Below are 57,335 nucleotides of genomic sequence, written 5' to 3' on the forward strand. Positions count from 1 at the left end.
CGAGCAGTGGTTGCCAGAACATTAAACGCCCGCAACACGCCTCTTATAGACACGAATCCATCGCGGCTAGAGCGCGAGGCGCAATCATTCCGCTCGGTAGACCGGCCTGCCGCCAATCCAGGTTTGCAAGACGCGCGTTTTGCGCAGTTCCTCGGGGGTCGCCAGCAGCGGATCGCGATCCACCAGCAAGAAATCCGCGCGTTCGCCGACGACCAGTCGCCCGAAGCGACCGTCGGCAAAGCCGGCGTAGGCCGCGTCTTTAGTATAGGCTGCCAGCGCCTCCTCGCGGTTCACTGTTTCCTCGGGACGCCAGCCGCCGAACGGCTGGCCGGCGGCATCGGTGCGGGTGAATGCGGCAGCCAGACCGGCGAAGGGATCAGGCGATTCGACCGGTGCGTCCGATCCGAAGGCGAGCGGCGCGCCGGTAGCGGCGATGCTGCGCCAGGCATAGGCGCCGTCGAGGCGATCCGGGCCCAGTCGCGCTTCGGCCATGGTGCGATCGCTCGTCTGATGGACCGGCTGCATCGAGGCGATGATGCCATGTTCGCCGAACAGCGGAATGTCCGCCGGATCGACGATCTGCGCGTGCTCGATCCGCCAGCGCCGGTCACCGGGGAAGCTGTCCGCGATCTCGTGGACCGCGCTCAGCGCATCGGCATTGGCGGCGGTGCCGATGGCGTGCACGGCGACCTGGAACTCGCCGTTGGATGCGCGCACGAGTATGTTGCGCAATTGTGCCTGGCTCATCAGCGGCAGGCCGGTGTTGCCCGGATCGTCGGCATAGGGCTGCTTGAGCCAGGCGCCGCGCGAACCCAGCGCCCCGTCGAGATAGAGCTTCACCCCGTTGAGCTTCAATTTGTCGTCGTAGAGCCATGGGGTCGGGCGCGCTCCGGCGATCAGCTCCATCGTGTCCGCGCTGGTCGCATAGGACATGATCCGCAGGGTCAGCCGACCGCTGTCTCCGGCGCGGCGGAAGGTCTGCCAGTCCTCGATCGTGGTGCCCATATCCGCAGCTGCGGTGACGCCCATCGAATGGAGCACTTCCTGCGCGCGCTGGAAAGCGAGGTCGCGCTCCGCCGGGCGCGGGGCGGGAACCACGCGCTGGACGAGCTCTTCAGCCGCATCGACGAACACGCCGGACGGAACGCGCGAGCCGGGCAGCCGCTCGACCCGGCCGCCCGCGGGATCGCGCGTCGCTTCGGTGATCTGCGCCGCTTCGAGCGCGCGGGTGTTACCCCAGGCAGCGTGGCCATCGACCCGCTGCAGCCAGACCGGGCGATCGGAGACTGCGCTGTCGAGCTCGGCGGCGGTGGGGAAGCGGCCCAGGCCCCATTTCTCCTGGTTCCAGCCACGACCCAGGATCCACGGGCGCGCAGGGTTGTCGGCGGCGAATTGGCGGATCTTGGCCAGCGCCTCGTCGAGCGAATTGGTGTCGGACAGATCGAGCGTGAGCTGCGCCAGGCCCAGGCCCATGACATGGAGATGCGCATCGATCATGCCGGGCAGCATCACTTGGCCCTCGCCATCGAGGAGGTAATCGACGTCGCGGGGCCGCTCGTCGTCGCGGTCGTAGACGGCCTGGACCCGACCCCCGTCGTCGATCAGCAGCGCAGTGAAGCGATCGATCCTGCCGTCCTCGTCGATCCGCACGCCATCGACGTTCTCGATCAATTGATCGGCGGCGGCAGGGGTGGCGAGAAGGGCGGCGGCACAGGCGAGTAAGGTTCTGCGGATCATGCGTAGGTACCGAAATCTTGGCTGGGTGGGGAAATGCGTGTCCCCAGGGTTACGGCAAAGCCGAGAAGCCGCAAGACCTTTCCACGATTGCGCGGCGAGGACACCCGCACTAGGGCGGCGGGCATGAGCCGGTCCGACGATAGCCCCGCCACCCAGCAACTGACGCTGGCAGACGTCCGCGCTGCCGCGGCGCGTATCGCCGGTCAGGTGGTCGAAACGCCGATGCTGCATTCGCGCACGCTGTCGCAGATCGCGGGCGCCGACATCTGGCTAAAGTTCGAGAATCTGCAGTTTACTGCCGCCTATAAGGAGCGTGGGGCGCTGAACGCGCTGCTGCTGCTCGACGAGGAGCGGAGGTCGCGCGGGGTGATAGCGGCTTCGGCGGGCAATCACAGCCAGGGCCTGTCCTATCACGGCACGCGGCTCGGCGTGCCCGTCACCATCGTCATGCCCAAGACGACGCCGACGGTAAAGGTGATGCAGACCGAGAGCGTGGGTGGCCAGGTCGAGCTGTTCGGCGAGACTTTCGACGAAGCCTATGCCCATGCACGCGAGCTCGAGCAGGAGCGCGGCCTGACCTTCGTCCATCCCTTCGATCATCCCGATGTCGCGGCGGGGCAGGGCACGGTGGCGCTCGAGATGCTCGAGGCGCAGCCCGATCTCGATTGCCTGGTGGTGCCGATCGGCGGCGGCGGCTTGATGAGCGGGATGGCAACGGTTGCCAAGGCGATCAATCCGGCCATCGAGATGGTCGGCGTGCAGGCGCAGCTCTATCCATCGATGCATGCCAGACTGCGCGGCGAGGAAGCGGTCTGCGGCGGGGACACGCTGGCCGAGGGCATCGCGGTCAAGGCGCCCGGAGAATTCACTGCGCAGATCATCGCGGCGCTGGTCGACGAGATCCTGCTGGTGAGCGAGCCGGCGCTCGAACATGCGGTGGCGCTGCTGCTGCAGATCGAGAAGACGGTGGTGGAGGGTGCGGGCGCCGCGGGTCTCGCCGCCGTACTCGCAAACCCCGAGCGATTCAGGGGCAAGAAGGTCGGGCTGGTGCTGTGCGGCGGGAACATCGACACCAGGCTGCTCGCCAATGTTCTGCTGCGCGATCTGGCGCGGGCCGGACGGATCGCGCGGCTCAAGATCCAGCTGCAGGATCGCCCCGGAGCGCTCTATGCGGTGATGGGCGTGTTCGATGCGCACAATGTCAACATCCTGGAAATTCACCACCAGCGGATATTCACCTCGTTGCCGGCGAAGGGATTGTTCACCGAAATCGAATGCGAGGCGCGCGATGCCGCCCAACTGGACGGGCTGGTCGAGGCGCTGCGGGCCAAGGGCTATTCGGTGGGCGCGGTCGAACTCGACTGACAATCCAACCGTCTGCCGACCATCGGCCCCGGCCTGTCCCAAACTGGACCTGCGGCGGGGATTTGGGACCGGAAATCGCTCTTTCGTGGTTAAGAAGCTTTTAACGGCGCCGCGAACGATGCATAAATCCCCTCAAGCAGGCTAATTCGCCCGATCCCGCAAGAGGGCCGATCTCGCAAGAGGCCCGTCCGGCAAGAGGAAAGAGCAGACAGTGACCGCCCCGATCCGCTTCCCCCGCTTCTTCGTGACTTCCCCTGCGCCTTGCCCCTATCTGCCGGGGCGAAGCGAGCGCAAAGTCTTCACCGAGTTGCGCAGCGAGAACGCGGATGAGCTCAACGAGGCGCTCGGACGGATTGGCTTTCGGCGCAGCCAGACCGTGGCCTATCGACCCAGCTGCCTCGACTGCCAGGCCTGCGTGTCGGTCCGCGTCGTCGCCGAGGAATTCATGCCGTCCAGTTCGCAAAAGCGACTGATGAAACGCAATCGCGATATCGTCACCACCGAATGCCGCCCCTGGGCCACCCCGGAGCAGTACGAACTTCTCCAGAAATACCTCGCGGTTCGCCACCCGGGTGGCGGCATGACGCAGATGGAGGAGAGCGATTTTGCGGATATGGTGGAACACACCCCCGTTTCCAGCTACGTGATCGAGTACAGGGAGCCGGGTGTAGGGTCGCAACCGGGTCGCCTGATCGGCGCATGCCTCACCGACGAGCAGGGTGACGGTCTGTCGATGATCTACAGTTTCTACGACCCGGAGCACGAGGACCGTTCTGGGCTTGGCACGTTTATCATCCTCGACCATATGCGGCGCGCAGCCGCCCGCGGCCTGCCCTATGTCTATCTGGGCTATTGGGTCGAAGGCGCCGAGCGCATGCAGTACAAGGTCCGGTTCCGGCCGCTCGAGCGGCTGACCCGTGCCGGATGGGAGCGTATTTCCGATGAGGAGCACGGACGGCTCATTGCCGCGGCTACCGCGCCCCGGTCGGGTGAATCCGGCGCCGGTTCCGCCCGCCAGCGGAGCGAGGGTCGACCGCAGAAGGATGCGCTCCCTGCCGCTTACGACCTGGTCGGCTGAGGGCTCCTCCTTGGGAGCGCGCTTGCTGGCGGCAGCTTGCGCGATGGCGCTGGCAGCGCCGCTTGCCGCACAGGCGCAGAACGTGCCGCCGACGCTCGAGGAACTCATTCCCGAAAGCGCCGTCGAGAATCCCGATGCCTGGGCCGATCGCGGCGCGGAGAGCGAGGAGTTGATCGACGAGGCGCTGGTCGAACCCGATACGCCTATGGCCGACCCGCCGGGAATGGAGCTCGCCTGGCCCGAGGACATCGAACTGCCTCCGATCGAAGATATGGCCCCGAGCGAGGAGGTCGAGTTCGTCGATCTCGAGATCGCCGGACCGCAGGTCGCCTTCAGCGATGCCGAGGTGATCGAGATTTCCGACGATCTGGTGCTTGGCTTCCCCCAGCGCGAGCCGCCATTCAGCGGTCGTGGCAATTTCATCGACCGGTTCGAGGCGCTCTCTACGATCAGAGATCTCGACACCGACGACGACAATATCGCGCAGCTCTCGGCGCGGGCGCGCGAAGACGAGGAACTGCTCGACAATCTGCTGCGCGTCTATGGCTATTACGACGGGCGCATCATCCGCTCGATCGGTGCGCGCGATGCTGGCGAAGACAATGCGACCGAGCGCCCGATCGTGCGCTTCGATATCGTCCCGGGGGAACGCTATCGCTTCGGCGCGATCGACCTGGGTGCGCTGTCGACGGCGCCCGATGCCGAAGAATTGCGCGCGGCTTTCGATATCCAGAGCGGAGATTTCCTCCAGAGCGACAAGATCGTCGAGGAACAGCTCGATCTCGATATCGCGCTGGGCGAGACCGGCTATCCCTTCGCCGAAATCGATGCGCCTCAATTGCTGATCGATCACGCCCGCGAAGAGGGCGATCTCACGCTGCCGGTCGAACCCAACGGCAAATATGTGTTCGGCAATGTCGTCAGCAGCGATCCTGGTTTTCTTTCCAGCCGCCATCTGGACACTATCGCCCGGTTCGATCCCGGCGATGTCTATCGGCGCAGTCTGGAGATGGACCTGCGTCGTGCGATTACCGCCACCGGGTTGGTTTCCTCGGTGACGATCACGCCTCGCGAAGTCGAGGCGCCCAGCGAAGGCGAGCCGGGCGTGGTTGCGCTCGACGTCGCGATCGAGGAGGCGGAGCTGCGCACCATCGCGGGTGCGATCGGTTACGGCTCGGAAGAAGGTTTCCGCATCCAGGCGAGCTGGGAGCATCGCAATCTCTTCCCGCCCGAGGGCATGCTGCGAATTCGCGGTATCGCGGGCACGCAGGAGCAGCTGGCAGGCGTCACCCTCCGCAAGAACAATTTCGGCGGCCGCGACCGGATTCTCAATATCGATGCCTATGCCAGCACGATCGACAGCCCCGCCTTCGAGGCGCGGACGGCGGCGCTGGTCGCCAGCTACGAGCGGATTTCCACGCTGCTGTTCCAGAAGCCGCTGAGCTGGTCGATCGGTGGCGAGCTGGTCGCGACGCAGGAACGGCCGCCCGCAGTAAGCGGCATCTCGCAGCCGCGCGAAACCTACCTCATCGCCGCCATTCCGGCCTATGCGCAGATCGACACAACCGACGATCTGCTCGATCCGACGCAGGGCTTCCGTCTCTCGGGTCGGCTCTCCCCCGAGGTGTCGCGCAATCAGGGGGTCCAGAGCTTCTACGTGCGCGGTCGCGCCGATGCGAGCTATTACCGCGAAATGCGCGAGGGTCTGGTGATCGCCGGGCGGGTTGCCTACGGATCGATCGTCGGCACGGATCTTTTCAACATCGCACCCTCGCGCCGGCTCTACGCCGGCGGCGGCGGTTCGGTGCGCGGCTACGGCTTCCGCGAGATCGGTCCGCGCGATGATCTCGGCGAACCCAGCGGCGGGCGCAGCGTGGTCGAACTCGGGCTCGAGGCGCGCATTCGCACGGGCTTCATGGATGGCGCGGTTTCGGTGGTACCCTTCATCGATGCCGGTTCCGTGAGCACTTCGGTCACGCCCGATTTCTCCGAGATCAAGATCGGGGCAGGCGTCGGAGTGCGTTACTACACCGGCTTTGGCCCGATCCGCGTCGATGTGGGCGTCCCGCTCAACCCCGAAGAGGGCGATGCGCCGGTCGCGGTCTATGTCTCGCTCGGGCAGGCGTTCTGATGGCCGACGAGACTATCGAAACGGAGGGGCACCCCGAACCGGCAGGCGAGCCGGAGACCCGACGGGAGGCGAGCGGGCGCCGCACGTTGCGAGCGCTGAACCGCGCAAGCAAATGGGTGCTCGGCGTACTGGCCGCACTGGTCCTCCTGATCGCCGCTGCGATCGTCTTGCTCAACACCCCGATCGGCGAGCGCTTTCTGGCCGATCGGATCGCTCAGCAGACGCTGCCCAACGGGCTCAACATCCGGATCGGCCGGATCGAGGGCAATCTTTACGGCGCGGCGGTGCTGCACGATGTGGTGCTGTCCGATCCGCAGGGACCGTTCATGACGATCCCGCGGGCCGAGGTCGATTGGAACCCCCGCGGCTGGCTCGACAACACGCTCGACATCGACAGCTTTGCTGCGCGCCGTGCCACGCTGATGCGCATTCCGGAGTTCCTGCCGAGCGAGGAGGAAGGTCCGATCCTTCCCGGCTTCGACATCGCCATCGACCGGTTCGAGATCGACCGCCTGACGCTGGCGGAGGGGATCGTCGGCGACCGCGCCGAGACGCTCGATCTGCTTGCCGAGGTGCAGGTGCGTGACCGCAGGCTCAAGCTGTCGGCGAAGGGCGCTCTGGGAGCCGACCGTTTCGCCGCTCTCGTCGATGCGGCGCCCGATCGCGATGTGTTCGATCTGGGGCTGGACTATGTCGCGCCAGAGGGCGGGACGGTGGCGCGGCTGCTGGGGACCGAGGCCGGTTACCGCGTCCGGATCGCGGGCGATGGCAGCTGGGATCGCTGGGCCGGCGCGCTGGTGGTGCGCCGCGAAGGGGAGAGCTTCGGTGCCTTCCGGCTGACCAACCGCAGCGGCCGGTTCACGCTGGTCGGCCAGGCGCGGCCCGAGAACCTGCTCGAAGGCCTGCCCGCCCGTCTGGCAGGTGGCATCGTGTCGGTGAAGGCGGTCGCTCGCATCGAAGATCGCCGAATCCAGGGCAGCTACGCCTTGCGAACCGATGCGCTGGCGGGGAGCGCGCGCGGTGTGGTCGATCTGGCCGAGAACCGCGTGTCCGATTTCTCGCTCGATGTGCGGCTGCTCGAGCCGACCCTGTTCGGCGAAAACCTGCGTCTCGACGATACGCGAGTGATCGCGACCGTCGATGGCGAATTCAACGATCTTGCCATCGAACACACTCTTCAGATCGGGAGGCTGGTCTCCGGTGACACCCGCATCGAGGGCCTCACGCAAAGCGGACTGGCGACCTATGACGGGACCCGCTGGACCGTTCCCCTCGATGCCGCGGTAGCGCGGATCGCGATCGGCAATGAATTGCTCGATCCGCGCCTCGTGCGCGGGCGTGCGAACGGAACGCTGGTGCTGCAGGGAGACCGTCTGCTCTCCGACAATCTCGAAATCTCCTTCCCCACCGCGGATGCGCGCTTCGCGCTGCAGGCCGATCTTGGGGCGGGCACTTACAATCTCATGGGCGATATCAGGGCGCGGCAGCTGGCCTTCGACGATATCGGCGGGATCAACGGCGGCGCGCGCTTTACCGCTGCGATCGGGCCGGCGACATGGAGCGTTGCGGCGAATATCGACGCGCGAGTCGCCCCGGTGGCCAATGCCACACTGGCCAATCTCGCTGGCGATCCGATCCGGCTGCGCGGTGGGGTCCGCATCGGCAGCGACGCGCCTCTGGTGTTCCAGGATATGCGGATCGACGCGGCCAAGCTGACTGCCCGCCTCGATGGCCGCGTGACCGAGGACGGCACCACGATCGCGGGCACCGGGCGCCACGTCAATTACGGGCCCTTCACCGTCGAGGCGCAATTGACCGATGCCGGTCCCGAAGCGGTGCTGGTGTTCGCCAACCCGCTTCCCGCCGCTGGTCTGACCGACGTCCGCGTGGCGATCGCGCCGATTGAGGACGGCTTCCGGATCGAGACCGAAGGCGGCTCGACGCTGGGGCCGTTCGAGGGCGTGCTCAACCTGTTTGCGCCTGCCGACGGGCCGACGCGGATCTCCATTGAGCGGTTGACGGTGTCCGATTCGCAGGTGCGCGGCGATCTCGCGCTGCTCGACGGCGGGATCGCCGGCGATCTCGCGCTGAGCGGCGGCGGGCTCGACGGTACGATCGCGCTGGCTCCGCGCGGCGGCGGGCAAGGCTTCGACATCGACATCCGCGCGCGCAACGCCAGCTTCGGCGGCGCCACGCCGATCCGCATCGCGCGCGCCGATATCCAGGCGCAGGGACTGATCGCCGAGGGCAGCTCGACCTTCTCGGCCAGCGCGCGCGGTGCGGGGCTGAGCTATGGCACGTTGTTCCTGGGCCGCTTCGCCGCGCAGGGCGAGGTCACCGATGGCACCGGCCGGATCGACGCCTCGGTCGCCGGGCGGCGCGGCGGCAGCCTGCGGCTCGATCTGCAGGCCCAGATCGCGCCCGAGCGTGTGACGCTGGCGGCGCGTGGCGAATTCGCCGGCAAGACCATCGCCATGCCGGGTCGCGCGGTGCTGACCCGGCTCGAGGGCGGCGGTTGGGAACTTCAGCGCACCCGGCTCGACTATGGCGAGGGGGCGCTGGTCGCCTCGGGCCGCTTCGGCGGCGAGGAACTCAGCTTCGATCTCAGGCTGGCGCGGATGCCGCTGTCGCTGGTCGACATCGTGGCGTCCGATCTGGGTTTGGGCGGGACGATCTCGGGGACGATCGACTATTCGGTGGGTTCGGACGGATTGCCGCGGGCGCGGGCGCGGGTGAAGGTGGACGACCTCACCCGCTCGGGGCTGGTGCTGTCGAGCCGCCCGGTCGACCTCTCGCTCGTTGCGGCGCTGACCGCCGACCAGTTCCAGACCCGCGCCGTCCTGCGCAATGAAGAGATCCGCCGGGGCCGGGTCCAGGCGCTGATCACCGGTATGCCGCAGAGCGGATTGCTGCTCGAACGGATGCGCGCCGGTCAACTCTTCGCGCAATTGCGTTACGAGGGTGCTGCCGAGAGCCTGTGGCGACTTGCCGCAATCGATGCTTTCGATCTGACGGGTCCGGTCGCGATCGCCGCGGATGCGAGAGGGAGCCTGGCCGATCCGCAGGTGCGGGGTTCGGTAAGGAGCGACGATCTGCGGATCCGCAGTTCGCTATCGGGGACCGATCTGCGCGACGTCAGCGTGCGCGGACGCTTCACCGGATCGCGGCTGCGGCTGATCAGCTTTGCCGGACGGACGGGCGACGACGGACGGGTCCAGGGCAGCGGCATCGTCGATCTGGCAGGTCTGGGCGAGCGTGTCGAAGGACGCTTCCTCGAAGTGCGCGGTCCGATGCTGGATCTGCGCGCCTCGGCGCACAATGCGCGGCTGCTCAATGCGAACGGGATCGATGCCACCGTCAGCGGACCGTTGCGGATCGTTTCCGACGGGCTGGGAGGGACCATCGCGGGCCGCGTCCGCATCGACCGGGCGAGCTGGAGCCTGGGCACGGCCTCCGAGGATGTGGCGCTGCCACGGATCAGCACCCGCGAGATTAACCTGCCCTCGGACACCGGACCGCGCGTCGCCGCGGGTCGCCCGTGGCGCTATCTCATCAACGCCCGCGGCCCCAGCCGGATCGATGTCGACGGGATGGGCCTCGACAGCGAATGGGGCGCCGACATCATCCTGCGCGGCACCACCGACGAGCCCCGCATCGGCGGCGAAGCGCGGGTTGTGCGCGGCAGCTACAGCTTTGCGGGCACGCGGTTCGAACTCGAGCGCGGGATCATCGAGTTCGACGTGAACGAACCGATCAATCCGCAGCTCGACATCCTCGCCGAGACTCAGGCCGACGGCCTCGAGGTCGAGGTGCGGGTGACCGGGAACGCGCAGCAGCCCGAGATCGCCTTCTCGTCCAACCCCGCGCTTCCCGAGGAGGAAATCCTCGCACGGCTGCTGTTCGGCGGCTCGATCACCTCGCTCTCGGCGACCGATGCGCTCCAGCTAGGTGCGGCGCTGGCGAGCCTGCGGGGCGGGGGCGGACTGGATCCGATCAACCAATTGCGCAGCGCGATCGGTCTCGACCGGCTACGCATTGTCGGCGCCGATCCGGCGCTCAACCGCGGGACGGCAGTGGCGCTGGGTAAGAACTTCGGGCGAAGGTTCTATGTCGAACTCATCACCGACGGGCAGGGCTATTCGGCGACCGAAGTGGAATTCCGCGTGACCAGCTGGCTCTCGCTGCTGGCGTCGATCTCCACCATCGGGCGCGAAAGCGTCCTGGTCGAGATCAGCCGCGACTACTGATGTCAGGGCCGTTTGGAAGCGGGCGCTAGGGCAAAATCGGGCGCAATCAGCACCGAGTCGATAGGCACCGCCAGGCCATTATCCGATTCGACCGGTTCGCCGGCGATGCGGGCAACCGCGCCATTGCTGTGTTTCGCGACGATGGTGCCGCGATCGAGCTGGAAACTGACCGCACCGCCTCCGACCGTCGTCATCGTGGCGCTGCCGCCGCCAGCCTCGATCGCTGCGACGATGGCCGCAGGAGCGACATGGCCTGGCAGCACGTGTTCGCGTAGCAGGCCGACCAGCACCGGGCGTTCCTCCACCGTCAGCAGCTGTGCCCCGCGGTCACCGAGCGATTCGAAGGCGGTGTCGGTCGGAGCGAGTACGGTGTAACTGCCCGCGCCGTCGAAGACCTCGCTGAGCTGGGCGACCGACAGCGCCTCGGACGTGGTTCGCATATCCGGATGTCGGGCGATCGCCTGGTAGAGCGTCTCGCCCTGGGTGGACGGCGCTGCGCGTTCGGCGTCTTCACCCGAATCGCAGGCAGCGGTCGCGAGCGCCAGCGGCACCAGTGTCGCGCTCAGCCAGCGTCCGACAGTGCGAGTCTGACGCTTCTGCTTCACGTCAAAAGATCGATGGCTGCGGCGACCAGGCGGGTCTCGGGATCGATGCGGTACACATAGCCATCCGCGTAACGGTAGAGGGCCCGGGCCGAATCGGGGTAGCGCTCGCAGAGTGGAGAGGGCACGTTGTAGACATCGTAGCCCGGCGGCATCGGTTCTCCGACCTCGATCTCGTCATCGGTAAGCAGCGCGGCAATGGACTGGATCGTGCCGCTGCGCGGATGGACGCGGTAGAGCGTGTTGTCGGCATAGCGATAGCTGCCCGGTTGGCCGAGATTGAAGAAATCGACGAGGTAGGGCGGCACGGTTTTGCTACCGTAGGAATCGGGCCAGATGTTCCCAGCTGCCAGCGCGCCGCCGAGCAGCGGTATGTAACCCGCGATCGCGTCGCCGGTGGTCGCGTCCCCGGCAAGCCGCACCAAATAGCCGTCGTTGTAGAGATAAGGGCCGGCGGCGAAGCCGCTTAGCCCGAACAGTAGCGGTGAAACTGCGCTGTCGAGCACGCCCTCGCTCCGGCGGGACCGAGCCTTGCCAGAAGGTTCGCAGCCGTCGGTCTTGGCGAGGCCCGGCGGGCAATTCGCAAGCAGCCGCGCACTGCGGTCGAGCGGACCCCAGACACTGGATTCGATAGTACGTGCATCGGCTACGGACGGGGTTTTGCGGCTTGGCAGGTTGCCCGGTTTGGCTTTGCCAAGCGCAGGCGGCTCGGGACGATCGGTGAGGGGCGGTGGGGGATCGCCGGCTTCGCGGCGGTCAGGCTCCGTGAGCAGTTCGCCGACCGCTCGCCGGGCGGTGCGTTCGAGACCGTTGGCAGGACGCAGGTCGATGGCGGGAGGCGGAGAAGCTTTTGAGCCAGCCGTTTCGCCACGCTGGCCTTGTCCGGTTCCGGGATTGCCCGCTCGGAGCGAGGATTCGCCGCGCTGTTCGGCGTTCTTCGTTGGAGCCCGGTCCGTTCCCGGCGGGCCGGTACCCTGGGCAAATGCCCCCGATGCGGCCAGCGCAAGTGCGGCCACCCCAAGACTGAATCTACACATTGGTTAACTCCTGCTCGCAATTCCAACGAGATGCAAGCCGGGGGGTTCCGCGGATATAGCTTGCAAACTCCCGCCAAAACCGCGGTTCAAGGGCTGCGGTAAAGCCGGGCTTCCGCTGCCCGGCGGCGGACCAGCCCCGCCAGCACCCGTCCGCCAGCGTGCTTCCAGCGCGCGAACTCGGCCGCGGCGCCGGCAAAATCGCCCGTGCGATGGCGGCGCAGCAGGGTCGAGCGCGGCAAGGCGCCGGTGTTGTAGTGGAAGCTCGTCAGCGCATCGAATTGCTGCTGGCTGGTCGGAGCAATGCCGATGGCGCGCGCCACTTCGGCGGCATAGCGTTCGAGATCGCGGGCCAGCCGCGCATCGCATTGCTCTTGCGACCAGACCGTGCCGGGGTTGATACCCGGTCCGGTGGCGCCCCAGCCGATGGTCCAGGGTACGCCGCCGCTGCCCGGATCGGGATAGGCTTCGATCATCCCGTCGCCGCGTCGCCTTGCGCAGCCCTCGAAGCGCTTGATCAACGCGATACCCTCGGGGCCGATGGCGCGCGGTCGGATTGGCGCCTCACTCCCCGCATCATCGGTCAGCCCGAGGTCGATAGCGCGGTCGAGCGCCGCGGCCTCGTCCGCCCGGAACCCGCGCCCGAGCATCCGTCGAACCGCATCGAAGACCGTCTTGCGTTGCATACCGCCACCTCTTTCCCAGCCGAATCGAGGCAGGAGAAGTAGGCAGAACCGCAGGCTGTAGGAAAATGATTTGTGCCGGGCGACCGGGTTGGAACGCAAAGAGCTCTGGCGACGTCGGCCCCCCAAAAAACCGAAGGGGCGCCCGGATCGCTCCGGACGCCCCCCTCGGTGATTTCGGGCGCTTATCAGGCGCTGTAGTACATGTCGAACTCTACCGCGCAGGGCGTGGTCTCGAGGCGGATGACCTCTTCCCACTTCAGCTCGGCATAGGCGTCGATCTGGTCCTTGGTGAAGACATCGCCCTTGAGCAGGAATTCGTGGTCCGCCTCGAGCGCCTCGAGCGCTTCGCGCAAGGAGCCGCAAACGGTGGGCACGTCGGCCAGTTCGGCGGGCGGCAGATCGTAGAGGTTCTTGTCCATCGCCTCGCCCGGGTGGAGCTTGTTCTGGATCCCGTCGAGACCCGCCATCAGCAGCGCGGCATAGGCGAGATAGGGGTTCGCCATCGCATCGGGGAAGCGGAACTCGACCCTTTTGGCCTTCTCGCCCGCGCCATAGGGGATGCGGCAGGACGCCGAGCGGTTGCGCGCCGAATAGGCGAGCAGCACCGGCGCCTCGAAGCCCGGGACCAGGCGCTTGTAGCTGTTGGTCGTGGGATTGGTGAAGGCGTTCAGGGCCTTGGCGTGTTTGATGACGCCGCCGATGAAGAACAGGCAGTTCTCCGACAGGCCGGCATAGCCATTGCCCGCGAAGGTCGGCTTGCCCTCGGACCAGATCGACATATGCGTGTGCATGCCCGAGCCGTTATCCGCCTTGATCGGCTTGGGCATGAAGGTCGCGGTCTTGCCGTAGGCATGCGCCACCTGGTGGACGACGTATTTGTAGATCTGCATGTTGTCGGCGGTTTCGACCAGCGTCGAATAGGTCAGCCCGAGCTCGTGCTGCGCGGCGGCGACTTCGTGGTGGTGCTTGTCGCAGGGCAGCCCCATCTCGAGCATGGTGGCGACCATCTCGCCGCGGATGTCGGTGGCGGAATCGACCGGGGCGACGGGGAAATAGCCGCCCTTGGCGCGCGGGCGGTGGCCCATGTTGCCGCTCTCGTATTCCTTGCCCGAATTGGTCGGCAGTTCGATATCGTCGAGCGCGAAGCCCGAACCCGCGTAGCCGTCCTCGAAGCGGACGTCGTCGAACATGAAGAACTCGGCTTCGGGGCCGACATAGATCGTGTCGCCGATGCCCGAATTGCCGAGATAGGCTTCGGCGCGCTTGGCGGTGGTGCGCGGATCGCGCGCATACCAGTCACCGGTCGAGGGCTCGACGATGTCGCAGAATACGATCAGCGTCGGCTCGGCGGTGAAGGGATCGAGATAGACCCGTTCGAGATCGGGCTTGAGGATCATGTCGCTCTCGTTGATCACCTTCCAGCCGGCGATCGAGGAGCCGTCGAACATGAGCCCGTCCTCAAGCATGTCCTCGTCCAATGCGCCCGCGACCATCGTGAGATGGTGCCACTTGCCCTTGGGATCGGTGAAGCGAAGGTCCAGCCAATCGATGTCTTCGTCTGCGATCCGCTTGAGGATCTCGCTTGCACTTGCCATTGTCGTGTCTCCGTCTGGATGAAATTGCGTGAGGGGCGGGGCCCCGATTGTCTGGGTCGGATCGTCGGGATCAGATCGCGTCGTCGTCCCGTTCGCCGGTGCGGATGCGCAGCGCAGATTCCACCGGCGAGACGAAGATCTTGCCGTCGCCGATCCGCCCGGTCTGCGCGGCATTGGCGATCGCTTCCACGGTGCGCTCGGCGATCGCATCGGCGACAACGACCTCAAGCTTCACCTTGGGAAGGAAATCGACCACATATTCGGCGCCGCGATAGAGCTCGGTGTGGCCCTTCTGGCGACCGAAGCCCTTGGCCTCGGTCACGGTGATCCCGGAAACGCCGACTTCGTGCAGCGCCTCCTTCACCTCGTCCAGCTTGAACGGCTTGATGATCGCCTCGATCTTCTTCACGTGATGGTCGTCCCCGTCTGTGGCCTAGCTACGATTGCGGCGCGGCACATGTTCCAAGAACATAGTCGAAGAGACATATTCCAAGAATCGTGCCAGGCGCGCGGGCGAGCGTAGAGCATCGAAGCGGGCGCGCAAGGCCGGTTACGGGCAAGTTTCGAAAAGCATCGAGGTGCAAATTGCAACGGCATTGCCGCTGCCGAGGATGCTGCCCAAACTGCGTGCAGCGGCTGCTTGAATTTTAGGCAGCGGGAAGTCGAAGCCCGGTCGTTTCGGGAAGGCCGCACATCAGGTTGAGCGACTGGATCGCTGCCCCGCTGGCGCCCTTGCCGAGATTGTCCAGCCGGGCGACCAGTCGCGCGTGCCAACCACCGGCATTGCCGAAGACGAACAGCTCCATGGCGTCGGATGGCGGTGCGTTCGCTTCCAGCAGCAACTCGCTCGCTAGGTCGCCGTCGCGGACCGATATGATCGGCGAATCCGCGTAGAACTCGCTCAGCGCGCTGCGCAGCGCATCAGCGGTGGGATCGCCCGCCATCGCCCCGAGATGAAGCGGAACCTCGACGATCATACCGCGATAGGCGGAGACGACCGAGGGGGCGAAGATCACCCCATGCTCCAGTCCGGCATGGGCCTTCATTTCGTCCCTGTGCTTGTGCGCCATGTCGTAGCCATAGGCGCGGAAGGCGGGTGCCCCATCGGTTTGGAAACGCTCGATCAGGCTCTTGCCGCCACCCGAATACCCGCTGACGGCGTTGATGGTGTAGGGCCAGTCGGCAGGCAACAGTCCTTCACGCACCAGCGGCGCGACCAAGGCGAGAAAGCCGGTCGGATAGCAACCCGGGTTGCTGACCCGGCGCGCCTCGGCGACGCGGTCGCTTCCAACCAGTTCGGGGAAACCATAGCACCAGCCCTCCGCAGTCCGGTGGGCGGACGAAGCGTCGATGACACGCGTGCCCATCGCCAGGTCGAGGAGGCCCATTGCCTGACGCGCGGCCTCGTCGGGGAGGCAGAGGATGGCGATATCCGCCTCGTTGAGCGCTTCGCGGCGAGCGCCTTCGTCCTTGCGGCGGGATTCGTCGAGTTCGATGAGTGCGATGCCGTCGCGCCCCGCCAGCCGGTCGAGAATCTCGAGCCCGGTCGTGCCCGCCGCCCCATCGACGAAGACGCTATGCGGCATGATCGTCGGCGGGTTGCAGGCTCGCAGTGGGAATATAGCCGGTGGGGCCTTCGGGTCCGCGGCACACCCAGCACCAGCCGCCCGAGCAATCGAGCGCCTCGATTGCGCTGCCTGCGGATAGCGTGGCCAGTTCTTCGCTATCGGTACGCGGAGCCAGCATCAGTGGCGTATCCGCGTCCCCGATCGTGCGGATATGAGGGACGACGTAATGCACCGCAAGGAAACGCTGGGCGAGCGCCACATGCGCCAGATCGGCGCGCACCGGCAGCGTGCCCGGCTCGGGGCGTTCGACAGCACCGGTCAGGCCGACGATTCCGTCAGGCAGATCATAGGGCGCAGGCTGGCTCACAGCGCGATCGGAATCCTGGTCCAGGGCATGGCGGGGCGCTTAGCCGCGCAGAGGCCCTGCGGCAAGTATGACGCCCGCGTTACGCACTGGCGACGGCCCCGTCTGCGAGTCCGCTAGGCACTGCCATAGCGGTTCCGGAGCATGTGCCAGGCGGCGCGCAGGCCGTAGGCCTCGCCGCCTTTCGGGCGACCGGGCTTGGCCGTCGGGCGCCAGGCAAAGGTGTCGAAATGCGCCCAATCGAGACCGTCGCCGACGAATTTGTCGAGGAACAATCCGGCGACGCTAGCGCCGGCGAAGGAATTGGCATGGGCATTGTTGGTATCGGCGATGTCGGAGCCGAGCCACTCGGCATAGGCTTCGGGAAGCGGCAGCCGCCAGGGCTCGTCGTCATGCCCTCGTCCGGCGGCGATCAGGGCATCGGCAGTGGCGTCGCGGCGGACCATCAACGCGGGATAGTCGGGCCCCAGCGCCACCCGCGCCGCGCCGGTCAGCGTGGCGAAATCGATGATCAGGTCGGGGTCTTCCTCGCTGGCGCGGGTCAGCGCATCGCCGAGGATGAGCCGCCCCTCGGCGTCGGTGTTGCCGATCTCGACCGTCAGCCCCTTGCGCGAGGAAAGCACGTCGCCAGGACGAAAAGAATCGCTCGAAATGGCGTTCTCGACCGCCGGAACGAGACAGTGCAGCCGCACCTTGAGGCCGGCCCCCATGATCAGCCCGGCGAGGGCGAAGGCATGTGCCGCGCCCCCCATGTCCTTCTTCATCAGCTTCATGCCGCTGGCCGATTTGACATCGAGCCCGCCCGAATCGAAGCACACCCCCTTGCCGACGATGGCGAGCACCGGGTCGCCTTGCTTGCCCCAGGTGAGATGCAGCAGCCGCGGGGCATGCTTGCGCGCTGCCGCGCGACCCACCGCGTGAATCATCGGATAATCCTGCTCGAGCGCATCGCCGCGCACGACCTGCAATTCGCCCCCGTGTTGCCTGGCAAGGCGCTCGGCCTGCTCCTCGAGCGCGGCGGGGCCCATGTCCTCGGCCGGCGTGTTGACGAGATCGCGCACCAGGCAGACCGCGCCTGCCTCGGCGATGGCGGCGTCGATCTTGCCCGCATCCTTGGTCAGGAGCACCCGTGGACCGATGGGCTTGTCCGGCTTCTTGTAGCGATCGAAAATGTATTGCGCGGTCTGCCAGCCGTGCAGCGCCGGGCCGGGTTCGCCGTCGGCGCGGCGATAGGTGCCCTCGGGCAGATCTTCGGCGAGCTTGGCCATGCACCAGCTCGATAGTTCGGCAGGGTTGGCTACCCCACCGACCGCGAACCAGCCGTCACCGTCGGGCACGATCGCGGTCTGATAGCCGCCGCCGTCGAATTTCTGCGCCGCCAGCGCCGCTCGCTGGCCGGAGGATAGCTGTTTCGCCCATGCTTCGAATCCCTCGCGCTTAACAAGATGGATGGGAATCGCGTCCTGTCCGCGATCCGGCTGGATCAAATCACTGGTTTCGGCCATGGCTCGGCGGTCCTGTTCTGGTTTTGCGTATGGCAAAGGAATGCGAATGAACCCGCGCCTGTTCCTGATTGCAGCCCTGCTGTCGAGTGCCGCCTGCTCCGAGGCGAGCGAGATGGAAGAAACTCTCGGCACTTCTGCCGAAGCCGGTTCCACCGCCGGAACGCCCGTCCCGCCGCCGACGGCCGCCGGGGAAGGGCGCGCGATCGTCGAAAGCAACGACGATTTCGAGTTCGAATATTCCTGGCCGGGCGAAGCCAATTCGATCCCTGCGCTGGCGTCCGTGTTGCAGAGCCGCGCCGACACTGCGCGCACCGAACTGGTCGAGGCGGCGCGCGAGGATCGTGCGGCTGCGGCGGAGGCGGGCTATCCCTTCCGTCCACACAGCTTCTCGGGCGAATGGAAAGTGGTGGCGGATGTTCCCGGTTGGCTCAGCCTGTCGGGCACCGTCTCCACCTATGCCGGCGGCGCACACCCCAACACCGGCTTCGACAGCCTGCTGTGGGACAAGAGCGCCGGAGTGGCGCGCGCGCCGCTCGACCTGTTCCGCAGCCCGCAGAATTTCCAGAACGCGATCGCACGGCGGTTCTGCACCATGCTCGATGCCGAGCGCGCCGAGCGTCGCGGCGAGCCGGTGGATCCCGATGCCGACGATTATTTCAGTGCCTGTCCGGGTGTAGAGGAACTCACCGTGCTGCTCGGATCGTCCGATGGCGAAACCTTCGATCGCATCGGCATTCTGGTGATGCCCTATGTCGCCGGCCCCTATGCCGAAGGGTCGTATGAATTCGACCTGCCGGTGGACACCGCGCTGCTCGATGCGGTGAAGCCGGGCTACGACAAGGCGTTTTCGCTCGGGCCGCGAAACTAGCGAAACACATCAAAACCTCGCAATCCGGCGCACCTGTCGCTACATCGCTGCCATGACCGAATATCAGACCATCGACGGCACCGAGACCGTCCTCCGCGACGGCACGATCAAGCTCCACGGCGAGGAAGGCTTCGCCGGGATGCGCCGCGCCGGCCAGCTCGCCGCGTCCATTCTCGACGAGATCGCGCCCATGGTGCAGCCGGGTGTCTCCACCGCGGCGATCGACGACAGGGTGCGCGAACTCACGCTCGATGGCGGCGCGGTGCCCGCGACCATGGGCTATCGCGGCTATGCACACAGCTGCTGCATCTCGATCAACCATGTCATCTGCCACGGCATTCCCAGCGACAAGCTTTTGAAAGAAGGCGACATCGTCAATATCGACGTGACCCCGCTGCTCGACGGCTGGCACGGCGACACCAGCCGCATGTACTTCGTCGGCGAACCGCCGCTCAAAGCGCGGCGGCTGGTCGAGGTGACATACGAATGCCTGATGCTGGGAATCGCGGCGGCGCAGCCCGGAGCGCGGCTGGGCGATGTCGGCGCGGCGATCGAGGCGCATGCGCGCCAGTACCGTTACGGCGTGGTGCGGGAATTCTGCGGTCATGGGCTTGGCCGGCTGTTCCATGACGCCCCCGAGGTGATCCACGCTGCCAAAGCGGGCACCGGGCCCGAGCTCAAGCCGGGAATGTTCTTCACGATCGAGCCGATGATTAATTTGGGGCGCCCGCACGCCAAGCTGCTCAACGACGGCTGGACCGCGGTGACCCGCGACAAGAGTCTCTCGGCGCAATTCGAGCATTCGCTCGGCATCACCGAGACCGGCAACGAGATATTCACCCAGAGCGCGAAGGGCCTGCACCAGCCGCCTTACGGCTGAGGGGTCGGTACTTGATTGTGCAGTTTGCCGGAATCGCAGGTTTTATCGCTGACGGTGCTGCGGAGCATTGACCCCTTCTGGGGTGGAAATATGCCCTTGGTGTTGACCCGAAGGTGCGTCAGGGAAAGCGCCTAGCCTGATGACTGAGGCACAAAGATCTACCACAAACGCATACTGGCCAAGTGTTTTCATCGGCGCCTACGGCGGCGTTATTCTGCAGATAATTGCCGCTTCTTGGGGCGGCCCTATCGACCTGTCCGAACTGTGGTTGGCTCCAGTGCTAGTCCTCGTCTACGGTATGCTCGCAGTTCCATTCGTAGCGTTTGGCTTGGTGCTTTTCGGTCTGACCGTCTCCGCTGTAATTCACCGATGGGCGCAAGACTGGTGGGTGGGCCCATTCGCAGCGCTATGGGGCGGCGTCGCGGGCAAGCTCATGTTCTACGGCATCGACCACCTCATGTTCTTTGGCTATTACGACCTCTTGCAGATCAGCCTATCTGACATGGGCATTTTCTACGGCGTGCCGACCGGGATCGCATGGTGGGTATTGCGTCGCCGAGAACTGGCCTGCAGCTAGCGTCCGCTTCCGGGTCGTCAAGACGTTCCGGTTGTAGCCATGGGCGGGGTTCCGTTCGAGGCTCATAGGCTCCAGCGGCCTTAAACCCAAGGCACTCCGAGCCGCACGAGACGATCGATCTTCTCGCGCGTGATGCCCCAGGCAGCAGGATCGACCTCGGCGATAATGGCATTGCCCGAGCGTTCGTCGCCCGCCACGACCAGTTCGTTGCGGGTAAACTCCCGCTGACGGGTCGAATAGAAGGCCAGCACCTTGGGCCGGGTCGAGTTGCGACCGCCTTCGATGACGACGCCGAGGCGGTCATCGCGCAATCGCACCACGGTGCCCAAGGGAAACACGCCGATACTCACCATGAATGCGGACAGTATCTGCGGGTCGAAGTGGCCGGACCACTGGCGCATCCGCGTGATCGCATCCAGCGGCGACCAGGCATCCTTATAGGGGCGGTTGGAGGTCACCGCATCGTATACGTCGCAGATCGCTCCCATCCGTGCCGCCTCGCTGATCTGTTCGGCACGAAGCCCGTGCGGATAGCCGGTCCCATCGATCTTCTCGTGGTGGTGCTGGCAGACATCCAGTGCGGTAGCAGGAAGATTGCCGACTTCGCCGAGCAGGCGATAGCCTTCTAGCGCGTGGGTTTTCGCCAGCACATATTCTTCATCCGTCAGCTTGCCCGGCTTGTTGAGCACCTCTGCCGGGACCATCACCTTGCCTATGTCGTGGAGCAGGCCCGCCGTGCCCAGCTCCGCCGCCGCTTGCTCGTCGATGCCCAGCTGGCGGGCCAGATTGACCATCAGCGCACAGACCGCGACCGAATGCAGATAGGTATATTCGTCCTTTTTTTTGAGCCTCAGAACCTTGAGCAGCGCGTGGCGATTGCTCTCGATCGAGGTGACGACCTCCTCGACGACGGCCGAAACGGCGCAGGATTCGATGGCTTTCCCCAGCCGGGCGGCGTCGAACACTCCGCGGACGACATCGCGAGCCCGGTTGACGACCTGCGTCGCAGCGGCGGTTTTCTCGTCGGGTGTGCGGGTGTCTTCGGCTGGCGTCTGCGCGAATGCTTGCGCCGGAAGCGGCAGGTCGCGGCCCTTGGATGTGTCGATCAGCAATGTCGCGATATCGCTACGCAGAACGGTTTCAAGATCGCTCTCACGCCGAAGCAGAAAGTTGCGGCTCCAGAACGGGTGATCGAACCACGAGCCGTCGAAGGCGTGGATGTACATGCCGACCTGGAGCTGGTCGCATTGAATGCGTCTGAGCGTCACGCCGCGTTCTCCGACCGCCCGACTGTATGCGGATTCAAGACTGCCTGCTCCAACAGAACCCCGATAGCGTCATTATAGAACGGTCGGGGGCGATGTTGTGCGTCAGGAAAAAAGAGTGCTCGGGGCCCCCGAGCTAGCTGTCGCGGGCGGCGCGGATCGCAGCTCCGGCGGCAAACGGGGTCAGCGCGCACAGCCCCAGACTGATTGCGGCGGTCAGGGCCAGACCGGTGCCGTCGCCGGGGCGCGCAAGCGAGCCTGCGCCGAAGATCAGGATGGGGACGGCGAGCGGGATCACCATCAAGCCGGAAAGCGCCGCGCCGCCGCGCAGCGTGGCGGTCAACGCGGCGATCGTGAGGCCGATCGCGGCCAGACCCGGGGTGCCGGCGAGCAGACCCAGCACAAGGATGCGCAGCGTCTCTGCGGGCAGGTTAAGGAGCCCGGCGGCGGGCAGCGCGGCGAGCAGCAGGAGTGGCGCAAAGGCCAGCCAGTGCGCGAGCAGGCGGCTGGCCATCGCCAGCTCTTCAGAGACCCCGCGCAAGTGCAACTGGTCGAACACGCCGGTTTCCAGATCGGCGCTTACCAGCCGCTCGAGCGGGAGGATCGCCGCCAGAAGCGCCGCGACCCAGATCACGCCGCCGCCGGTGCGCGCGAGCAATTCGGGTTCCGGCCCGACAGCGAAGGGGTAGAGCATCGCCACCGCGAGGAAGAACAGCAGCGGCAGCAGCGAACCGCCGCGCCGCCCGCCGGGCAGCAGCACCGCCAGATCGCGCCGCAGCAGCGCAACGATCACGCGGCGAACTCCGCAAGATCGAGGGTGGCGGTCGGGGCGGCAAAGCGCTGGTGCGAGGCGATCACCGCGATCCCGCCGGATGCGAGGTGCCGGACCATCAATTGTTCGGCAAGCGCCAAGCCGCGCGTGTCGAGCCCGTTGAACGGTTCGTCGAGCAGCCAGATCGGCGCTTGCTGCCCCAGCAGCCTGGCGAACGCTGCGCGCTTGGTCTGCCCGGTGGAGAGATAGCGCACCGGGACGTCGAACAGGTCGTAGAGGCCCAGAGTGTGGGCGTGCTCCGTCACTGCCATCGGCTTCGTCCCGTCGAGCGCGGCCCAGAAGCCGAGCGCGGTCTGCAGGCTGGCCTGCGGGTCGAGCGCCGCGCGCTCGTCGAGCAGGCCGATCGCGCCGCTGCGGATCGTTTCGCCCGCGAAGGGGCGAAGCAGGCCAGCGAGGATGCGGATCAGGCTCGATTTGCCGATCCCGTTGGGGCCCGCGACATGGAGCGCCTCGCCGTGTTCGAGCGTGCAGGACACGCCGCGAAACAGCAGCCGGTCGCCGCGACGGCAGGCGATATCCTTCGCGACGAGACGGGCTTGCATGGTTATGGGCGATAGGCAAAAGGCGCGCAGCCGACAAGCAAAGGAGATGGCACATGCCGGTTCAGCAGTTGAACGATGACGAACGCGCGAGTTGGCTGGACGCGCTCGACCACTGGTCGCTGGCACGAGACGGCAAAGCCATCGAGCGCAGCTTCGAATTTGGGAACTTCAGCGAGGCTTTCGCCTTCATGGCCCGCGTCGCCATGATCGCCGAGAAGCGCGATCACCACCCCGAATGGTTCAACGTCTACAATCGGGTGGAGATCACCCTGACCACGCATGACGCGGACGGGCTGAGCCTGCGCGACGTCAATATGGCGAAGGACATCGACGCGCTAGTCTAAGACGCGCTGGTCTAGAACGGGCGCTAGCGGCCCAGCGCGCGCGAACTGCTGCGCGACATCTTGCGCAAGCGGCCCGGCATCCAGCGCACCGCGAAGGCGAGCTTGCGCGCGGTCTTGCCGACGAGCGTATGGACCTTGTCGCCATGGACGGCCTCCCAGGCCGCCAAGGCGACATCCTCTACGGGAGTAATCTCCAGCCCGGCGGCGTTGACGCGGTCGCGGATCGCTTCGTTGGCGCCGTGATTGGGGGTCTTGTCGAGCAGCGGGGTCTCGATGAACCCGGGGCACAGCGAGCGGACCTTGATCCCGTCTTCGTGCCATTCGCCGTCGAGGCTTTCGGTCAGTCCGCGGACACCGAACTTGGTCGCGCTGTAGACGCTGGCGCCGGGCGAACCGAAGATCCCCGCAGCGCTCGCGGTGTTGAGCAGACAGGAGCCCGGTGCGGTCTTCTTGAGATGGGGGTGCGCGGCCTGCGCGCCGAACAGCACGCCCTTGAGGTTGATATCGAGGCAGCGCTCGATTTCCTCGGGGCTGTTCTCGATCAGCGAGCCGCCGATCGGGATGCCGGCGTTGTTGACCACCACGTCTATCCGTCCGCCCGAGGCCATCGAGAAGGCGTTGAGCGCCACATCCCATTCCGCGCGGTCGCGCACGTCGAGCCTGTGGATGTAGTGATGCCCGCCCGGCAGGCCATCGGCGGTGACCTCCATCCCGTGCTCGTCGATATCTCCCAGCCCGACGAACCAGCCCTGCTTGCCGAAATGCTGCGCGATCGCGCGCCCGATACCCGAGCCGCCTCCGGTAACGAAAATCGCCTTTCTCGCGCCCAAACCCATTCTCCTGGAACAAACAAGCCGCGCGAAGAGCATCTCCGCGCGGCCCGGTTGTTCACTCGATTTCCGTAAGCGTCAACCGCCGAGGGCTTCGGCCAGCCCCTGGACGAATTCCTCGCCCTCGACGATCTTTGCGGTCGATTCCGCGACCGTATCGCCGATCGGCTCGGCGCGACCCCCGAGGCAGGTGGCGAGGAAATTCTCGGTCACCGCGTTGAAGGCGATGTTGTTGGTCGGCTTGGCAAAGCCATGCCCCTCGTCGGGGAAAAGCACGTAGGTCACCGGAATGTCCTTTTGCTGCATCGCCGCGACGATCTGATCGCTCTCCGCCTGCTTGACGCGCGGATCGTTGGCACCCTGGCCGATCAGCAGCGGTTTGACGATCTTGTCGGCGGAATGGAGCGGGCTGCGCTCCTTCAGCATGGCGAGGCCTTCGGGAGTGTTGGGGTTGCCCATCCGCTCGTGGAACTGCGCGATCAGCGGCTCCCAATAGGGCGGGATCGTCTCGAGCAGGGTTTCGAGATTGGACGGGCCGACGATGTCGATCCCGCAGGCGAATTTCTCCGGCGTGAAGGTGAGCCCCGCGAGCGTGGCGTAGCCGCCATAGGAACCGCCCATGATCGCCACCTTGTCGGGCGCGGTAATCCCCTCGGCCACCGCCCAGTCGACCGCATCTACCAGATCGTCGTGCATCTTGCGGCCCCACTCGAGATCGCCTGCGGAGATGAACTCCTTGCCGAACCCGGTCGAGCCGCGGAAATTGACGCTGAGCACCGCATAGCCGCGGTTGGCGAGCCATTGGTGATAGGAATTGTAGCCGTAGCCGTCGCGTGCCCACGGGCCGCCGTGGACCATCAGCACCATCGGCACGGCCGCTTCGGGCGTCCCGTCGCCATCGGTATCGCTGCCGGGCGGCAGCGTGAGATAGGAAGGCAGGATCAAACCGTCGCGCGAGGTGAGTTCGAGCGGGTGCATCCGCTGCAGCGGTGCGCCTTCCAGCTCGGGCCGCGCGGTGTAGAATTCGCTCAGCGTATTCGCGGTTCGGTCGTAAATATAGGCTTTGGTGGGGGCAGTGAGCGGGTCGTTCCAGACGATCCACTTGCTGTCGTCCTCGGTGCGCGACTGGACGCCGTAATTGCCCTCCAGCCGCTCGTCCAGCCAGTCGAGCGAAGCCTTGGTCTCGGGATCGGTCGCGGTCCATTGCGTGGTCAGATAGGTAAAGCTGTAGGCTTCGACCTCGCCGGTCCGGGGGTCAGTCATCGCACCGCCGATATCGGCCTTGTCGTTCTGGGCGATCACCGTCTTTTCGCCGGTCGCGACATCCTGCGCGATCAGAGCGGCGGTGTTGCGGCCGCGGCTGTCGATCCAGTACATCGTCGTACCGTCGGTGGTGAAACCGGCAGGTTGCGTGGTCAGCGAGTCCTCGAGCCCGGTGCTGTCGCTAGGCTCGGGCGCGATTTCACCGTCGACGATGGGAAAAAAGTCCATCCCGCCTGCGGCATTGGGGCGTAGCGCCATGCGCAGCGCGAGATTGTCGTCGGCGAGGAAGCCGGCGTAGGCGTCGTTCTGCTGGACCAGCGTCAGTTCTCCGCTGTTGAGATTGAGCAAGTGGACATCGTGAAAGCGCGGATCGCGATTGTTGACCCCGACCAGCACCTTGTCCTTTATCCGGTTGGAGGTGCCGATGAGCTCGACCCGGGTATTTTCGAATGGAGTGAGCGTCCGCTCGGCTCCGGTAGCGATGTCGACCCCGTAGAGGAGGTAGTTTTCGTCGCCGCCCTTGTCCTGCACATAGAGCACGCTGCGACTGTCGGGTGCCCAGAAATACTGCGGGATCGGCCGATCCGTCGAGGAGGTGATCGCTCGCGCTGCGTCCGGATCGCCGACCGGAGCGATCCAGACGTTCATCACCCCGTCCTTGGGCGCGCGCCAGCTGAGCCATTTGCCGTCGGGGCTGATCTGGCCGGCGGTACGGGTCGGATTGCCGAACAGATCGTCGCGCGGGATCAGTGGTGCGGAGACGGCCGGCGCGCCAGCCTGCTGACGGTGAGTGTCGGCCGCTGCTGCCGAGGGTAGCGCGAGCGAAGTCGCTGCAAGCAGCGCGGCTGTCTGTTTGATCATGATAATCTCCCCTGAGTCGAATTATGATGATCCGACCATAGACCAGCCTGATCGCGAGATAATCTCAATTCGACGAACGCACCTCGAGAATGGGTTTGCGGCAGTGCCTGCGCGATCAAAGTGCCGGATTGTCGTAAACATGCCAGGTGAAGATCGCCATCGCGCCGCGATGCGGGCGCCAGGGTTCGGCGATCGTGCGGACCGCCTTCTCGCTCGGTCGCTCCTCCAGTCCGAGCAGTCCGCCGACGCCCGCCTGCACCGCCAGATCCCCCGCCGGCCAGATGTCGGGTCGCCCTTCGGCAAACAGCAGGTAGATCTCCGCCGACCAGCGTCCGATGCCCTTGATCCGGGTGAGGTCGGCGATCGCCTCCTCATCGTCCGCAGGCAGGCGGTCGAGATCGAGCTGCCCTGCGGCGACCAGTTCGCACAGGCTGCGCGCATAGCCCTGCTTCTGACGCGAAAGGCCGCAGGCGCGCAGCGCATCGAAATCGCGCTCCAGCAGGCTTTCGGGAGTGAAATCCTCGCCTAGCTCGGCCTCGAGCTTGCGCCACACTGCGGCGGCGGAGGCGACCGAGACCTGCTGGCCGACGATGGTGCGCAGCAGGGTCATGTAGCCGGTCGGGCGGATGCGCGGTTCGGGATGGCCGCAGCGCTCGAGCGCGCCAGCCACTGCTGGTTCGCGCTGCGCCAGCTCGCCCAGCGCGTGGTGCAATTGTTCCGCCGTGAGACCCATTCGTCCTCCCCGCGGTCCGCCTTGCCAAACCGCGCCGCCAGCCCTAGCAGCGCCTCCGAACCGAAGCCACAGCGCCAGGAGCGAAGACACCCATGCCCAAGCTGATCGTCACCACCCGCGAAGGTGAAACCTCCGAGATCGAGGTCGAGGACGGCCTGACTGTGATGGAAGCGATCCGCGACAACGGCTTCGACGAATTGCTCGCGCTGTGCGGCGGCTGCTGCTCCTGCGCGACCTGCCATGTCCATGTCGATCCGGCTTTCGCGGACCAATTGCCCGCGATGAGCGAGGACGAGGACGATCTGCTCGAATCCACCGAGCATCGCAACGCAACCTCGCGGCTCGCCTGCCAGATACCCTTCGCACCTGCGCTCGACGGGTTGAAAGTAACTATCGCGCCTGAAGATTGATCTTGGTTGCGGGCGATGCGGCGGGAGCCTAGCTCCCGGATCATGACCGCCATCCCCGTACGCCAAAGTCCGCTCGACCTGATCGGCAATACTCCGCTCGTCCGGCTTTCTGGCCCAAGCGAGGCCGCCGGCTGCGACATCTACGGCAAATGCGAATTCGCCAACCCCGGTGCCAGCGTCAAGGATCGCGCGGCGCTGTTCATAGTCCGCGACGCCGAGGCGCGCGGCGAACTCAAGCCCGGGGGCTGCGTGGTCGAGGGTACGGCAGGCAACACCGGCATCGGCATGGCGCTGGTGTGCAATGCGTTGGGCTATCGCACGATCATCGTGATGCCCGACAATCAGTCGCGCGAGAAAATGGACACGCTTCGGGCGCTGGGGGCCGAACTGGTCACCGTCCCACCGACCAAATATTCCGACTGCAACCATTTCGTCCACACCAGCCGCCGGCTTGCCGAAGAGACCCAGAACGCGATCTGGGCAAACCAGTTCGACAACACCGCCAATCGCAAGGCGCATATCGAAGGCACCGCGCGTGAGATCTGGGAGCAGATGGACGGCCGGATCGACGGCTTCACCTGCGCCGCCGGGACCGGCGGGACGATCGCGGGCGTCGGCATGGGGCTCAAGGAATTCGACGAGGACGTGATCATCGCTCTGACCGATCCGCATGGCGCGGCTCTGTACAGCTATTATGCCGATGGCGAACTCAAGGCCGAGGGCTCCTCGGTCGCCGAGGGGATCGGGCAGGGGCGCATCACCGGCAATCTCGAAGGCGCGCCGATCGACACCCAGTTCCGCATTTCGGACGAGGAAGGGCTCGAATGGGTCGCACGCCTGCTGCGCGAGGAAGGGCTGTGTCTCGGCCTCTCGAGCGGGATCAACGTCGCCGGAGCGGTTGCGCTCGGTAAGCAGTTGCGCGCACAAGGCCGCGCCGCGCCGCGCGTGGTCACGATACTGTGCGACACCGGTTTCCGCTATCTCTCCTCGCTCTACGACCCCGCATGGCTGAAGGCGAAGGGCCTGCCGGTCTTTCCGTGGCTGTCCGCCGAAACCGCACAGGATTGACCCGCTGGCCCTGCCCGTCCTACCTAGGGGCATGGCCCGCTTCTTCGACAGCAAGGCGAGGGCGCCTTCGCACGATCTGCCCCCCATCCCACTCGGAGGAACGCGCCAGCAGGCGATGAACCGGCTCCAGGTCGGTATCGGTGGCGTGCTCGGCGTCCTGATGCTGGTGGGTCTGGCGAGCGTGATCCAGAACCAGGCCGACGAGGTCGAGCGCAATGCGGTCCCCGAGGCCGCCTCGACCAACATCCCCGAGCCGCGGACCAAGAGCGCCGACCCGCTGGTTGAGGCCGGCGTCGTCCCCGATCTTCCCGCGACGCCCACTCCGACACCTACGGGTTCGGCGCCGACCGCGCCGGTCATGCCCGAACAGGGGACCTCGGCCCCGGCGAACGGACGATAGCATGCGGCTGCTGCTGGCGAGCGCGCTGCTGGCCTGCAGCGCCTGCGGCGCTTCTCCCGATACGGGGGGCGGTGCGGTCGAGGCCCAAAGGACCCCGCTTGGCCTGTCGAGCACGCTGCCGATCTACTGGCAGGAAAGTCCCGATTTCGCGACCCTACTTAAGGCGGAGGGCGAGTCCGGCTGGGTGCGGCAGGCTCTGGAGGCCCGCTTCGACCTGGTCCCCCTCGATGTGCTGAGCTCCGAGGCGCTTGCGCCGCTCGACCATCTGCTGCTCGCGCAGCCGCGGGCGCTGTCGCCGGCCGAGAACGTCGCGCTCGACGAGTGGGTGCGCGCCGGCGGCAGGCTGCTGCTGTTCGCCGATCCGATGCTGACGAGCCATTCGCAATTCGCGATCGGCGATCCGCGGCGGCCGCAGGATGTCGCGCTGCTCTCGCCGATCCTGGCGCGCTGGGGGCTGGAGCTGACCTTCGACACGACCCAACCGCAAGGCGAGCGGATCGAAGAGGCCTTCGAGATGGCAATACCCGTCGATCTGGCAGGGGCTTGGGTGCCGTTCGCCAGCGAGGCACCGGGCGAATGCGCGATCGTGGCAAGCGGTATCGCGGCGCGCTGCCGGATCGGGAAGGGGCAGGTCTTCCTGCTCGCCGATGCCGCGCTGCTCGATGGGGAAGAGGATCCCGACCCGTCTCGCCGTCGGGCCATGCTCGATGGCCTGTTGGACCAGTCGCTCCTTCGCTGAGCGTCACTCGCACAAATTGGGGATTATCGGGGACGCGGCGGGTGCTGCGCCGTTCGCCGACGCGCGAGTCGAGCCAAAACAGCCACTTGTTTCAATTTCTGTTAAGGGTTTACGGACGCCCAACTGTGGCAAAACCACCATAAAACAGGGTCTTGTAGCTTCATCCCCAATAATCCCGTAATTTTCCCTTTCATCCCGCCCGCTCCCGCTGTAAACCGCAAACCCATCGGACAGACCATGCCGTGCTGCGTATCGCGCCTGCGATGCGAGCCGCCTGCCATTGCGCGCGGGGCGGAGCGGAGAAGGTCTGTTCGGGGAGGAGATGCTCGCGCAGGCAGGCCAATTGGGGACGGAACAGGTGCTTTTCGGAGGTTACAGCGGACAGGCGTTTACGCCGGCTGGCGACAAGGGTCGCTACGTCCTGCCGCCGCTGTTCCGCAAAGCCGTGAAGGAAAGCAGCGAAGCCCGCGTCCTCTGTCTCGCCAAGCACGATCGCTGGAACTGCCTCACGGGCTTCGGCCTCTCGCGCAAGCTCGAGCTCGAGCAGCAGCTCGACCGCGAGGAGGAGATGGCGCTCAGGCTCAACCGGGACTTCGATCGTGAAGTGCGATCGAGCCAGCTAAACGGCTTCGTCGAGATCCCCTTCGATGACAGCGGCCGCTTCGTGATGCCCGAATATCTCCGCGATCTTGCCAATGTCGGCGATGGCCTGTTCTTCCAGGGTGGTGGACGCTTCTTCACGCTGTGGAACCCCGAGGAATTGCTGCGGATGGACGATGCCTGGGCCGCGGCCAAGGCGGCGTGCAAGGCGCTTGTCGACGAAGCCCAGGCCAAGGGGCGTACCAAGTGAGCGCCGCCCCGCACGTTCCCGTTTTGCTCGACGAAGTGATCGCCGCGCTTAACCCGGGCGAGGGCGATGTGATTGTCGACGCGACCTTCGGCGCCGGTGGCTATTCGCGCGCGATTCTCGATTGCGGTGCGCAAGTTCACGCCTTCGACAGGGATCCCGATGCCATCGCTGCGGGCGCGGCGATGGTGGATGAATTCGCCGGACGACTGACGCTGCACCCGCGGCGCTTTTCCGAGATGGTCGAAACGCTGGCCGCGTCGGGTGTCGCCAAGGTAGATGGCGTGGTGATGGATATCGGCGTCTCGTCGATGCAGCTCGACCAGGCCGAGCGCGGCTTCGCCTTCTCCACCGACGGTCCGCTCGATATGCGGATGAGCCAAGCGGGCGAAAGCGCGGCCGATTTCGTGAACACCGCAGAGGAAAGCGCGATCGCCGACGTGCTCTATCACTATGGCGAGGAGCGCCAGTCGCGCCGCGTCGCGCGCGCGATCGTCGCCGCGCGCCCGCTCGACACCACCGGCGAACTCGCGCGGGTCGTTCGCAAGGCGCTCGGCTACCGGCCCGGCGCGCCCAAGGATCCCGCAACCCGCAGCTTCCAGGCGATCCGCATCCATGTGAATGGCGAACTCGACGAGCTGATCGAAGGTCTCTCAGCCGCCGAGCAGCTGCTGAACCCGGGTGGCCGGCTCGCAGTGGTGTGCTTCCACAGTCTCGAGGACCGCATCGTCAAGCGCTTCCTGCGTGACGCCTCGCAGGCCGAAGCCGGTTCGCGCCATCTGCCGCAGCTGGAAGCGCCGGAGCCGGTGTTCGCCCAGGTCAGCAAGGCGATCCGCCCTTCCGGAGCCGAGATCGCGCGCAATCCCCGCTCGCGTTCCTCGGTACTGCGTTCGGCGGTCCGCACCGCGACGCCGGCGAGAGAGGCAGCCTGATGGCCAGTCGTCCCACCCAGGTGCGCCCGGGTAGCCGCATCCGCCAGATCGGCTGGGCGCTGGTGCTCGGCCTGTGCGTCGCCATCTTCCTGGCGCTGACCTTCAAGGTCAACGCGGTGAAGAGCGAGGTCAGACTGACCGAGCGCAAGATCATCGCGATGGAGCGCGAGACGCTGATGCTCGAAACCGAATTCCAGACCCGCTCCAGTCAGCGTCAACTCGCCACCTGGAACGCGGTCGAGTTCGGCTATGTCGCCCCGAGCGCGCATCACTTCCTGGATGGCGAGCGCCAGCTTGCCAGTCTGGGCCTGCCGCGCGGCCTCGACGCTCCCGACCCGATCCGGGTGGCGCGCAGCGAACCGGCGGTCGAGAAAGAAGGGCTGTTCGCTGAATGGGTCTCGCCCGTCGCCGCTGCCGAACTCGACGGCGGCTCCGGCGAGAACGAAGCGACGCTCGCGGCAGACCTGTCCGATAACGGGGGCAGTCTCGCGCAGCGGCTCGCTCGTTCGTCCAGCGGGTCCTCTCGCCTGTCGGATGCAGGCCAATGAACGAGATGACCGGTTTCGCTCCGATCGGTACTGCTGTCCCGTCTGCTCGTATCCAACTGGTCTCAATCCGTCAGCACTCGCTGGCAGTAGCGAAATTGCGTGTCCTTTGGATCGCGCTGGCATTTGCCTTTGTCGCGCTTCTGGCGCTGATGCGGATCGGCTTTCTTGGCATGTCGGACAACGCCGTGGCCGCGACCTCGCTGGAAGATGCGCTGCTGCCCGATCGCGGCGAAATCGTTGATCGCAATGGTGTGCCGCTGGCGCGCGCCTTCCCTGCCTATGCACTGTGGTTCAATCCCGATGCGCTGGGCGAGGACGGTTCGCCGCTGGTTCGTCCCGCGGCCGATGTGGCGCGGGATCTCAGGGCGATCTTCCCCGAGCTGGATGCGGCGCGGGTCACCCGCGCACTCGCATCGGGCAAGCCGGGCTATCTGCGTCGCCGGGTGCTCCCCGAAGAGGCCAACCGCGTCCAGCAGCTGGGCGAGTTGGCGCTCGAAATGCCGCAGGAAACCGATCGCCATTACCCGCAGGGATCGATGGCGGCGCATATCCTGGGCTACGTCGCCGCCGACGGGCATGGCCGCGTTGGGATGGAACAGGTGCTCGATGAACGGCTGCTCGACCCCTCGCGCCGCGGCAGACCCACGGCGCTAAGCATCGACATGCGCGTCCAGGGTGCGCTCGAGGACGAATTGCGCCGCGGTATGAAGCTCGTCGATGCCAAGGGCGCGGCCGGCATCGTTCTCGATGTCGATACCGGCGAAGTGATGGCCTTGGCGAGCCTGCCGGAATTCGATCCCAACAAGATCGATGCGGTCGGTCAGGAACGGATGTTCAACCGCGTGACCAATCAGGTGTACGAACTGGGTTCGACATTCAAGCCGCTGACCGTAGCCGCAGCGATCGATGTGGGTGTCGTGCGCGATTTCGGTGCCCGTTGGGATGCCTCGCCGGTGAAGATGGGCCGCTACACGATCAGGGACAGTCATTTCCTGGGATCGACACTCAATGTGCCCGAGACGCTGATCCATTCGTCGAACACGGTCACGGCGCGCATCGCAGACGAGCTCGGACCCAAGCGGATGCGGCAGACGATGATCGATCTCGGGATGAACGCGCGGCCTCCTATCGAGCTGCCCGCCAAGGGATTCCCGATCTGGCCGGGCGACAACTGGCCGCGGCTGCGGAACATGAATGTCGGCTTCGGCCATGGTATCGCGGTGACTCCGCTGCATCTTGCCTCGGCGTACGCGGCGATGGTCAACGGCGGGATCATGCGTCCGGCCACGCTCCACAAGCTGGGTGCGGGTGATGTGCCTCAGGGTCGCCGAGTGTTCAAGGCCAGCACCAGCGCCCGCATGCGTCAGCTGATGCGGATGATTGCGATCTTCGGCACAGGGCGCAACGCCGATGCGCCCGGTTTTCGCGTCGGCGGCAAGACCGGTTCGGCGGAGAAGCCCGGAGCGGGCGGCTATCGGCGCACCTCGCTCATCTCGACCTTTGCTGCGGCTTTCCCGATGGATAAGCCCCGCTTTGTCGTCGTCACGATGCTCGACGAACCGCGCGGCACAGTTGCGAGCAGCTTCCAGCGCACCGCCGCATGGAACGCTGCGCCGATCGTCGGCCGGCTGGTGCCACGCATCGGGCCAATGCTTGGCGTCCTGCCTGACGAGACCCGCGACGTCGATATATCCGATCTCCGGCCGCTGGTTCCGGAAGGCAGCCGGTGAAACTCGCGAAAATCTGTACAGCCGCCGGGATCGATTGCGGCCATGACGCCATTGCGGCGAGCGAGGCAACCGTAACCGGCTTCGCCATCGATCACCGCAAGGTGGCGCGCGGGACGGTTTTCGGCGCCTTCCGGGGCGCGCGGGTGAATGGCGAGGACTTCATCGCCGACGCGATCGAGGCTGGCGCGGTGGCAGTGGTCGCGCGGCCGGAGGCGCATGTCGAAGGCGCGCATCACATCGCCAGTCGCGAGCCGCGCCGCGCCTTCGCGCAATTGGCGGCGCGCTTCTTTGCTCCGGTGCCAGCGCATATCGTCGCGGTGACCGGGACGAACGGGAAGACCTCGACAGTCGAGATGACCCGCCAGATCTGGCGGATGGCAGGCGAGCGCGCGGCGAGCATCGGGACGTTGGGTGTCACGACGTCGGACGAGAGCGTTTCGACCGGGCTGACGACACCCGATATCGTTACGTTCCTGAGCAATATGAGCGGGTTGGCGCGCGAGGGCGTCACCCATGTGGCCTATGAGGCCTCGAGCCACGGACTCTCGCAGTTTCGCAACGAAGGCGTGCCGGTCGAGGCGGTGGCGTTTACCAATTTCAGCCGCGACCATCTCGATTACCATGCCGACATGGCCGAGTATTTCGCCGCCAAGATGCGCTTGTTCGACGAGGTCGCCAGCGACGCAGCGCGCGCGGTGGTGTGGGTCGGCACTGGTGATGGCGAATGGACGGCCAAAGCAATCGATCACGCACAGAGGCGCGGATTGGAGCTCTTTACCGTCGGCGAGACCGGCGAGCACATCCGCCTGATCGGGCGCAGCGCCAGCCAGTTGGGGCAGTCGCTGACCATCGAACATGGCGGCGCGAACCGCAACATCACCCTGCCGTTGATCGGCGCCTACCAGGTTGCCAACGCGCTGACCGCTGCCGGACTGGCGCTGGCCAGCGGGATCGATCCAGCGCGGGTCTGGGACGCGGTGGCGCGGCTCCAGCCGGTGCGCGGTCGGCTCGAACGCGCGGTCATCACGCCGCAGGGGGCGCCGGTCTATGTCGATTATGCGCACACGCCCGACGCCATCGAAGCGGCGATCGTGGCGCTGCGCCCGCATGTGAAGGGACGGTTGATCACCGTCTTCGGTGCGGGCGGCGATCGCGATCACGGCAAGCGCGGGCCGATGGGCGAGGTCGCCTCGCGGGCATCGGATGTGGTGATTGTTACCGACGACAATCCGCGTGGCGAGGAAGCGGGGGAAATCCGCCGCGAGGTGATGGCGGGAACCGCTGCCAACGCGCACGAGGTCGCCGGACGCCGCGCCGCCATCGCCGAGGCGGTGGGTATGGCGGAGCGCGACGACATCGTCCTGATCGCGGGCAAGGGACACGAACGCGGCCAGATCGTGGGATCGGGCGAGAACGAGAGAGTGCTGCCCTTCGACGATGTCGAAGTGGCCCGCGAATGTGCGGCGGCGGCGAATGACGGCAATTGGGGTAACGATACATGAGCGCAGCGCTGATCCGCCATCCGGCCATGAAGGCCTGGCCGATTTTTCCCTCCGACCAGCTGCCGCTGGCGCTGTGGGACGCCGCCGCGATCGCCGAGGCGACCGGCGGCGCGGCGAGCGGCGAGTTCCAGGTCTCGGGCGTCGAGACCGATTCGCGCGATGTCCGCAACGGCGATCTCTTCGTCGCGCTCAAGGGCGAGGCCATGGACGGCCACCGCTTTCTCGACGCGGCTTTTGCAAATGGCGCGAGCGCTGCACTGGTCGACCGTCCGGTGGCCTATCCGCATATCCTGGTGACCGACACCACCGCCGCCCTCCACGCGCTGGCCGCGGCCGCGCGCAATCGCGGCGAGGCGACAGTCGTCGGGGTAACCGGGTCGGTCGGCAAGACCGGGGTCAAGGAAGCGATCTTCGCCGCGCTCGAGCGTTCGAGCCGCGGGCAGGCGCATCGTTCGATCCGCAGCTACAACAATCATGTCGGCGTGCCGCTCAGCCTGGCGCGGATGCCCGCGCGCAGCCGGTTCGGCGTGTTCGAGATGGGGATGAACCATGCGGGCGAGATCGCGACGCTCACGCAGCACGTCCGTCCGCATGTCGCGGTCGTCACCACCATCGCGCCCGCGCATATCGAAAACCTCGGCAGCGAAGAAGCGATCGCGGATGCCAAGGCGGAGATCTTCGCCGGGCTCGCACCGGGCGGCGTCGCGGTTATCCCCGCCGACAGCCCGCATTTCGAGCGATTGCGCGCCCATGCGGATCAGGCCGGCGCGACGATCGTCTCGTTCGGTCGTGCCCGTCATGCAACCATGCGGTTGCTCGATGCGATCCCCAGCGCCAATGGCGGCTCGCTGGTCACCTGCGAATATCCCGATGGCCGGATGTGTTTCACCGTCGCCGAGCCGGGCGAGCACTGGATCGCCAATGCGCTCGCGGTAATGGCTGCGGTGCTCGCCTGCGGCGGTGATCTGGCCGCTGCCGGGTTGGCGCTTGCAGAGATGGGTGGACTCAAGGGGCGCGGCGCACGCCATCAGGTCGCGGCGCCCGGCGGCAGGGCGCTGCTTATCGACGAGAGCTACAACGCCAACCCCGCCAGCATGCGCGCCACGCTGGCGCAATTGGGTGCAACCCCCGCTGTCCGCCGGGTTGCGGTCCTCGGCGCGATGAAGGAGTTGGGCGATTTCGGCCCCGCGTTCCACGCCCAGCTCGCCGAACCGCTGGTCGCCGCCGAAATCGACCACGCCATCCTCGTGGGCGCCGAGATGATCCCGCTCGCGCGCGAGTTGGGGAAAGGTGCCGGACTTCCGCTTGGCTTTTCAGGCAGTTTCACCCATTGCGACAGCGCTGCAGACGCGATCGGGGCGCTGGAGGATTTCGCAATCGTCGCCGGCGATGCGATCCTCGTCAAAGGGTCCAACTCGATCGGACTTGGCAGAGTGGTGGAACACCTCACGCGCCGGGAAGGCTGAATGCTCTATCTGCTGGCACAATGGTTTGAATTCGAAGGAATTTTCAACCTAGTCCGATATCAGACCGCGCGTGCGGGGGCGACCCTGCTGACCGCGCTGCTCATCGGCCTGATCATCGGTCCGCGCTTCATCGCCATGCTCCGCGTGCGCCAGGGCAAGGGCCAGCCGATCCGCGAGGACGGCCCGCAGACGCATCTGGCCAAGCGCGGGACGCCGACGATGGGCGGGCTGATGATCCTCACCTCGCTGTTCTTCTCGCTGCTGCTGTGGATGGACCTTTCGAACCCCTTCATCTGGGCCTGCATCGCAGTCACCGCCGGCTTCGGCCTGATCGGTTTCCTCGACGATTACGACAAGGTCTCGAAGTCGAGCCACAAGGGTGTTTCGGGCAAGATGCGGCTGCTGCTCGAATTTCTCGTCGCAGGGATCGCCAGCTGGATCGTGGTCGGACAGATCAACACCTTCCTCTACATCCCTTTCTTCAACAATCTCGGCGTCGAGCTGGGCTATTTCTACTACATCTTCGCCGCCTTCGTAATCGTGGGCGCGGGCAATGCGGTGAACCTGACCGACGGGCTGGACGGGCTCGCCACCATGCCGGTGATTATCGCCGCAGGGACTTTCGCTCTCATCGCCTATCTGGTCGGCCGGGTCGATTATTCGGAATATCTCGGCATTCCGCATGTCGCGGGCGCAGGCGAGCTGGCGATCTTTTGTGCCGCGATCATCGGCGCAGGACTCGCCTTCCTGTGGTTCAATGCGCCGCCAGCAGCGGTGTTCATGGGCGACACCGGGAGCCTCGCGCTGGGCGGCGCCCTTGGCGCGATCGCGGTGGCGACGCATCACGAGATCGTTCTGGGTGTGGTCGGCGGGCTGTTCGTGTTCGAGGCGCTGTCGGTCATCATCCAGGTGTTCTGGTTCAAGCGTACCGGGAAACGGGTGTTCCGGATGGCGCCGATCCATCACCATTTCGAGCAATTGGGCTGGAGCGAGAGCAAGGTCGTGATCCGCTTCTGGATCGTCGCCATCGTGCTCGCGATCCTGGGGCTGGCTACGCTGAAGCTGCGATGATCGTCAGCCCCGCCTGGTCCGGCAAGAAGTTTGCCGTTCTCGGCCTGGCCCGCTCGGGCAAGGCTACGGTAGAGGCGTTGCTGGCGGGCGGAGCCCATGTGCTCGCCTGGGACGCGAGGCCGGAAGCGCGCGAGCCCTTCGACGGGCGGGCGATGCTCGCCGATCCGCTCGAGGCGGACCTGACCGGTTACGACGGCGTGGTGGTCAGCCCCGGCGTTCCGCTCAACACGCATCCCATCGCGGGCCATGGGGCGAAATTCGGCGTGCCGGTGATCGGCGATATCGAGCTTTTCGCGCAGTCGCGCGCGCATCTGCCGCAGCACAAGGTGGTCGGGATCACCGGCACCAATGGCAAGAGCACCACCACCGCGCTGATCCATCATATCCTCAAGACCGCGGGCGTGCCGACCACCATGGGCGGCAATATCGGCCTGCCGATCCTCGAGCAGGAGCCGCTGCCCGAGGGTGGGGTCTATGTGCTGGAGTTGTCGAGTTATCAGATCGATTTGACGTTCAGCCTCGACTGCAATGTGGCGGTGTTGCTCAATGTGACCCCGGATCACCTGGATCGCTACGACAGTTTCGAGGCTTATGCGGCGAGCAAGGCGCGGCTATTTGCAATGCAAGGTGACGAGCGGGTCGCCATCGTCGATTATCGGTCCGAAGCCGACGAGGACGTTCTGTTGAACGCGCCGGAGAACACATTCATTCAGTTCATCGATGATGTGAACGTACTCGACCGGCAGGCGGACTGGCCATCGCTGCAGGGGCCACACAATCTCGCCAATGCCAAGGCAGCGGTTGCAGTTTGCCGTGCTCTCGAGCTTGCTGATCCAGCCAATGCGGAAGGGCTGCGCACTTTCCGCGGCCTCCCGCACCGCATGGAGCGGGTAGAGGAAATCTCCGGCGTCGCTTATGTCAACGACAGCAAGGGGACCAACACCGCCGCCACCGCGCCGGCGCTGGCAGCGTTCGGCAACATCCACTGGATCCTCGGCGGGCTCGCCAAGGAGCCCGGCCTCGGCGAATGCGAGGTGCAGCTTGGCCATGTGAAGGCCGTCTACACCATCGGCAGCGCCGGGCCCGGGTTCGCCGCTCTGCTCGAGTCTCACGTGCCCGTCACGCGCAGCGAAACACTCGATCGCGCGGTCCGCGATGCCGCCGCCGCCGCCGAGCCGGGCGATACCGTCCTGCTCAGCCCGGCCTGCGCCAGCTTCGACCAGTTCGCCGATTTCGAAGCGCGCGGCGAGGCCTTCCGCGCCGCTGTGAAGGAGCTCGCGGCATGAACCAGCAGCGGCCCTTCGTTCCCGGTGCCGGGCGGCGTGCGCCGCGACTGGCGCAGCAGAAGCTGTCGCGCTGGTCGGAGCTGAAGATCTGGTGGCGCGAGGTCGACCGGGTGTTGCTCGGGCTCGTCCTGGCGCTGATGGCCTTTGGCGCGGTCGCGGTGGCGGCAGCCTCGCCCGCGACCGCCGACCGGCTTTCGACCACTGCCGTCACCCTCGATCCGCTCTATTTCTTCTACCGGCACCTGGTCTGGCAAATGGTCGCGCTCGCGGTGCTGCTGATCGTGTCGATGTTCGACCGCAGCAATGCGCGCCGTTTCGGTCTGGTGCTGGCCGCGCTGATGCTCGGCGCATTGTTCCTCGTTCCTGTGATCGGTTCGGAGGTAAACGGGGCAACGCGCTGGCTGGAATTCGGCATTCGCTTCCAGCCCAGCGAATTCCTCAAGCCAGGGTTTGTCATCGCCACTGCCTGGGTGCTCGCCTGGCGGATGCGCGACCCCAATTTGCCGGTGGTGGCGCTGACCTTTGTCGCGTTGTGCGCGATTTCCCTGCTGTTGATGATGCAGCCCAACCTGGGCGACACCTTGCTCTTCGTCGGTGTGTGGTTCGTGATGGTCCTGCTCGCCGGGGTTCCGGTGCAGCGGATGGGAGCGCTGGCGGGAATAGGAGTCGTGGCACTCATCGCAACCTATTTCCTCTACGACAACGCGCGCCACCGGATCGATTCCTTCTTCGGTGGCGGAACCGCCTACGACCAGGTCGATCTCGCCGAACGCACGCTGCTGGCGGGCGGCTGGACCGGTAGCGGCTATGGCCTCGGCATTCGCAAGATGAACCTGCCCGAGGCGCACACCGATTACATCTTCTCCGTAATCGGGGAAGAATTCGGGCTTATCGTTTGCGGGCTGGTGGCGATCACCTATCTCGCGATCATGGTCCGAGTGCTGATGAAGCTTGTCGACGAAGACGATCTGTTCGCCCTGTTGGCGGGGGCGGGTCTGGTGACGCTGTTCGGCGGGCAAGCGTTCATCAACATGCTGGTGAATCTGCAGCTGTTCCCATCCAAGGGGATGACGCTGCCGCTGGTCAGCTATGGCGGCTCCTCCACTATCGCCATCTGCTTGACCGTGGGGCTGCTGCTCGCGATCACCAGGCGCAACCCCTACCTCAAGCGCGAGACCCGAGGGTTGGCCGACTTGCTCGGTCTTGCGGAACGGCCCGACCCAAGCCCCGTCGATACCATCCGACGCGAGATTCATCCATGACCGGCTCCAACCGCCACTATGTACTCGCCGCAGGCGGTACCGGGGGGCACCTGCTTCCCGCCTTCGCTCTCGCCACCGAACTAGAGCGGCGCGGGCATCATGTCGCGTTGATCACCGATGCGCGCGGCGAGCAGATTCCCGGTCGTCCCGACTTCCTCACCACCCATGTCCTGCCCGCCGGCCGGTTCGGCAAGAACCCGCTCAAGTGGTTTACAGGTGCGCGGGCGGTGCTGCAGGGCCGCAAGATGGCGCTGCGGCTCTACGAAAGCTTCGCCCCAAGCGCGGTGGTCGGATTCGGCGGCTATCCTTCGCTGCCCGCGCTGCTTGCCTCGTCCTCGGCGGGAATCCCGAGCGTTCTGCACGAACAGAACGCAGTGCTAGGCCGCGTCAATCGCCTGCTCGCGGGGCGGGTGCAGGCGATCGCCACGGCCTATCCCGAGATCGAGCGGCTGAAGGACAAGCATCGCGCCAAGGTTGCACTCGTCGGCAATCCGGTGCGAGCGCCGGTGCTGGGTCTGCGCGAGGAGGAGTTCCCGCCGCTGGGCGAGGAAGGCCTGCTGCGTGTCCTCGTCACGGGTGGCAGCCAGGGCGCGCGGATCTTGAGCGAAGTGGTGCCCGACGGTCTCGCCATGCTTCCGCCTGCGGTGCGCCAGCGGCTGCAGGTCACCCAGCAGTGCCGCGCCGAAGATCTCGACGCCGTGCGCGAGCGCTATCGCACGCACGACATCCCCGCCGAACTCGGCACCTATTTCGAAGACATGGCGACCCGGCTGGGCGACGCGCATCTGTTCATCGGTCGCGCGGGGGCCTCGACCATCGCCGAACTCACCGCGGTGGGACGACCCGCGATCCTGATCCCGCTCCCGATCGCCACGGACGACCACCAGGCAGCCAATACCCGCGAAATGACCAGGGCCGGCGGCGCGCGGATGATCCGTCAGGAGCGGTTCGGTGCCAAGGAACTGGCCAAGCAGATCATGGCGCTGGCCGACAATCCCGAGGGCCTCGTCAAGGCCGCGCATGCCGCATGGAACTGCGGACGGCCCGATGCGGTTGGGGATCTCGCCGATCTGGTGGAGGGCTTCGGGGGAGCCGATATGATGGATGTGATCCGCGTCGGCGCGAACAACGCGCGCGGTGCTTCGCAGGGCGTTCGCGCAGGACAGAACGCAGCACGGGAGCGCGGTAAATGAAGGGCGTCCCCACCGAAATCGGCACGATCCATTTCATCGGCATCGGCGGGATCGGCATGTCCGGCATCGCCGAGGTGATGGATAACCTCGGCTACAAGGTTCAGGGCTCCGATCTCAGAGAGAGCCCCACCATCGAGCGCCTCCGCGGCAGGGGCATGAAGGTGGCGATCGGCCATGCGCCCGAGAATGTGGAAGGCGTCTCGGTCGTGGTCACGTCCACTGCGGTCAGGCGGACCAACCCCGAAGTCGAATACGCGCTTGAAAACCGCATCCCGGTGGTCCGCCGCGCGGAGATGCTGGCCGAGCTGATGCGGCTCAAATCCACCATCGCGGTGGCGGGCACCCACGGCAAGACCACCACCACCAGCATGATCGCCGCGCTGCTCGACAGCGGCGGGGTGGATCCCACGGTGATCAACGGCGGGATCATCGAGCAATATGGCTCCAACGCGCGGCTGGGCGATAGCGACTGGATGGTGGTGGAGGCCGACGAGAGCGACGGCAGCTTCCTGCGGCTCGACGGGACCATCGCGGTGGTCACCAATATCGACCCCGAGCATCTCGACCATTACGGCGATTTCGACGGGGTGAAAGACGCCTTCGTCGAATTCATCCACAACGTCCCCTTCTACGGCGCGGCGATCCTGTGCATCGACCATCCCGAAGTGCAGGCGGTGATCGGCAAGGTACGCGATCGCCGCGTGGTGACCTACGGCTTTTCGCTCCAGGCCGACATCTGCGGCGTCAATGTGCGCCCCGATACCGGCGGCAATTGCTTCGACGTGATCGTGCGCCAGCGTGGTGAGGAGGACCGCCGGATCGAGGGGGTGCGTCTGCCGATGCCCGGGCGTCACAACGTCCAAAACGCGCTCGCCGCGATCGCGGTGGCGATCGAGATGGGCTGTTCGGATGAAGTGATCTGCAGCGGGTTTGCCAATTTCGGCGGGGTGCGGCGGCGCTTTACCAAGGTGGGCGAGGTCGGCGGCGCGACGATCATCGACGATTACGCCCATCACCCGGTGGAAATCCGGGCGGTGCTCGGCGCTGCGCGCGAGGCCGCGACGGGCCGCGTGATCGCGGTGATGCAGCCGCATCGCTACACCCGGCTTAGCGATCTGATGGATGATTTCCAAAGCTGCTTCAACGAAGCCGACGAGGTGCTGGTCACCCCCGTCTATGAAGCGGGGGAGGAGCCGATTACGGGCGTTTCTTCCGAAGCGCTGGTCGCGGGGATGAAGTCGCGCGGCCACCGCTCGGCCGCCACGGTGGAGGACGAGGAGGATCTGTCGCAGACGTTGGCCGACAAGGTCGGCGAAGGCGATATCGTCGTCTGCCTGGGTGCGGGAGATATCACCCGCTGGGCCGCCGGGCTCGCCGATGCGATCGCCGCCAAGCGAGGCGGGCGATGAGCGGTCAGGCCGACGATGTTTGGAACTACGACAGCGGCTCGGCTCCGGGTGGCGAGGTCGCGAGCGGCGGCGATGCCCCGATTTCGATGGAAGGCCTCTCCGGCAAGCTGACGCAGGATGCCCCGCTCGCGAAGCTCGTCTGGTTCAAGGCGGGCGGCACTGCCGACTGGCTCTTCGAACCTGCGGACGCCGATGAGCTGCGGACCTTTCTCGAGCGGCTCGAGGGGAGCCTTCCGATCATGGCGCTGGGGCTGGGCTCCAATCTCATCGTCCGCGATGGTGGGGTTCCCGGCGTTGTGGTCAAGCTGGGCAAGCCTTTCGCCGGGGTCGAGGTGCAGGACGATCACGTGCTCGCCTGCGGGGCGGGGGCGCATGGTATTCTCGTCGCCAGCACAGCGCGCGATGCGGGTGTGGCCGGGCTTGAATTCCTCCGTGGGATTCCCGGCACCGTCGGCGGGTTCGTGCGGATGAACGGCGGTGCCTATGGCCGCGAAGTCGGTGACATCCTGATCGATTGCGACGTGGTGATGCCCGATGGCCGGTGCCACAATCTGCCCGCTTCGGACCTGCAATATTCCTACCGCCATTCGGCGCTTCCAGCCGGTGCGGTCGTGATTGGCGCGCGTTTTCAGGGCGAGCCTGGCGATCCCGATGCGATCGGCGCCGAGATGGACCGGATCGCGCAGGCGCGCGAGCAATCGCAGCCCGTGCGGACCAAGACGGGCGGTTCCACCTTCAAGAACCCGCCCGGCTATAGGGCCTGGGAACTGGTCGATGCAGCAGGCTGCCGCGGCCTGACGATGGGCGGTGCGCAGGTGAGCGAGAAGCACACCAATTTTCTTATCAATACCGGCGATGCCACCGGTGCCGAGATCGAGGGACTGGGGGAAGAGGTGAAGCGTCGCGTCTACGAAAATTGCGGAGTCGAACTCGAGTGGGAAATCCAGCGGGTGGGTCGGCCATGACCCTCGATCGCAAGCTCCACGTCGCCGTGCTGATGGGCGGCTGGGCCAATGAGCGCGAGGTTTCGCTGATGTCGGGCGAAGGCGTCGCCAGCGCGCTCGAGGAGCGCGGCCATCGCGTCACCCGGATCGACATGGATCGCGAGGTCGCCGCGCGCATCGCCGAGGCGGCGCCCGACATCGTCTTCAATGCGCTCCACGGCGTCCCGGGCGAGGATGGCACCGTCCAGGGAATGCTCGACCTGATGGGTGTTCTCTACACCCATTCCGGTCTCGCCGCATCGGTGGTCGCCATCGACAAGCAGCTGACCAAGCAGGTGCTCGGCAGCCATGGGCTGCCCTTCCCCGGGGGACGGATCGTCGCGACCGAAGAAATCCACGAGTGCGACCCGCTGCCGCGCCCCTATGTTTTGAAGCCCGTCAACGAAGGATCCTCGGTCGGGGTTGCGATCGTCACCGACGAGGCGAATTACGGCAATCCAATCGACCCTTCCTCCGCAGGTCCATGGCAGCAGTTCGACCGGCTGCTCGCCGAACCCTTCATCCGGGGCCGGGAACTAACGACCGCGGTAATCGACACCGCAGAGGGATCTCGTGCTCTGATGGTCACCGAACTGGTGCCTAAGTCGGGTTTCTACGATTTCGCCGCCAAATACACCGATGGCATGACCGAACACGTTTGCCCGGCGCAGATTCCCGAGCCGATCGCCGCTCTGTGCCGCGAATATGCGCTCAAGGCGCATGTCCTGCTGGGTTGCGAAGGCACCAGCCGCACCGATTTTCGCTGGGACGACGAACGCGGCGAGGACGGGCTGTTCCTGCTCGAGACCAACACCCAACCGGGCATGACTCCGCTCAGCCTGGTCCCCGAACAGGCGCGCCACTCGGGCATCGAGTATGGCGAGCTGGTCGAGATGATCATCTCCGCCGCGCTCCGCAAGGAAGCGGGAGAACAGGCGCGAGGCCAAGCGCGCAAGGCGGCATCCGATGGCTAAGGTCACCCGCTCGGTCACGGGGGTGCGCCGTTCGGCCGCCACCCGCAACCGGCATCAGAAGACCCGCGCCGCGCGCAAACGCACCGTCACGCTGTTCGATCGAATCATGGCGCTGCTGCCCTTCACCGACGAGCAGTTGCACAAGATATTCTTGTTCCTGATCATGGTCGCGGCGCTTGCGGCAGCCTGGTTGGTCGCGAGCCTCGCGGGCGTGCCGCAGATGGCGCAGGCCCGGATGGCGGTCGCCGCTTCGAATGCCGGTTTCGAAGTCCACAAAGTCAAGGTGACCGGCGTCGAACGAATGAACGAACTCAAGGTCTACGAGCGCGCGCTGGCCGAGCGCAACCGACCGATGCCGCTGGTCGATCTGCAGGCGGTTCGTGCTCGGTTGCTCGACCTGTCCTGGGTCCAGGATGCTCGTGTCTCTCGCCAGCTGCCCGATACGCTGATCGTCGATATCGTCGAACGCAAGGAACACGCGGTATTGGCAAAACCAGGCCGCTTGATGTTGATCGATGCGCAAGGGCACGAACTCGAACCTGTCTCGCGGGCCGATGCGCGGGACAAGCTGCTGATCGAGGGACCGGGCGCGCAGAAGCAGGTCGCCGCACTCGACGATCTGCTGAACGCCGCGCCGGCATTGAAGCCAAAGGTGGCCGAGGCCGAATGGGTCGGCAACCGACGCTGGAACCTGACCTTCAAGAGCGGTCAGGTGCTGGCGCTTCCCGAGGAAAGGGCCCCTGCGGCGCTGGTCCGGTTCGCGACGCTCGACGGACGCCATCGCCTGCTCGGCGGGCGCGCGACTGCGATCGACATGCGGGTCGCCGACCAAGCCTATTTTCGGTGCAGCAACGGACCGTGCAATCTGGGCCAGCTAGTCAAGACCGAAGAGTGATGGCCGGACCGCGCATCATCCGCGCCTTTGCGGCGATCAACATCGGCTCCTTCCGGATCTCGGCCATGATCATGGGCGAGGACGAGAACGGAGCGATGGTGGTGCTGGGCTCCAGCCACCGCAAAAGCGAGGGCGTCAAGCGCGGCTATATCACCGAGATGCGCGCCGCCAGCCATGCGATCCGCCAGGCGGTCGAGAAAGCCGAGCAGAACGCCGGTACCAATGTTTCCAGCGTCTGGATCGGCTGCGCCGGAGCTGGGCTCTACAGCCGCATCGCCAGCGTCGAGATCGCCATCGGCGGGCGGCGGATCGAGGACGACGATATCGAGCATCTGCTTTATGCGGCACGCGATCACATCCAGCCGGACGGGCGGATGGTCCTCCATGCCCAGCCGGCGCATTACACGCTCGACGGCGCGCATGGGATCGCCAATCCTCAGGGCCTCCATGCCGAAGCGCTGGGCGTCGATATCCACGTTACCCTGGCTGAAGGCGCGCCGGTCAAGAACCTGATCGAGGCGGTGCAGATGGCGCATCTCGAGGTCGAGGCGGTGGTGGCGAGCCCGCTCGCCAGCGCCTATGCCTGCCTCAGCCCGGAGGAGCGCGATCTGGGTGTGGCGCTGATCGAGATCGGCGCAGAGGTGACCAATGTGTCGGTTCATGCGGCGGGAATGCTGCTGGGGCTCACCTCGATCCCGATCGGTTCGAACGATATCACCGATGCCCTCGCCTCGAGCTTCGGGATCCGTCGCAGTCAGGCCGAGCGTCTCAAATGCGTGTCGGGTTCGGCGATGAGCAGCCCGACCGATCACCGCGAGATGATCCCGGTCAACGCTCCGGGCGAAGGGCCTGGGGAGGGCAGGGGCGAAGGCGCGGGGGGCCGGTTGGCGCGCGGCGCCGACGAGCATAACCGCATTCCGCGCGCCGAACTGGTGGCGGTCGTGACCGAGCGGCTGTCCAGCCTGACCGGCGAAATTCACAAATCGCTCAAATCGATGGGCTTTTCGGGCGCGCGCAGCGGGCAGGTGGTGCTCACCGGGGGCGGTGCCGAATTGCACGGAATCGCCGAATTCATGCAGGCCGCGCTTGGCCGGCCGGTGCGGATCGGAAAGCCGCCGCGTCTGCAGGGCCTGCCAGAAGCCCACGCCACCCCCGGTTTCGCGACGCTGGCGGGGCTCGGTCTCTACGCCGCCGACGACCCGGTCGATATCCGTTCGGTCGGTCCGAGCTATCAGCCGACGCGGCGCTATCGCGGGATGGCTCTGATCAATCGCGTGTTCCAGGCGGTCCGAGAGTATTTCTGAGCCTGCCGTAGCGGCCGCCCCCGCTTGCGACCCTTGTGGAAAAGCCGATTAAAGCTTTGCATGGTCGAATCGAACTGTGCCAAACTGTAACGAACCATTCTCAAATATCTGTTTTCCCCGGAGCCTACCTCGATGAGCATCAATATCGGACCCGCCTCTTCCGACGATCTGCGGCCGCGGATCACCGTAGTCGGGGTCGGCGGGGCGGGCGGCAACGCGATCGCCAACATGATGCAGGCCGAGATCGAAGGTGTCGATTTCATCGTCGCGAACACCGATGCGCAGGCGCTCAGCACCGCTTCGGCGGAAAAGCGCATCCAGCTGGGTCCTGACATCACCGGCGGGCTCGGTGCCGGCGCGCGGCCCGAAGTGGGCAAGGCTGCTGCCGAAGAAACCGTCGACGAGATCGAGCACGCGCTCGAGGGCGTCAATATGTGCTTCATCGCCGCGGGCATGGGTGGCGGCACCGGTACGGGCGCCGCTCCGGTGATCGCCGAAGCCGCGCGCAAAAAGGGCGTGCTCACGATCGGGGTCGTGACCAAGCCGTTCCTGTTCGAGGGCACGCGCCGGATGCGCGCAGCCGAAGCGGGTATCGAGGAACTGCAGAAGCACGTCGATACGCTGATCGTCATTCCCAACCAGAACCTGTTCCTGGTCGCCAAGGCCGAAACCACCTTCAAGCAGGCCTTCGAGCTCGCCGACGAGGTGCTCCAGCAGGGCGTCCGCTCGATCACCGATCTGATGGTCATGCCGGGCCTGATCAATCTCGATTTCGCCGACGTGCGTTCGGTGATGAGCGAGATGGGCAAGGCGATGATGGGCACCGGCGAGGGTGAGGGCGAGAACCGCGCGCTCGAGGCCGCCGAACGCGCCATCGCCAACCCACTACTCGACGGAGTGTCGATGGCGGGCGCCAAGGGCGTCATCATCTCGATCATCGGCGGCGAGGACATGAAGCTGCTCGAGGTCGACGAAGCGGCGAACCATATCCGCGAACTCGTCGACGAGGATGCCAACATCATCTGGGGCTCGGCTTTCAATCCCGATCTCGACGGCAGGATCCGCGTCTCAGTGGTTGCCACGGGGATCGATCAGCACGCTCAGACCTCGACACCCGCGCGCCCCGAAGCCCGATCTTTTTCGATGGGCGAATCGCGCCCGCCGCAGCGCCCCGCGCTCGACTTGCCGCGACGCGCGGAGGAGGGCGAGCCCTTCGAACTCAGCGAAGGCCTCTCGGCGGAGCCCGAGCGCTTCCGCGATAGCGCTGCCGCAGCATCGGGCGAGCCCGATTATGGCGAAGACGAGCCGATGGAACTGACCGAAGCGGAATATGCCGGCGCCGACGAGCCGGACGACCATGACGGTTCGAGTTCGCCGCGCGCCGGGGGCGGGACGAGCTTCGGAGTTTCCTATGCCGGTTCGGATGAGGAGGATGTCGAGGATGTCGACGACATCGTCGATCCGCTGGCCGGTCTGCGCAACGACAGCGACGATGAGTTCGACGGTTTCGACGATTTCGGAAGCGAAACGCGCGACGGTTCCTCGGGGAAGCCTTCGGTCGCGGATAGTGCACGGCAATCACCGGTGCAGGATCGCGGCGATGATCGCCGTCCCGCCGAGGGACGCTTCGGTTCTTTCGCGAGCGGCGTTTCGCAGGACGAGCTCGAACTCGGTGCCGACCAGATGGAACCGGTCGACAGTCCGCTGGCTTCCAAGCCGACCCGGCGGCGCATGCCCGGTTCGGGCGATGCCGGATCGGGCCCCACCCCGGCCCCGCGCAGCGGTGCTTCCGCCACTGGCGGTTCCAACTCGGGCAGCACTCTGTTCGAGCGCATGGCCAATCTCTCGCGCGGATCGAGTCCGCAGGCTCAGGAAGAGGATTCGGAGGACGAAGACGGCGGCTCGGCGCTCAATATTCCGCGCTTCCTCGGACGCCAGAACAACCAGTAGGCGCAGACCGGTTCCGGGGGGTGGCACACCACTGCGATCGCTATTCGGTCGCGGTTTCAAACGGGGCATCATCGCGCCGCGCCCGATGCGGCAACGACGGAGCGTAATCCTTGCAATCGCTTGCCCGATTCTCCTTGAGCGCATCCCTATTCGGGCTGGTGCTCGCTGGCCTGGCCGGCGCTGCCACGGCGCAGAACGCGATCGTTCAGCCGCTGCCACCGCCCGAAGCCGAAGACCTGAACGAGGCGCTGCGGCGCCTTTCGCGCGATCGGTCCGATCTCGATGCCTTGCTCGAGGCGGGCGAAGCCTCGATCGTGCTGGGCGACAGCGATGCCGCAATGGGATTTTTCGTCCGCGCTCAAGATCTGTCGCCGGACAATGCGCGAATGAAGGCGGGTCTGGGGCGCGTCTTCCTCGCCGAAGGGCGGGCCATCGAGGCGCTGCGCTTTTTCGCCGAGGCGGAAACGGCCGGCTACCCGCTGGTCGAGATGGCTGCCGATCGCGGGCTTGCCTTCGATCTGGTCGGCGACAACACACGGGCGCAGGAGCTCTATCGCCTCGCGCTGGCGCGTAACGACGATCCGGCAACCAGCCGTCGACTGGCGCTGAGCCTCGCGATTTCGGGAAAGAGAGCGGATTTCGAGCGAATCCTGCTGCCGCAATTGAAAGACGAGGATCGCGCCGGGTTTCGCGCCCGTGCCTTCGGCCTCGCAATCCTCGGGGACGAGCGCGAGGCTATCTCCATCGCCGAAGCGCTGATGCCGACCGATCTGGCACTGAGGATGACGCCGTATCTGCGCTATATGGCGCGACTGACCAAGGCGCAGCAGGCAGCCGCTGCCAATCTCGGCACCTTCCCGCGCGCCGGCGAGATCGGACGCGATATGCCCGCGATCGCTGGCTATGCTGAGCAGGGCGCCGCGATCAGTCGGCGTGCCGATGCGTCGCTGACGCCGAGCGGGCCCGTCATGGGAGCCAGCCGGCCCCAGCAAGCCGCTGTAGCACCGGCTCCGAGCACTCCTCCGCCGTCCAGTGCGGAGCGGCGCCGGGCCGAGCGCGAACAGCGCCAGGCGCTGGCTGGGCTCGATCCGATCGCACGCACGCGAGCAAGATCGGCTCGCTCGACATCGACACCGACGCCTGCGCCACCAACGGCGCCTGAACCGGCACCCGTGGCAGCGACAGTTCCTGCACCGATCCCGACGACCCGGGATTCCCCTCCTGCTCAGGCAGATGCAACAAGCCAGTTGGCGATCAGCTTACCGGTTGAAGCGCCGCGGCAGAGCTCAGCGGATGCACAAGGTCCCGGTGCCGAGGCCGCAGGCCGTATCGAACCTTTCGATCTGGCGCAGACCGCGAGCGAAGCGTCGGTTCCGATCCCGGCCTCGGGCGTAGCGCCCGATCCCGGTCCTCTTCCGACCGGCAGTCTCGAAGATGTCTTTGCCGAGTTCGAGGCCATTCCGGCAATGCGTTCCGGAGCAACGCAGGGCGCGGTTGATATCGCCACGATCAAGCCGCCCCGCGAGCGCGCCGCTCCACCGCCCGCGCCCGCGCGTGCCGCGCCGCCCCCGCCGGAACATCCCGCGCGTCACTGGGTGCAAATTGCAACCGGCCGCGACCGCGATGCGCTCAAGTTCGATTGGCGCCGCATTGCGCGCAACGCCAAGTCGCTGCTCGACGGCAAGGGACCTTTCGTTACGCCCTGGGTCGAGGCCAATCGCCTACTGGCAGGACCTTACCCCAGCGCCGGCGATGCGCGTGAAGTCGTCACGCAATTGAAAGCCCTGGGGATCGACGCCTTCACCTTCGCCAGCCCGCGAGGTCAGGAGATCGAGACGCTCGACTGACAGGCGAGCCGCTTGTGCACAGCGTTTGCACAGGCGAGGTGGGTTCTCCCCAGCGTGGACGTTTCGCCCGATTGCCAACCGCCGCGACCTTCCGGCATTCGCAATCCATGATCTGGACGGGACGCAATCGATGAGAGCCGTGGAAAGCTACGAGGGCGAAGACGATTGCGCGCCGATCGAGATGCTTACTGCGCTGTTCGAGGCGCGCGGCTGGCCCTGCGAATCGACTCGCGACGAGTTGAGCGGCGAAATCCAGGGCAGCTGGGCGACCTATCAGGTCAAGGGAATTTGGCGCGCGGAAGACAATGTCTTGCAGGTGCTGTGCCTTCCCGATGTCCGCGTCGCAAAGGAACATCGCCCGGCCGCCAATGAACTTGCCACCCTCGTCAACGAACAGCTCTGGCTCGGCCATTTCGACATCTGGTCCAATGGCGGCGTGCTGCTCTATCGCAATGGGACGCTGCTTGCCGACAACGGCATGCTCAGCCTTGCGCAGGCGCAGGCGCTAATCGAGATTGCAGTCGACGAATGCGACCGGTTCTATCCTGCCTTCCAGTTCGTGCTGTGGGGCGGCAAGAGCCCGCGCGATGCGCTGGAAGCCGCGATGGTGGATGCCGCGGGCGAAGCCTGATCGGATCAGCTGCTCCGAGCTTCGCGATGCGGTGCCGAGGCGGGCCGCTAAGGCTGAGCTTTCTCTGGCTTGGCATCACCGGTTTTCCTTGAAAAAGAACGCCACGTCGCCGATATTGTCGAGAGCGAGCGGGGCGCATCGTGCGCACATGTCCGCGTAAAGGAGTTGGATTAGAAATGGCCGATTGGAACGACACTGAACAGCGACGGACGGGCTTCAGCTCGGTCCCGCGCGCTGGCGACGCCGTTGCCCGGCGCGAAACCTTCGACGCGGGCCTGCGCTCGCACATGCTTTCGATCTACAATTACATGGCATCGGGTGTGCTACTCACCGGCATCGTCGCTATGCTGACTGCGCGGTCGGGCTTTGCCTATACTTTGGCTCAGGGCGGGTTGCTGTTCTGGGTGGTCGCGCTGGCGCCGCTCGGCTTCGTTTTCGCGATGAGCTTCGGCGCGCACAAGTTCTCCCGCAGCACGCTGCAGGCGATGTTCTGGGGCTTTGCGATCGCGATGGGCCTGTCGCTCAGTTCGTTGCTGCTGGTCTATACCGGCGAGAGCATCGCGGCGACCTTCTTCGCGACCGCGGGGGCCTTCGCGGGTCTCAGCCTGTTCGGCTACACCACCAAGAAGGATCTGTCGGGCTTCGGCACGTTCCTGGTGATGGGCGTGATCGGACTGATCATCGCGATGGTGATCAACATCTTCCTGCAGTCGAGCATGCTGGAACTGGCGATCAGCTTCCTCGGCGTGCTGATCTTTGCCGGTCTGACAGCCTACGACACGCAGCGCCTCAAGCGTGAGTACCAGCATCTGCGCGGTACCGAGTTTGCCGGCAAGGCGATCATCCTGGGCGCGTTGAGCCTGTACCTCGACTTCATCAATATGTTCCTGTTCCTGTTGCGCTTCATGGGCGTCAATCGCGAGTAATCCCACTCGCTCTATCGCAGGATGGACTCAACTGATCGTGCCCGGGACGCATTTTGCGCCCCGGGCATTTTCATATGCGGCAGAGACGTTTAAGGCTCACTGCTTCAGCCTGCATCCATCTGTGCGACTGTAGGTGCCGAAAGATTTCAAATACGCCCGACAGCACGAGGGAGGGTCGCAGCCCATGCGCCGCGTACGAACAATTCATATCAGACTGGCCGCCGTTGCCGCCGCATTGGCCGCTCTCGCCGCTTGCGCGACCCCGCCGCCACCGCCTCCTCCTCCTCCTCCTCCTCCTCCTCCGCCGGTCGAAGTGATCCCCCCGCGCCCGATGCCTCCGGGCGGCGCGACGGCGGTGATGACCATTCCGATGGTGGGTGTCGATGGCGTGCGGCAGACGGTCAATGCCGACCTTTCGACCGCGCAGACCGTCTGGAACCTGCGCTCCGCGCTCAACGTCGCGGCGCTCAACTGCATGACCGCCGAGCATGGCGCCCTGCTGCCCAACTACACCGCTTTCCTCGATCGCTACGCCAGCAAGCTGTCGTCCACCAACCGCGCGCTGATCGCCGAGTTTCGCGCCGAATACGGCCCGGGATTTCGCGACGTGCAGGATTCGTACATGACCCGGGTCTACAATTACTTCGCGCTGCCACCTGCGCAGGAAAACTTCTGCGACGTCGCGCTTGCGGTCAGCTCCGAAGCGCTGGCCCCCGAGGTGACGGATCTCGAGCTCTTCGCCGCACAGGCGCTGCCGCGGATCGAGCGCGAGTTCGAGACCTTCTTCAGCGCCTACGAACAATATCGCACCGATCTTGCCGCGTGGGACGCCCGCTATGGCCCGTCGAGATCTGAAGTGCGAACCACCTTCTACGGCAATCCCGATGGAATCACGACCGGCGCTGCGTCCATGGGCTCTTCGTCCGCAGATCGGTCGTCCGCCGGAGGCAGTCCGGCACAGGGCGAGCTCATGATCGACCTGTCGGGCACCACCGGACAGGAATCCACTGCGATCGAAGCCACTCCGGTCCCCGCCTCCGATGCCCAGCCACAGCCCGCGCCGCTGCCGAGGCAGGGCCCGATCATCCTGCCCGAGGAAACCCTGCAGTCGCCCGGATCGAATTACGCTACGGAACGCAACGGCGAGATCGCGGGCAGCGAATAGCCGCCCCGACTTAGGGCTTTGCAGCGGGCGGTGCATTCGCTAAGGCGCGCGCTCGCTCTTGCAGACACGCCGGAGCGATAAACCTGGAACGGGGCCGTAGCTCAGTTGGGAGAGCGCGTCGTTCGCAATGACGAGGTCAGCGGTTCGATCCCGCTCGGCTCCACCAGGTGTTCGATCCTTATCCGAAAACATATCCGTTTTCGTTCCGCACCAGCTGCGGTGCCCGCTTCGTCTTCGTTCTGTGCGCGTTCGCTCGCCCTTGCGGACCTCGGGGGTCCGTTCTAGCGCTGCCACAGAGGCAAACGACGATGCATTTTCTCGACCAGGCCAAGATCTATCTGAAGTCCGGCGGCGGTGGCCCCGGGGCGGTCAGCTTCCGACGTGAGAAATACGTCGAGTATGGCGGCCCCGACGGCGGCAATGGCGGCAAGGGCGGCGATATCGTCTTCGAGGCGGTGCGGGGCCTCAATACCCTGATCGACTTTCGCTATTCGCAGCATTTCAAGGCCCAGCGCGGCACGCATGGCATGGGCAAGGATCGCACCGGCGCCGGCGCCGACGATCTGGTGATACAGATCCCCGTGGGCACGCAGATCCTGTCCGAGGACAAGGAAGAGGTGCTCGCCGACTTCACCGAGGTCGGCCAGCGGATCGTCTTCCTCGAGGGCGGGATCGGCGGGCGCGGCAATGCCAGCTACAAGACCTCGACCAACCGCGCCCCGCGCCAGCACCAGCCCGGCATTCCCGGGCAGGAGATGTGGGTCTGGCTGCGGCTCAAGCTGCTCGCCGATGTCGGCATGCTGGGGCTCCCCAATGCGGGCAAATCGACCTTCATCAACCAGGTCTCCAACGCCAAGGCCAAGGTCGGGCATTACGCCTTCACCACGCTGGTGCCCAAGCTGGGCGTCGTACGCCACCGCGCGCGCGAATTCGTGGTCGCCGATATTCCCGGCCTCATCGAAGGTGCAGCGGATGGCGCGGGCATCGGCGATCGCTTTCTCGGGCATATCGAGCGCTGCCGGGTGCTGATCCATCTGGTGGATATCTCCGGCGACGATCCCGCCGAAGCGATGCGGACGGTCAATGCCGAGCTCGCGGCCTATGGTTCCGGCCTGGCCGACAAGCCGCAGCTGATCGCGCTCAACAAGATCGATCTTGCCGACGACGAACTCGCCGAGGGCTTCGCCGCCGAATTGCGCGAGGCGGGCGCGGAACGGGTGTTCAGCATCTCGGGCGCGACCGGCGCTGGCATGGAGGCGCTGCTCGATGCGGTGCTGACCTATTTGCCCGACCGGACCTCGACCGAAACCAAGGCTGCCGAGGTCGAGGATACCGAAGCGGCGGATCAGATCGTCTGGTCGCCGATCTGACGGTTTTGCTCTAGTCCAGCGCCGATGGAAATCGCCCACCTTTCGGACCTGCGCCGCGCGCGGCGGCTGGTCGTCAAGATCGGCTCGGCGCTGCTGATCGAGAACGGCAGCCCGCGCGCCGAATGGCTGGGCTCGCTGGCCGCCGAACTGGCGGCACTGCGCGAACACACCGAGATTCTCGTCGTCAGCTCGGGCGCGATCGCGCTGGGCGCGGCGCGGCTGGGTCTTGCCAGGGGCGGGCGCGGGAGCCTTGCCGATGCGCAGGCCGCTGCCTCGGTCGGACAGGTCGAGCTTGCCCGGTTGTGGTCCGAGGCGCTCGGCCGCCACGGCATCATCGCGGCGCAATTGCTGGTGACCTTGGGCGATCTGGAAGACCGCCGCCGCTATCTCAACGCCTCGGCCACGCTCGCGCGGCTGATCGAGGCGGGCGCGGTCCCGGTGATCAACGAGAACGACAGCGTCGCAACCGAGGAGATCCGCTTCGGCGATAACGACCGGTTGGCGGCTCGGGTGGCGCAGGCGGCCAGTGCCGATGCGGTGGTGCTGCTGTCCGATGTCGAGGGTCTCTACGACCGCCATCCGCGCGAGCCGGGAGCAGTGCTGATCGAGCGGGTCGACGGGGTAACGGCCGAGATACTGGCGATGGCCTCGGCGGATTCGGGTTCGGGGCTAGGGCGCGGCGGCATGGCCGCCAAGGTCGAGGCGGCGCGGATCGCCGAGCGCGCGGGGATCGCGCTGGCGATTATCGACGGCACCGGCCATGCACCGCTCGCCAAAGCGCTGGATGCCGGACGCGGTACGCTGTTCCTCCCGCAGCGCGACGAGGGCTCGCGCAAGGCTTGGCTGGGCGGGCGCCTGACGGTCGCCGGCGTGCTCGGCGTCGACGAGGGCTGCGTCGCGGCGCTTGGGCAAGGCGCGAGTCTGCTCGCTGCCGGGTTGAGCGAGGTCGAGGGAGACTTTGTGCGCGGCGATCTTGTGGCGATCCATGGGCCTAAGGGCGAGCGGCTCGGCCAGGGGCTGGTCGAATACGCCAGCCACGAATGCCGCGCCATAATGGGGTTGCGCGAGGCGGAGCAGGAAGAGCGGCTCGGCTATACGCCGAGGGCCGCGGTGATCCATCGCGACCATATGGTGCGGACATGAGCCTCGCGGTCACGGGGACGACCGGTTTCGTCGGCCAGGCGCTGCTCGATGCGGCGGCGCGGGCGAGAATGCCGGTTCGGGCGCTGACCCGGCGCCCGCAGGAGCGGCGCGAGGGCGTCGAATGGATCGAAGGCGACCTTTCCAACCGCAGCGCGCTCGCCGAGCTGACCAGCGGGACGCGCGCCGTGATCCATATCGCGGGTCTCACCAATACCCCCGATCCGCAGCGATTCGAGCAGGCGAATGTCGCGGGTACCGCGTCCTTGATCGAAGTCGCGCGTTCCGCGGAGGTGGAACGCTTCGTCTTCGTCTCCTCGCTGTCGGCGCGCGAACCAAAGCTGTCAGCCTACGGCGCCTCCAAGGCGCGCGCCGAGGAACATGTGGCTGCCAGCGGGCTTGACTGGACCATCGTTCGCCCGCCTGCGGTCTACGGGCCGCGTGATCGCGACATGTTCGAGCTGTTCCGCGCGGCGCGAGCAGGCGTGGTGCCGATGCCGCCGCGGGGCCGCGCATCGCTAATTCATGTCGACGATCTGGCAGAATGCCTGCTGGCGCTGGTTCCGGGAGGCGAAGGCGTGAGCGGCGCCATTCTGGAGCCCGACGATGGGCGCCCGGGCGGCTATGCGCATCGCGAACTGGCGCAGGCGATCGGTCGCGCATTGGGGCGGGAGCGCGTGTTCGCACCGCATCTGCCCGCCGGAGTGCTCGCGCTTGCTGCCCGGGCGGATCGCCTGCTGCGCGGCGACGAAGCCAAACTCACGCCGGACCGGGTGGGCTATATGTGCCATCCCGACTGGGCTGCGCGCAGCGATCGGCGCGTGCCGGATGCCGTCTGGCACCCCCGGATCGTTGCCGAAGAAGGTCTGGCAGCGACGGCTGCGTGGTATCGCGCTGCGGGCTGGCTCTAGCCGAGACCGATCAGAGGAAGGGTTCTTCGCCCGGCTTGTGGATGCCGCATTCGACCTTGTCCCAACCCTTCCAGCGGCCCGAGCGCGGGTCTTCGCCGGGGGCTACCTTGCCGGTGCAGGGGGAGCAGCCGATCGAGGGATAGCCGCGCTCGACCAGCGGGTGGCGCGGCAGGTCGTGCTCGGCGAACCAGCCGGCGATCCGCTCGGCATCCCAGTCGATCAGCGGATTGATCTTGAGCCGCCCCTGCGCGTCCGAAGTGTCGATCTCGAACCGCGGCAGTTGCGCGCGGGTCGAGGACTGGAACGCCTTGCGCCCGGTGAAAGTGGCATCGTAGCCGGCCAGCGCCTTGGCTAGCGGCCGCACCTTGCGGATCTCGCAACAGCCGTCGGGATCGAACGACCAGCGCAGCCCGTTTTCGTCCCGCTTCTCGAGCTCGTCCAGTTCAGGGTGGAGATTGACCAGATTGGT

At 66.0% G+C, this 57,335-nt stretch carries 51 protein-coding genes and 1 tRNA gene (1 of these 52 running past the window's edge); 36 read left to right on the top strand and 16 right to left on the bottom strand.

Features of this window, described 5'->3' with window-relative positions; genetic code table 11:
• Positions 1–84: 84 nt before the first annotated feature.
• A complete protein-coding gene (locus Q9K01_RS04425; RefSeq protein ID WP_305928979.1) occupies positions 85–1,737 on the bottom strand; it encodes an amidohydrolase in 1,653 nt (550 codons plus the stop codon).
• 123 nt (positions 1,738–1,860) lie between these two features.
• On the opposite strand from Q9K01_RS04425, the gene Q9K01_RS04430 reads away from it, so the two are divergent.
• The 4 genes from Q9K01_RS04430 (at position 1,861) to Q9K01_RS04445 (ending at position 10,558) form a co-directional block, all read left to right on the top strand.
• Entirely contained in the window at positions 1,861–3,102 is a 1,242-nt protein-coding gene (locus Q9K01_RS04430; RefSeq protein ID WP_305928980.1) for a threonine ammonia-lyase, read from the top strand.
• Positions 3,103–3,313: 211 nt separating this feature from the next.
• Positions 3,314–4,180: an arginyltransferase gene (locus Q9K01_RS04435; RefSeq protein WP_305928981.1), complete on the top strand. Its 867-nt coding sequence runs from the start codon at positions 3,314–3,316 to the stop codon at positions 4,178–4,180.
• Between the two features lie 43 nt (positions 4,181–4,223).
• Positions 4,224–6,311, top strand: coding sequence for an autotransporter assembly complex protein TamA (locus tag Q9K01_RS04440; protein WP_305928982.1), 2,088 nt, complete (start codon positions 4,224–4,226; stop codon positions 6,309–6,311).
• The gene (locus Q9K01_RS04445) at positions 6,311–10,558 is read left to right on the top strand and encodes a translocation/assembly module TamB domain-containing protein (RefSeq protein ID WP_305928983.1); all 4,248 of its coding nucleotides are present in this window, start codon (positions 6,311–6,313) and stop codon (positions 10,556–10,558) included. The genes Q9K01_RS04440 and Q9K01_RS04445 overlap by 1 nt, the downstream gene beginning before the upstream one ends.
• A gap of 2 nt (positions 10,559–10,560) precedes the next feature.
• Here Q9K01_RS04445 and Q9K01_RS04450 read toward each other — a convergent pair whose 3' ends face one another.
• The 8 genes from Q9K01_RS04450 to Q9K01_RS04485 form a co-directional block, all read right to left on the bottom strand.
• The gene (locus Q9K01_RS04450; RefSeq protein WP_305928984.1) at positions 10,561–11,163 is read right to left on the bottom strand and encodes a fasciclin domain-containing protein; all 603 of its coding nucleotides are present in this window, start codon (positions 11,161–11,163) and stop codon (positions 10,561–10,563) included.
• Positions 11,160–12,176, bottom strand: coding sequence for a hypothetical protein (locus Q9K01_RS04455; RefSeq protein ID WP_305928985.1), 1,017 nt, complete (start codon positions 12,174–12,176; stop codon positions 11,160–11,162). Before Q9K01_RS04455 ends, Q9K01_RS04450 begins: the two co-directional genes overlap by 4 nt.
• A 107-nt stretch (positions 12,177–12,283) precedes the next feature.
• A complete protein-coding gene (locus tag Q9K01_RS04460) occupies positions 12,284–12,880 on the bottom strand; it encodes a lysozyme (protein WP_305928986.1) in 597 nt (198 codons plus the stop codon).
• 185 nt (positions 12,881–13,065) lie between these two features.
• Entirely contained in the window at positions 13,066–14,475 is a 1,410-nt protein-coding gene (gene glnA / locus Q9K01_RS04465) for a type I glutamate--ammonia ligase (protein ID WP_305928987.1), read from the bottom strand.
• Positions 14,476–14,545: 70 nt separating this feature from the next.
• The gene (locus tag Q9K01_RS04470; RefSeq protein WP_305928988.1) at positions 14,546–14,884 is read right to left on the bottom strand and encodes a P-II family nitrogen regulator; all 339 of its coding nucleotides are present in this window, start codon (positions 14,882–14,884) and stop codon (positions 14,546–14,548) included.
• Positions 14,885–15,122: 238 nt separating this feature from the next.
• On the bottom strand, positions 15,123–16,061 hold the full coding sequence (gene argC / locus Q9K01_RS04475; protein ID WP_305928989.1) for an N-acetyl-gamma-glutamyl-phosphate reductase: 939 nt from the start codon (positions 16,059–16,061) through the stop codon (positions 15,123–15,125).
• Positions 16,051–16,410, bottom strand: coding sequence for an SH3 domain-containing protein (locus Q9K01_RS04480; RefSeq protein WP_305928990.1), 360 nt, complete (start codon positions 16,408–16,410; stop codon positions 16,051–16,053). Before Q9K01_RS04480 ends, argC begins: the two co-directional genes overlap by 11 nt.
• Positions 16,411–16,523: 113 nt before the next feature.
• Positions 16,524–17,912 (bottom strand): leucyl aminopeptidase family protein, encoded by a 1,389-nt coding sequence (locus tag Q9K01_RS04485; protein WP_305928991.1) that lies wholly within the window; start codon positions 17,910–17,912, stop codon positions 16,524–16,526.
• 46 nt (positions 17,913–17,958) lie between these two features.
• Here Q9K01_RS04485 and Q9K01_RS04490 point away from each other — a divergent pair, with 46 nt between their 5' ends.
• The 3 genes from Q9K01_RS04490 to Q9K01_RS04500 all read left to right on the top strand — a co-directional run bounded on the left by Q9K01_RS04490 (position 17,959) and on the right by Q9K01_RS04500 (position 20,237).
• Positions 17,959–18,780, top strand: coding sequence for a DUF4163 domain-containing protein (locus tag Q9K01_RS04490; RefSeq protein ID WP_305928992.1), 822 nt, complete (start codon positions 17,959–17,961; stop codon positions 18,778–18,780).
• A gap of 52 nt (positions 18,781–18,832) precedes the next feature.
• Positions 18,833–19,660: a type I methionyl aminopeptidase gene (gene map, locus Q9K01_RS04495; protein ID WP_305928993.1), complete on the top strand. Its 828-nt coding sequence runs from the start codon at positions 18,833–18,835 to the stop codon at positions 19,658–19,660.
• A 139-nt stretch (positions 19,661–19,799) separates the two neighbouring features.
• Positions 19,800–20,237 (top strand): hypothetical protein, encoded by a 438-nt coding sequence (locus tag Q9K01_RS04500; RefSeq protein WP_305928994.1) that lies wholly within the window; start codon positions 19,800–19,802, stop codon positions 20,235–20,237.
• Positions 20,238–20,317: 80 nt separating this feature from the next.
• Here the strand turns inward: Q9K01_RS04500 and Q9K01_RS04505 are convergent, their stop codons facing one another.
• The 3 genes from Q9K01_RS04505 to ccmA all read right to left on the bottom strand — a co-directional run bounded on the left by Q9K01_RS04505 (position 20,318) and on the right by ccmA (position 22,876).
• Positions 20,318–21,505, bottom strand: coding sequence for a cyclic di-GMP phosphodiesterase (locus Q9K01_RS04505; protein WP_305928995.1), 1,188 nt, complete (start codon positions 21,503–21,505; stop codon positions 20,318–20,320).
• A 133-nt stretch (positions 21,506–21,638) separates the two neighbouring features.
• Positions 21,639–22,295 (bottom strand): heme exporter protein CcmB, encoded by a 657-nt coding sequence (locus tag Q9K01_RS04510; RefSeq protein ID WP_305928996.1) that lies wholly within the window; start codon positions 22,293–22,295, stop codon positions 21,639–21,641.
• Positions 22,292–22,876 (bottom strand): heme ABC exporter ATP-binding protein CcmA, encoded by a 585-nt coding sequence (ccmA, locus tag Q9K01_RS04515; protein ID WP_305928997.1) that lies wholly within the window; start codon positions 22,874–22,876, stop codon positions 22,292–22,294. Before ccmA ends, Q9K01_RS04510 begins: the two co-directional genes overlap by 4 nt.
• Before the next feature lie 53 nt (positions 22,877–22,929).
• On the opposite strand from ccmA, the gene Q9K01_RS04520 reads away from it, so the two are divergent.
• Positions 22,930–23,220, top strand: a complete 291-nt coding sequence (locus Q9K01_RS04520) for a 4a-hydroxytetrahydrobiopterin dehydratase (RefSeq protein WP_305928998.1) — start codon at positions 22,930–22,932, stop codon at positions 23,218–23,220.
• Positions 23,221–23,243: 23 nt separating this feature from the next.
• On the opposite strand, the gene Q9K01_RS04525 is transcribed toward Q9K01_RS04520, so the two are convergent.
• The 3 genes from Q9K01_RS04525 to Q9K01_RS04535 form a co-directional block, all read right to left on the bottom strand.
• Positions 23,244–24,050 (bottom strand): SDR family oxidoreductase, encoded by an 807-nt coding sequence (locus tag Q9K01_RS04525; protein WP_305928999.1) that lies wholly within the window; start codon positions 24,048–24,050, stop codon positions 23,244–23,246.
• A 78-nt stretch (positions 24,051–24,128) separates the two neighbouring features.
• Positions 24,129–26,174, bottom strand: coding sequence for a S9 family peptidase (locus Q9K01_RS04530; RefSeq protein ID WP_305929000.1), 2,046 nt, complete (start codon positions 26,172–26,174; stop codon positions 24,129–24,131).
• Between the two features lie 115 nt (positions 26,175–26,289).
• Positions 26,290–26,907, bottom strand: coding sequence for a DNA-3-methyladenine glycosylase family protein (locus tag Q9K01_RS04535; protein ID WP_305929001.1), 618 nt, complete (start codon positions 26,905–26,907; stop codon positions 26,290–26,292).
• A 92-nt stretch (positions 26,908–26,999) separates the two neighbouring features.
• Here Q9K01_RS04535 and Q9K01_RS04540 point away from each other — a divergent pair, with 92 nt between their 5' ends.
• From Q9K01_RS04540 to Q9K01_RS04675, 28 genes are all read left to right on the top strand, one after another.
• Positions 27,000–27,317, top strand: coding sequence for a 2Fe-2S iron-sulfur cluster-binding protein (locus tag Q9K01_RS04540; RefSeq protein ID WP_305929002.1), 318 nt, complete (start codon positions 27,000–27,002; stop codon positions 27,315–27,317).
• A 42-nt stretch (positions 27,318–27,359) separates the two neighbouring features.
• Positions 27,360–28,385: a cysteine synthase A gene (locus Q9K01_RS04545; protein ID WP_305929003.1), complete on the top strand. Its 1,026-nt coding sequence runs from the start codon at positions 27,360–27,362 to the stop codon at positions 28,383–28,385.
• A gap of 31 nt (positions 28,386–28,416) precedes the next feature.
• Positions 28,417–28,785: a hypothetical protein gene (locus Q9K01_RS04550; RefSeq protein ID WP_305929004.1), complete on the top strand. Its 369-nt coding sequence runs from the start codon at positions 28,417–28,419 to the stop codon at positions 28,783–28,785.
• Position 28,786: 1 nt separating this feature from the next.
• The gene (locus Q9K01_RS04555) at positions 28,787–29,524 is read left to right on the top strand and encodes a Gldg family protein (protein ID WP_305929005.1); all 738 of its coding nucleotides are present in this window, start codon (positions 28,787–28,789) and stop codon (positions 29,522–29,524) included.
• A 358-nt stretch (positions 29,525–29,882) separates the two neighbouring features.
• Entirely contained in the window at positions 29,883–30,374 is a 492-nt protein-coding gene (locus Q9K01_RS04560) for a division/cell wall cluster transcriptional repressor MraZ (protein ID WP_305929006.1), read from the top strand.
• Positions 30,375–30,409: 35 nt separating this feature from the next.
• Positions 30,410–31,303 (top strand): 16S rRNA (cytosine(1402)-N(4))-methyltransferase RsmH, encoded by an 894-nt coding sequence (gene rsmH / locus Q9K01_RS04565; RefSeq protein ID WP_422785292.1) that lies wholly within the window; start codon positions 30,410–30,412, stop codon positions 31,301–31,303.
• Complete coding sequence (locus tag Q9K01_RS04570) at positions 31,303–31,851, top strand: hypothetical protein (protein ID WP_305929008.1); 549 nt, start codon at positions 31,303–31,305, stop codon at positions 31,849–31,851. Before rsmH ends, Q9K01_RS04570 begins: the two co-directional genes overlap by 1 nt.
• Positions 31,848–33,581: a peptidoglycan D,D-transpeptidase FtsI family protein gene (locus Q9K01_RS04575; protein ID WP_305929009.1), complete on the top strand. Its 1,734-nt coding sequence runs from the start codon at positions 31,848–31,850 to the stop codon at positions 33,579–33,581. Before Q9K01_RS04570 ends, Q9K01_RS04575 begins: the two co-directional genes overlap by 4 nt.
• Positions 33,578–35,083 carry a UDP-N-acetylmuramoyl-L-alanyl-D-glutamate--2,6-diaminopimelate ligase gene (locus tag Q9K01_RS04580; protein WP_305929010.1) on the top strand — a complete coding sequence of 502 codons (1,506 nt, stop codon included), beginning with the start codon at positions 33,578–33,580 and terminating at the stop codon, positions 35,081–35,083. Before Q9K01_RS04575 ends, Q9K01_RS04580 begins: the two co-directional genes overlap by 4 nt.
• Positions 35,080–36,549: a UDP-N-acetylmuramoyl-tripeptide--D-alanyl-D-alanine ligase gene (locus Q9K01_RS04585; RefSeq protein ID WP_305929011.1), complete on the top strand. Its 1,470-nt coding sequence runs from the start codon at positions 35,080–35,082 to the stop codon at positions 36,547–36,549. Before Q9K01_RS04580 ends, Q9K01_RS04585 begins: the two co-directional genes overlap by 4 nt.
• Positions 36,550–37,620: a phospho-N-acetylmuramoyl-pentapeptide-transferase gene (gene mraY / locus Q9K01_RS04590; RefSeq protein ID WP_305929012.1), complete on the top strand. Its 1,071-nt coding sequence runs from the start codon at positions 36,550–36,552 to the stop codon at positions 37,618–37,620.
• On the top strand, positions 37,617–38,906 hold the full coding sequence (murD, locus tag Q9K01_RS04595) for a UDP-N-acetylmuramoyl-L-alanine--D-glutamate ligase (protein ID WP_305929013.1): 1,290 nt from the start codon (positions 37,617–37,619) through the stop codon (positions 38,904–38,906). The genes mraY and murD overlap by 4 nt, the downstream gene beginning before the upstream one ends.
• Positions 38,903–40,168, top strand: a complete 1,266-nt coding sequence (locus tag Q9K01_RS04600; RefSeq protein ID WP_305929014.1) for an FtsW/RodA/SpoVE family cell cycle protein — start codon at positions 38,903–38,905, stop codon at positions 40,166–40,168. Before murD ends, Q9K01_RS04600 begins: the two co-directional genes overlap by 4 nt.
• Positions 40,165–41,361 carry an undecaprenyldiphospho-muramoylpentapeptide beta-N-acetylglucosaminyltransferase gene (gene murG, locus Q9K01_RS04605; RefSeq protein WP_305929015.1) on the top strand — a complete coding sequence of 399 codons (1,197 nt, stop codon included), beginning with the start codon at positions 40,165–40,167 and terminating at the stop codon, positions 41,359–41,361. The genes Q9K01_RS04600 and murG overlap by 4 nt, the downstream gene beginning before the upstream one ends.
• Positions 41,358–42,770, top strand: a complete 1,413-nt coding sequence (gene murC, locus Q9K01_RS04610; protein WP_305929016.1) for a UDP-N-acetylmuramate--L-alanine ligase — start codon at positions 41,358–41,360, stop codon at positions 42,768–42,770. The genes murG and murC overlap by 4 nt, the downstream gene beginning before the upstream one ends.
• 86 nt (positions 42,771–42,856) lie before the next feature.
• The gene (gene murB / locus Q9K01_RS04615; protein ID WP_305929181.1) at positions 42,857–43,735 is read left to right on the top strand and encodes a UDP-N-acetylmuramate dehydrogenase; all 879 of its coding nucleotides are present in this window, start codon (positions 42,857–42,859) and stop codon (positions 43,733–43,735) included.
• Complete coding sequence (locus Q9K01_RS04620; RefSeq protein WP_305929017.1) at positions 43,732–44,727, top strand: D-alanine--D-alanine ligase; 996 nt, start codon at positions 43,732–43,734, stop codon at positions 44,725–44,727. The genes murB and Q9K01_RS04620 overlap by 4 nt, the downstream gene beginning before the upstream one ends.
• Positions 44,720–45,622, top strand: a complete 903-nt coding sequence (locus Q9K01_RS04625) for a cell division protein FtsQ/DivIB (RefSeq protein ID WP_305929018.1) — start codon at positions 44,720–44,722, stop codon at positions 45,620–45,622. Before Q9K01_RS04620 ends, Q9K01_RS04625 begins: the two co-directional genes overlap by 8 nt.
• Positions 45,622–46,926 (top strand): cell division protein FtsA, encoded by a 1,305-nt coding sequence (gene ftsA / locus Q9K01_RS04630; protein WP_305929019.1) that lies wholly within the window; start codon positions 45,622–45,624, stop codon positions 46,924–46,926. The genes Q9K01_RS04625 and ftsA overlap by 1 nt, the downstream gene beginning before the upstream one ends.
• A gap of 132 nt (positions 46,927–47,058) precedes the next feature.
• A complete protein-coding gene (ftsZ, locus tag Q9K01_RS04635) occupies positions 47,059–48,876 on the top strand; it encodes a cell division protein FtsZ (RefSeq protein ID WP_305929020.1) in 1,818 nt (605 codons plus the stop codon).
• Between the two features lie 134 nt (positions 48,877–49,010).
• The gene (locus Q9K01_RS04640) at positions 49,011–50,723 is read left to right on the top strand and encodes an SPOR domain-containing protein (protein ID WP_305929021.1); all 1,713 of its coding nucleotides are present in this window, start codon (positions 49,011–49,013) and stop codon (positions 50,721–50,723) included.
• Between the two features lie 130 nt (positions 50,724–50,853).
• Positions 50,854–51,354, top strand: a complete 501-nt coding sequence (locus Q9K01_RS04645; RefSeq protein WP_305929022.1) for a type III secretion system chaperone family protein — start codon at positions 50,854–50,856, stop codon at positions 51,352–51,354.
• Positions 51,355–51,530: 176 nt separating this feature from the next.
• A complete protein-coding gene (locus Q9K01_RS04650) occupies positions 51,531–52,280 on the top strand; it encodes a Bax inhibitor-1/YccA family protein (RefSeq protein ID WP_305929023.1) in 750 nt (249 codons plus the stop codon).
• A 358-nt stretch (positions 52,281–52,638) separates the two neighbouring features.
• Positions 52,639–53,445, top strand: coding sequence for a hypothetical protein (locus Q9K01_RS04655; protein ID WP_305929182.1), 807 nt, complete (start codon positions 52,639–52,641; stop codon positions 53,443–53,445).
• Between the two features lie 90 nt (positions 53,446–53,535).
• Positions 53,536–53,611: transfer RNA gene (locus Q9K01_RS04660), tRNA-Ala, on the top strand.
• A gap of 142 nt (positions 53,612–53,753) precedes the next feature.
• Positions 53,754–54,815: a GTPase ObgE gene (gene obgE, locus Q9K01_RS04665; RefSeq protein WP_305929024.1), complete on the top strand. Its 1,062-nt coding sequence runs from the start codon at positions 53,754–53,756 to the stop codon at positions 54,813–54,815.
• A 24-nt stretch (positions 54,816–54,839) separates the two neighbouring features.
• Positions 54,840–55,958: a glutamate 5-kinase gene (gene proB, locus Q9K01_RS04670; RefSeq protein ID WP_305929025.1), complete on the top strand. Its 1,119-nt coding sequence runs from the start codon at positions 54,840–54,842 to the stop codon at positions 55,956–55,958.
• Complete coding sequence (locus tag Q9K01_RS04675; RefSeq protein ID WP_305929026.1) at positions 55,955–56,866, top strand: NAD-dependent epimerase/dehydratase family protein; 912 nt, start codon at positions 55,955–55,957, stop codon at positions 56,864–56,866. Before proB ends, Q9K01_RS04675 begins: the two co-directional genes overlap by 4 nt.
• A 10-nt stretch (positions 56,867–56,876) precedes the next feature.
• Here the strand turns inward: Q9K01_RS04675 and Q9K01_RS04680 are convergent, their stop codons facing one another.
• Positions 56,877–57,335, bottom strand: partial view of a phosphoadenylyl-sulfate reductase gene (locus tag Q9K01_RS04680; protein WP_305929027.1) — the 3' portion only. The gene runs 300 nt beyond the window's last position; 459 of the gene's 759 nt are visible here — the last part of the coding sequence; its start codon lies off the right edge, out of view; its stop codon occupies positions 56,877–56,879.

The organism is Qipengyuania benthica (assembly GCF_030717865.1).
Taxonomy (GTDB): domain Bacteria; phylum Pseudomonadota; class Alphaproteobacteria; order Sphingomonadales; family Sphingomonadaceae; genus Qipengyuania; species Qipengyuania benthica.

Excerpts from the sequence above, each read along its gene's own strand:
- obgE (WP_305929024.1), top strand. The coding sequence starts at position 53,754 with ATGCATTTTCTCGACCAGGCCAAGATCTATCTGAAGTCCGGCGGCGGT.
- Q9K01_RS04535 (WP_305929001.1), bottom strand. The coding sequence starts at position 26,907 with ATGGGTCTCACGGCGGAACAATTGCACCACGCGCTGGGCGAGCTGGCG.
- glnA (WP_305928987.1), bottom strand. The coding sequence starts at position 14,475 with ATGGCAAGTGCAAGCGAGATCCTCAAGCGGATCGCAGACGAAGACATC.
- Q9K01_RS04555 (WP_305929005.1), top strand. The coding sequence starts at position 28,787 with ATGCGGCTGCTGCTGGCGAGCGCGCTGCTGGCCTGCAGCGCCTGCGGC.
- ftsZ (WP_305929020.1), top strand. The coding sequence starts at position 47,059 with ATGAGCATCAATATCGGACCCGCCTCTTCCGACGATCTGCGGCCGCGG.
- murG (WP_305929015.1), top strand. The coding sequence starts at position 40,165 with ATGACCGGCTCCAACCGCCACTATGTACTCGCCGCAGGCGGTACCGGG.
- Q9K01_RS04625 (WP_305929018.1), top strand. The coding sequence starts at position 44,720 with ATGGCTAAGGTCACCCGCTCGGTCACGGGGGTGCGCCGTTCGGCCGCC.
- Q9K01_RS04485 (WP_305928991.1), bottom strand. The coding sequence starts at position 17,912 with ATGGCCGAAACCAGTGATTTGATCCAGCCGGATCGCGGACAGGACGCG.
- Q9K01_RS04530 (WP_305929000.1), bottom strand. The coding sequence starts at position 26,174 with ATGATCAAACAGACAGCCGCGCTGCTTGCAGCGACTTCGCTCGCGCTA.
- map (WP_305928993.1), top strand. The coding sequence starts at position 18,833 with ATGACCGAATATCAGACCATCGACGGCACCGAGACCGTCCTCCGCGAC.
- ftsA (WP_305929019.1), top strand. The coding sequence starts at position 45,622 with ATGGCCGGACCGCGCATCATCCGCGCCTTTGCGGCGATCAACATCGGC.
- Q9K01_RS04570 (WP_305929008.1), top strand. The coding sequence starts at position 31,303 with ATGGCCAGTCGTCCCACCCAGGTGCGCCCGGGTAGCCGCATCCGCCAG.
- Q9K01_RS04620 (WP_305929017.1), top strand. The coding sequence starts at position 43,732 with ATGACCCTCGATCGCAAGCTCCACGTCGCCGTGCTGATGGGCGGCTGG.
- murC (WP_305929016.1), top strand. The coding sequence starts at position 41,358 with ATGAAGGGCGTCCCCACCGAAATCGGCACGATCCATTTCATCGGCATC.
- Q9K01_RS04460 (WP_305928986.1), bottom strand. The coding sequence starts at position 12,880 with ATGCAACGCAAGACGGTCTTCGATGCGGTTCGACGGATGCTCGGGCGC.
- murB (WP_305929181.1), top strand. The coding sequence starts at position 42,857 with ATGGAAGGCCTCTCCGGCAAGCTGACGCAGGATGCCCCGCTCGCGAAG.
- mraY (WP_305929012.1), top strand. The coding sequence starts at position 36,550 with ATGCTCTATCTGCTGGCACAATGGTTTGAATTCGAAGGAATTTTCAAC.
- Q9K01_RS04500 (WP_305928994.1), top strand. The coding sequence starts at position 19,800 with ATGACTGAGGCACAAAGATCTACCACAAACGCATACTGGCCAAGTGTT.
- Q9K01_RS04550 (WP_305929004.1), top strand. The coding sequence starts at position 28,417 with ATGGCCCGCTTCTTCGACAGCAAGGCGAGGGCGCCTTCGCACGATCTG.
- Q9K01_RS04545 (WP_305929003.1), top strand. The coding sequence starts at position 27,360 with ATGACCGCCATCCCCGTACGCCAAAGTCCGCTCGACCTGATCGGCAAT.
- Q9K01_RS04650 (WP_305929023.1), top strand. The coding sequence starts at position 51,531 with ATGGCCGATTGGAACGACACTGAACAGCGACGGACGGGCTTCAGCTCG.
- proB (WP_305929025.1), top strand. The coding sequence starts at position 54,840 with ATGGAAATCGCCCACCTTTCGGACCTGCGCCGCGCGCGGCGGCTGGTC.
- Q9K01_RS04445 (WP_305928983.1), top strand. The coding sequence starts at position 6,311 with ATGGCCGACGAGACTATCGAAACGGAGGGGCACCCCGAACCGGCAGGC.
- Q9K01_RS04655 (WP_305929182.1), top strand. The coding sequence starts at position 52,639 with ATGACCATTCCGATGGTGGGTGTCGATGGCGTGCGGCAGACGGTCAAT.
- Q9K01_RS04675 (WP_305929026.1), top strand. The coding sequence starts at position 55,955 with ATGAGCCTCGCGGTCACGGGGACGACCGGTTTCGTCGGCCAGGCGCTG.
- Q9K01_RS04600 (WP_305929014.1), top strand. The coding sequence starts at position 38,903 with ATGAACCAGCAGCGGCCCTTCGTTCCCGGTGCCGGGCGGCGTGCGCCG.
- ccmA (WP_305928997.1), bottom strand. The coding sequence starts at position 22,876 with ATGCAAGCCCGTCTCGTCGCGAAGGATATCGCCTGCCGTCGCGGCGAC.
- Q9K01_RS04430 (WP_305928980.1), top strand. The coding sequence starts at position 1,861 with ATGAGCCGGTCCGACGATAGCCCCGCCACCCAGCAACTGACGCTGGCA.
- Q9K01_RS04585 (WP_305929011.1), top strand. The coding sequence starts at position 35,080 with ATGAGCGCAGCGCTGATCCGCCATCCGGCCATGAAGGCCTGGCCGATT.
- Q9K01_RS04645 (WP_305929022.1), top strand. The coding sequence starts at position 50,854 with ATGAGAGCCGTGGAAAGCTACGAGGGCGAAGACGATTGCGCGCCGATC.
- argC (WP_305928989.1), bottom strand. The coding sequence starts at position 16,061 with ATGCCGCATAGCGTCTTCGTCGATGGGGCGGCGGGCACGACCGGGCTC.
- Q9K01_RS04425 (WP_305928979.1), bottom strand. The coding sequence starts at position 1,737 with ATGATCCGCAGAACCTTACTCGCCTGTGCCGCCGCCCTTCTCGCCACC.
- Q9K01_RS04490 (WP_305928992.1), top strand. The coding sequence starts at position 17,959 with ATGAACCCGCGCCTGTTCCTGATTGCAGCCCTGCTGTCGAGTGCCGCC.
- Q9K01_RS04440 (WP_305928982.1), top strand. The coding sequence starts at position 4,224 with ATGGCGCTGGCAGCGCCGCTTGCCGCACAGGCGCAGAACGTGCCGCCG.
- Q9K01_RS04540 (WP_305929002.1), top strand. The coding sequence starts at position 27,000 with ATGCCCAAGCTGATCGTCACCACCCGCGAAGGTGAAACCTCCGAGATC.
- Q9K01_RS04520 (WP_305928998.1), top strand. The coding sequence starts at position 22,930 with ATGCCGGTTCAGCAGTTGAACGATGACGAACGCGCGAGTTGGCTGGAC.
- murD (WP_305929013.1), top strand. The coding sequence starts at position 37,617 with ATGATCGTCAGCCCCGCCTGGTCCGGCAAGAAGTTTGCCGTTCTCGGC.
- Q9K01_RS04575 (WP_305929009.1), top strand. The coding sequence starts at position 31,848 with ATGAACGAGATGACCGGTTTCGCTCCGATCGGTACTGCTGTCCCGTCT.